44 protein-coding genes and 2 pseudogenes (1 of these 46 cut by a window edge) are annotated in these 51,825 nt (G+C 65.7%); 25 read left to right on the top strand and 21 right to left on the bottom strand.

The window, feature by feature from the left end:
* Positions 1 to 113 precede the first annotated feature (113 nt).
* Together IPK20_19140 and IPK20_19135 are read right to left on the bottom strand one after the other, a co-directional pair.
* The gene (locus IPK20_19140; protein ID MBK8018621.1) at positions 114 to 251 is read right to left on the bottom strand and encodes a hypothetical protein; all 138 of its coding nucleotides are present in this window, start codon (positions 249 to 251) and stop codon (positions 114 to 116) included.
* On the bottom strand, positions 224 to 1,438 hold the full coding sequence (locus IPK20_19135) for an ATP-binding cassette domain-containing protein (GenBank protein ID MBK8018620.1): 1,215 nt from the start codon (positions 1,436 to 1,438) through the stop codon (positions 224 to 226). The genes IPK20_19140 and IPK20_19135 overlap by 28 nt, the downstream gene beginning before the upstream one ends.
* Before the next feature lie 600 nt (positions 1,439 to 2,038).
* Between IPK20_19135 and IPK20_19130 the strand changes: the two are divergent.
* Positions 2,039 to 2,457: pseudogene (locus IPK20_19130) on the top strand (PepSY domain-containing protein).
* Between the two features lie 43 nt (positions 2,458 to 2,500).
* Here the strand turns inward: IPK20_19130 and IPK20_19125 are convergent.
* Positions 2,501 to 3,415 carry a DMT family transporter gene (locus IPK20_19125; GenBank protein ID MBK8018619.1) on the bottom strand — a complete coding sequence of 305 codons (915 nt, stop codon included), beginning with the start codon at positions 3,413 to 3,415 and terminating at the stop codon, positions 2,501 to 2,503.
* 277 nt (positions 3,416 to 3,692) lie between these two features.
* Positions 3,693 to 5,372, bottom strand: coding sequence for a dihydroxy-acid dehydratase (gene ilvD / locus IPK20_19120; protein MBK8018618.1), 1,680 nt, complete (start codon positions 5,370 to 5,372; stop codon positions 3,693 to 3,695).
* Positions 5,373 to 5,503: 131 nt separating this feature from the next.
* On the opposite strand from ilvD, the gene IPK20_19115 reads away from it, so the two are divergent.
* From IPK20_19115 to IPK20_19100, 4 genes and pseudogenes are all read left to right on the top strand, one after another.
* Positions 5,504 to 6,415, top strand: coding sequence for a LysR family transcriptional regulator (locus IPK20_19115; GenBank protein MBK8018617.1), 912 nt, complete (start codon positions 5,504 to 5,506; stop codon positions 6,413 to 6,415).
* Positions 6,412 to 6,888 carry a tRNA (adenosine(37)-N6)-threonylcarbamoyltransferase complex ATPase subunit type 1 TsaE gene (tsaE, locus tag IPK20_19110; protein MBK8018616.1) on the top strand — a complete coding sequence of 159 codons (477 nt, stop codon included), beginning with the start codon at positions 6,412 to 6,414 and terminating at the stop codon, positions 6,886 to 6,888. The genes IPK20_19115 and tsaE overlap by 4 nt, the downstream gene beginning before the upstream one ends.
* 8 nt (positions 6,889 to 6,896) lie before the next feature.
* Positions 6,897 to 8,765 (top strand): N-acetylmuramoyl-L-alanine amidase, encoded by a 1,869-nt coding sequence (locus tag IPK20_19105; GenBank protein ID MBK8018615.1) that lies wholly within the window; start codon positions 6,897 to 6,899, stop codon positions 8,763 to 8,765.
* Between the two features lie 90 nt (positions 8,766 to 8,855).
* A pseudogene (locus IPK20_19100) lies at positions 8,856 to 9,479 on the top strand (nucleotidyltransferase family protein).
* A gap of 202 nt (positions 9,480 to 9,681) precedes the next feature.
* On the opposite strand, the gene IPK20_19095 reads toward IPK20_19100, so the two are convergent.
* Positions 9,682 to 11,634 (bottom strand): hypothetical protein, encoded by a 1,953-nt coding sequence (locus tag IPK20_19095; protein MBK8018614.1) that lies wholly within the window; start codon positions 11,632 to 11,634, stop codon positions 9,682 to 9,684.
* A gap of 27 nt (positions 11,635 to 11,661) precedes the next feature.
* Between IPK20_19095 and IPK20_19090 the strand changes: the two genes are divergently transcribed.
* Positions 11,662 to 13,431: a hypothetical protein gene (locus IPK20_19090; protein MBK8018613.1), complete on the top strand. Its 1,770-nt coding sequence runs from the start codon at positions 11,662 to 11,664 to the stop codon at positions 13,429 to 13,431.
* Between the two features lie 171 nt (positions 13,432 to 13,602).
* Positions 13,603 to 13,941, top strand: a complete 339-nt coding sequence (locus IPK20_19085; GenBank protein ID MBK8018612.1) for a hypothetical protein — start codon at positions 13,603 to 13,605, stop codon at positions 13,939 to 13,941.
* A gap of 387 nt (positions 13,942 to 14,328) precedes the next feature.
* Here the strand turns inward: IPK20_19085 and IPK20_19080 are convergent, their stop codons facing one another.
* From IPK20_19080 to IPK20_19070, 3 genes are read right to left on the bottom strand one after another with little or no spacing between them, the layout of a single operon-like run.
* Positions 14,329 to 15,750, bottom strand: a complete 1,422-nt coding sequence (locus IPK20_19080; GenBank protein MBK8018611.1) for an NAD(P)(+) transhydrogenase (Re/Si-specific) subunit beta — start codon at positions 15,748 to 15,750, stop codon at positions 14,329 to 14,331.
* A 52-nt stretch (positions 15,751 to 15,802) separates the two neighbouring features.
* Positions 15,803 to 16,117, bottom strand: a complete 315-nt coding sequence (locus IPK20_19075; GenBank protein MBK8018610.1) for an NAD(P) transhydrogenase subunit alpha — start codon at positions 16,115 to 16,117, stop codon at positions 15,803 to 15,805.
* A 31-nt stretch (positions 16,118 to 16,148) separates the two neighbouring features.
* On the bottom strand, positions 16,149 to 17,273 hold the full coding sequence (locus tag IPK20_19070; protein MBK8018609.1) for a Re/Si-specific NAD(P)(+) transhydrogenase subunit alpha: 1,125 nt from the start codon (positions 17,271 to 17,273) through the stop codon (positions 16,149 to 16,151).
* 233 nt (positions 17,274 to 17,506) lie between these two features.
* On the opposite strand from IPK20_19070, the gene mutL reads away from it, so the two are divergent.
* Together mutL and miaA are read left to right on the top strand one after the other, a co-directional pair.
* Positions 17,507 to 19,318 (top strand): DNA mismatch repair endonuclease MutL, encoded by a 1,812-nt coding sequence (gene mutL / locus IPK20_19065; GenBank protein MBK8018608.1) that lies wholly within the window; start codon positions 17,507 to 17,509, stop codon positions 19,316 to 19,318.
* A complete protein-coding gene (gene miaA / locus IPK20_19060; GenBank protein MBK8018607.1) occupies positions 19,200 to 20,318 on the top strand; it encodes a tRNA (adenosine(37)-N6)-dimethylallyltransferase MiaA in 1,119 nt (372 codons plus the stop codon). Before mutL ends, miaA begins: the two co-directional genes overlap by 119 nt.
* A 33-nt stretch (positions 20,319 to 20,351) precedes the next feature.
* Here the strand turns inward: miaA and IPK20_19055 are convergent, their stop codons facing one another.
* Both IPK20_19055 and IPK20_19050 read right to left on the bottom strand, forming a co-directional pair.
* A complete protein-coding gene (locus IPK20_19055) occupies positions 20,352 to 20,759 on the bottom strand; it encodes a heme-binding protein (GenBank protein MBK8018606.1) in 408 nt (135 codons plus the stop codon).
* Positions 20,760 to 20,986: 227 nt separating this feature from the next.
* On the bottom strand, positions 20,987 to 22,309 hold the full coding sequence (locus IPK20_19050) for an exodeoxyribonuclease VII large subunit (protein MBK8018605.1): 1,323 nt from the start codon (positions 22,307 to 22,309) through the stop codon (positions 20,987 to 20,989).
* Positions 22,310 to 23,010: 701 nt separating this feature from the next.
* Here IPK20_19050 and IPK20_19045 point away from each other — a divergent pair.
* From IPK20_19045 to IPK20_18990, 12 genes are all read left to right on the top strand, one after another.
* Positions 23,011 to 23,616 (top strand): MotA/TolQ/ExbB proton channel family protein, encoded by a 606-nt coding sequence (locus IPK20_19045; GenBank protein MBK8018604.1) that lies wholly within the window; start codon positions 23,011 to 23,013, stop codon positions 23,614 to 23,616.
* Complete coding sequence (locus tag IPK20_19040) at positions 23,613 to 24,038, top strand: biopolymer transporter ExbD (GenBank protein ID MBK8018603.1); 426 nt, start codon at positions 23,613 to 23,615, stop codon at positions 24,036 to 24,038. The genes IPK20_19045 and IPK20_19040 overlap by 4 nt, the downstream gene beginning before the upstream one ends.
* Positions 24,039 to 24,144: 106 nt before the next feature.
* On the top strand, positions 24,145 to 25,146 hold the full coding sequence (locus tag IPK20_19035) for a tetraacyldisaccharide 4'-kinase (GenBank protein ID MBK8018602.1): 1,002 nt from the start codon (positions 24,145 to 24,147) through the stop codon (positions 25,144 to 25,146).
* Positions 25,147 to 25,224: 78 nt separating this feature from the next.
* The gene (locus IPK20_19030; GenBank protein MBK8018601.1) at positions 25,225 to 25,431 is read left to right on the top strand and encodes a Trm112 family protein; all 207 of its coding nucleotides are present in this window, start codon (positions 25,225 to 25,227) and stop codon (positions 25,429 to 25,431) included.
* A 109-nt stretch (positions 25,432 to 25,540) separates the two neighbouring features.
* Positions 25,541 to 26,305: a 3-deoxy-manno-octulosonate cytidylyltransferase gene (gene kdsB / locus IPK20_19025; GenBank protein ID MBK8018600.1), complete on the top strand. Its 765-nt coding sequence runs from the start codon at positions 25,541 to 25,543 to the stop codon at positions 26,303 to 26,305.
* A gap of 74 nt (positions 26,306 to 26,379) precedes the next feature.
* Positions 26,380 to 27,033, top strand: a complete 654-nt coding sequence (gene adk / locus IPK20_19020; GenBank protein MBK8018599.1) for an adenylate kinase — start codon at positions 26,380 to 26,382, stop codon at positions 27,031 to 27,033.
* Between the two features lie 15 nt (positions 27,034 to 27,048).
* The gene (locus IPK20_19015) at positions 27,049 to 28,314 is read left to right on the top strand and encodes a 6-phosphofructokinase (GenBank protein ID MBK8018598.1); all 1,266 of its coding nucleotides are present in this window, start codon (positions 27,049 to 27,051) and stop codon (positions 28,312 to 28,314) included.
* A 238-nt stretch (positions 28,315 to 28,552) separates the two neighbouring features.
* A complete protein-coding gene (locus tag IPK20_19010) occupies positions 28,553 to 30,742 on the top strand; it encodes a sodium-translocating pyrophosphatase (protein MBK8018597.1) in 2,190 nt (729 codons plus the stop codon).
* A 291-nt stretch (positions 30,743 to 31,033) separates the two neighbouring features.
* The gene (locus IPK20_19005) at positions 31,034 to 32,092 is read left to right on the top strand and encodes an ABC transporter substrate-binding protein (protein MBK8018596.1); all 1,059 of its coding nucleotides are present in this window, start codon (positions 31,034 to 31,036) and stop codon (positions 32,090 to 32,092) included.
* A 16-nt stretch (positions 32,093 to 32,108) separates the two neighbouring features.
* Positions 32,109 to 33,473 carry a type III glutamate--ammonia ligase gene (gene glnT / locus IPK20_19000; GenBank protein ID MBK8018595.1) on the top strand — a complete coding sequence of 455 codons (1,365 nt, stop codon included), beginning with the start codon at positions 32,109 to 32,111 and terminating at the stop codon, positions 33,471 to 33,473.
* A gap of 85 nt (positions 33,474 to 33,558) precedes the next feature.
* A complete protein-coding gene (locus IPK20_18995; protein MBK8018594.1) occupies positions 33,559 to 34,587 on the top strand; it encodes an alpha/beta fold hydrolase in 1,029 nt (342 codons plus the stop codon).
* 15 nt (positions 34,588 to 34,602) lie between these two features.
* Positions 34,603 to 35,238: a flavodoxin family protein gene (locus IPK20_18990; protein MBK8018593.1), complete on the top strand. Its 636-nt coding sequence runs from the start codon at positions 34,603 to 34,605 to the stop codon at positions 35,236 to 35,238.
* Positions 35,239 to 35,944: 706 nt separating this feature from the next.
* Here the strand turns inward: IPK20_18990 and IPK20_18985 are convergent.
* The 6 genes from IPK20_18985 to IPK20_18960 form a co-directional block, all read right to left on the bottom strand.
* Complete coding sequence (locus IPK20_18985; GenBank protein ID MBK8018592.1) at positions 35,945 to 36,451, bottom strand: VOC family protein; 507 nt, start codon at positions 36,449 to 36,451, stop codon at positions 35,945 to 35,947.
* 62 nt (positions 36,452 to 36,513) lie between these two features.
* On the bottom strand, positions 36,514 to 36,915 hold the full coding sequence (locus tag IPK20_18980) for a hypothetical protein (protein MBK8018591.1): 402 nt from the start codon (positions 36,913 to 36,915) through the stop codon (positions 36,514 to 36,516).
* 16 nt (positions 36,916 to 36,931) lie between these two features.
* Positions 36,932 to 37,300, bottom strand: coding sequence for a hypothetical protein (locus IPK20_18975; GenBank protein MBK8018590.1), 369 nt, complete (start codon positions 37,298 to 37,300; stop codon positions 36,932 to 36,934).
* 10 nt (positions 37,301 to 37,310) lie between these two features.
* Positions 37,311 to 38,372, bottom strand: a complete 1,062-nt coding sequence (locus tag IPK20_18970; protein MBK8018589.1) for a class I fructose-bisphosphate aldolase — start codon at positions 38,370 to 38,372, stop codon at positions 37,311 to 37,313.
* 373 nt (positions 38,373 to 38,745) lie between these two features.
* Positions 38,746 to 41,118 (bottom strand): hypothetical protein, encoded by a 2,373-nt coding sequence (locus tag IPK20_18965; protein MBK8018588.1) that lies wholly within the window; start codon positions 41,116 to 41,118, stop codon positions 38,746 to 38,748.
* A 40-nt stretch (positions 41,119 to 41,158) separates the two neighbouring features.
* Positions 41,159 to 42,448 carry a hypothetical protein gene (locus IPK20_18960; GenBank protein MBK8018587.1) on the bottom strand — a complete coding sequence of 430 codons (1,290 nt, stop codon included), beginning with the start codon at positions 42,446 to 42,448 and terminating at the stop codon, positions 41,159 to 41,161.
* Between the two features lie 113 nt (positions 42,449 to 42,561).
* On the opposite strand from IPK20_18960, the gene IPK20_18955 reads away from it, so the two are divergent.
* Positions 42,562 to 43,203, top strand: coding sequence for a LysE family translocator (locus IPK20_18955; protein MBK8018586.1), 642 nt, complete (start codon positions 42,562 to 42,564; stop codon positions 43,201 to 43,203).
* Here the strand turns inward: IPK20_18955 and IPK20_18950 are convergent.
* Complete coding sequence (locus IPK20_18950) at positions 43,134 to 46,241, bottom strand: hypothetical protein (GenBank protein ID MBK8018585.1); 3,108 nt, start codon at positions 46,239 to 46,241, stop codon at positions 43,134 to 43,136. The genes IPK20_18955 and IPK20_18950 overlap by 70 nt on opposite strands.
* Positions 46,242 to 46,301: 60 nt before the next feature.
* Entirely contained in the window at positions 46,302 to 47,246 is a 945-nt protein-coding gene (locus IPK20_18945) for an alpha/beta hydrolase (protein MBK8018584.1), read from the bottom strand.
* A gap of 147 nt (positions 47,247 to 47,393) precedes the next feature.
* Here IPK20_18945 and IPK20_18940 point away from each other — a divergent pair, with 147 nt between their 5' ends.
* A complete protein-coding gene (locus IPK20_18940) occupies positions 47,394 to 47,609 on the top strand; it encodes a hypothetical protein (protein MBK8018583.1) in 216 nt (71 codons plus the stop codon).
* 97 nt (positions 47,610 to 47,706) lie between these two features.
* Here IPK20_18940 and IPK20_18935 read toward each other — a convergent pair whose 3' ends face one another.
* The 3 genes from IPK20_18935 to IPK20_18925 form a co-directional block, all read right to left on the bottom strand.
* Positions 47,707 to 48,471 (bottom strand): ParA family protein, encoded by a 765-nt coding sequence (locus IPK20_18935; GenBank protein MBK8018582.1) that lies wholly within the window; start codon positions 48,469 to 48,471, stop codon positions 47,707 to 47,709.
* Positions 48,472 to 48,676: 205 nt separating this feature from the next.
* Positions 48,677 to 49,408: an SDR family oxidoreductase gene (locus tag IPK20_18930; protein MBK8018581.1), complete on the bottom strand. Its 732-nt coding sequence runs from the start codon at positions 49,406 to 49,408 to the stop codon at positions 48,677 to 48,679.
* A complete protein-coding gene (locus tag IPK20_18925) occupies positions 49,405 to 49,902 on the bottom strand; it encodes an LEA type 2 family protein (GenBank protein MBK8018580.1) in 498 nt (165 codons plus the stop codon). The genes IPK20_18930 and IPK20_18925 overlap by 4 nt, the downstream gene beginning before the upstream one ends.
* 82 nt (positions 49,903 to 49,984) lie before the next feature.
* Here IPK20_18925 and IPK20_18920 point away from each other — a divergent pair, with 82 nt between their 5' ends.
* Positions 49,985 to 50,671, top strand: a complete 687-nt coding sequence (locus tag IPK20_18920) for a hypothetical protein (GenBank protein ID MBK8018579.1) — start codon at positions 49,985 to 49,987, stop codon at positions 50,669 to 50,671.
* Positions 50,672 to 50,750: 79 nt separating this feature from the next.
* A protein-coding gene (locus IPK20_18915) for a DUF898 domain-containing protein (protein MBK8018578.1) crosses the window boundary here: on the top strand, positions 50,751 to 51,825 show its 5' portion. Its footprint extends 53 nt past the window's final position; only the first 1,075 of its 1,128 coding nucleotides appear in the window; the start codon lies at positions 50,751 to 50,753; the stop codon falls past the right edge of the window.

Below are 51,825 nucleotides of genomic sequence, written 5' to 3'. Positions count from 1 at the left end.
TCGCGAACAGAGCCCCGACCGCGAAGGTGCCGGCTCGCGCGAGCCGGCTTGCATCCGGGGCCGTCTCGACATCGACGGGCGGAAGCAACAACCGTCCGATGCTCGCGCTCATTTCAGCCCTCCGTCCGCGCGGTGAGCTGCCGGGCCACGACCGGGGTATCGGGAGGCGCGGACTCCCGCGTGAGGTTCGTGATGACCTCGGCGCAAGTTCCGCTCAGCTCGATCACGCCGTTGCGCAGCAACGAGCGCACGATCGACGCCTGCCAACAGCGCCGGGCGATGGGTGATCAGCACCCCCGCCGTACCGCTCAACTTCAGGCCCTGCAGGGTACGCATCAGCGCTTCCTCCCCCTCGCCGTCCAGAGGGGCGTTGGGTTCGTCGAGCACCACGAGACGGGGTTGCCATACAGCGCGAGCAAGCGCGATGCGCTGCGCCTGTCCGCCGGAAAGCCCGGTGCCGTTCGCCGATCACGCTGTCGTACCCGCGCGGGAGGCGCAAGATCAGGTCATGGACGTTTGCGCGTATCGCCGCATCGATGACGGCGCCGGCATCCGGTTCACCGAATCGGGCAATGTTCTGCGCGACGGTACCGGCGAAGAGCTGCACGCTTTGAGGGAGGTATCCCAGGTGGGGGCCGAGACGGTCGCGTGACCAATGCGCAAGGTCGGCGCCGTCGATGCGCACGGTCCCGGACGTCGGTTGCCAGATGCCGAGCAGCAGGCGCGCAAGCGTGGACTTCCCCGAACCGCTCGGACCGATGATTGCAAGGCTCTCGCCTGCACCGATCTGGAGACCGATTCCGCGCAGAACCGGGCGATCCAGGTCGCGACTGCCGTAGACGAGCCGTTCGACCTGTACGGCACCGGTCGGTGCCGGCAGCGGAGTGGCCTCTCCCGCGGGTGAGGCCCCGGACAGCACGGACCGAAGGCGCCCGTGATCGTTCCGGGCATCCACGAACTGCTTCCACCCCGTGATCGCGCCTTCGACCGGAGCGAGCGCGCGGCCCAGCAGCACGGTGGCCGCCATCATGATGCCTGGCGAAGCATGGGCGTCGATCACGAGCCATGCTCCCGCCGCCAGCATGGCGATCTGCACCAGCTGCCGCAGAGCGCGGCCGGCGCCCCGCCATCGCGCCTCCGGCCTGGCTGGCCACCGCCTGGGCGTCCAGCGCCGTACGGAAGCGGCCTGCGACATCTGTCGTGCCATGACCTTGGGGCCGGCATCGAGTTCGAAGGCGATTCCCGCACTGGCGAGCAATCGGCCCCGCAGCAGATCGAGCCACAGCAGTACCAGCAAAGCTGCGAGGGTGCCCAGTGTAAGTACGACGAGCGTGGCATCGCTGCGCGAGGTGAGCACACGATCGAAGACCTGCACCATGTAGAGCGCTGGCACCAGCATGAGCAGGTTCACGCAAAGACCCAGGATTCCTGCGTGCACGAACAGCGGGCGCAGGGGAGCGAGCGGAGTCGACGTTGGCGTCGCTGATGATGGAACAACGCCTGATCTACCGAATCGGGCGAATCGGCCAGGACCGCCCTGCGTGTCCGGGGCTCAGACGGGATTCGCACTATGCCGTTTGACCGGGCCGGGTCCAGGTCTCCTTGTTGGAACTCGAGCGCAGCTCATCCGGGCCGAGCGGGACACTGCACCCTTTCCCGGAGAGGAGGGGTACGCAACGCCGGCGGGAGCATGAGTTATCCCTCGATTCAATTGGGACTTTTGCTTACCACAGACGTGAACTCATTCCCTGATTGACTTTGGTCAAGCGATGGCGGAACGACGGGCGCATACTGTATTTATTCCGCCCCACATAGGAGAAGTTCCGGATCGACGAAGCGTCGGCATTCGAGTCGGGGATCCGACCGGCCTTGGCGACGGAAGTTATCGTGCGATTCCCCGGACTGCCCAAAGTGGGGCCGGACGATCCAACCGCACAACTTTGGAGCTTCAAATGAAGAAATCACTCTTGACCGTAGCCGTTCTTCTTGTCGCCGCCCCGTTCGCCGCCGAGGCGCACAACGGAAAGCTGAGGACTGCATGAAGGCGGCACTCGCCAGCATCCGGGCGACGTCGTCACCCTGGAAGCGGAGATCGAGAAGGGCAAGCCGATCTACGAGTTCGACATCAAGGGCAAGGACGGCAAGGAGTGGGAAGTGGAGTGCAGTGCCAAGACCGGCAAGCTGCTCGAGGAGGAGCAGGAAGTGGCGGGACCGGATGACGCTGCCTTCAAGGCCAAGGCCAAGGTGTCGATGGAAGACGCGAAGAAGACCGCGCTGGAGAAGCGCCCCGGCGAAGTCGTCGAGGTGGAGTATTCCATCGAATCCGACGGCAATCCTTCCTACGAATTCGACATCCGCGACGCGAAGGGCAAGGAGTGGGAAGTGGAAGTCGATGCCGTGACCGGCAAGATCATCGAGGAAGAGGAAGAGGTCTATCAGATCGGCGTCGAGCCGTGACCGGTTGACAGCGCCGGACGCCTGCGCGGGCGTCCGGCATGCTTCACGTTCCGCTACGTTTGCGCCACGCGTCCGTCATCGAGCGCCAGTTCACGATGACCAGCGACGCGATGATTCCCGCCAGGCCCACCAGCAGCCGCCAGGTGATCGGTTCGCTGAGAACGAGCGCGCCGAGAACCGTTGCCGAGATCGGATTGAACGTCACGGCCAGCGCCACGCGAGAAGGCGCCGTGTGTTCCAGCGCCCAGATCCACAGAAAGAACGTGAATGCGCCGCCAAAGGACATCAGGTAGATCAACGCCGCCCACCCCGATGGCTTGATGGCGGCGAAGCCGCTGTAGTCACCCGATGCCACGAGCGCTATCGCGATCGCGACGGCCCCGCCGACGATCATGATCGGTGCTACGACCAGGGCCTTGTACTTTCTCAGTGCGTAGCTGGACGCGACGTTGTAGAGGGATCCGGACAGGCTCGCGGCGAACATGTACAGATCGCCCTTCCAGGCCGATTCGGTCGTCGCGGTCAGCCGGTCGCCGAGTGCGAATCCCACGGCACCCAGTGCGATCGCTCCTCCCAGCACCTTAACGCCCGTGAAGCGCTCGCGCCCCACGATCGATGCGAGCACGAGAGTGATCAGAGGCTGAGTGGAGAGGATGAGCGCGCCACGCGCAGCGGTGACGTGCGCCAGACTCATGGTGAAAAGCCAGGGGAACAGCGCGAACTGCACGAGCCCGAGCCCCACCACGACGGGATAGTCGGATGTTGCGACGCGGCCCGGCCGGCGATGCAGGAAGACCGCAAACATGACGATGCTCGCGCCGACGAAACGCAACAGGATCGTGGGCAGGACACCGGCGTCCGGAACGACGAATCGCGTCGCCACGATGGCGGACCCGCCCAGGGTGCTCGAAAGCGCTGCAGCGAACACCGCCAGAAGCGAGATCGGCAGATGCTTCAAACGAGGTCCCCTGCCAGCGGGCTCGATACCGAGATACGGACCGCCCCATGGTCACCCTGGGTAGCTTGAGCGTGCGTGGAGGCCAACGAGGAGCAGCGTGCCTGTATTGCTGCCGGCCACCCGGATGGACGGCACGATATGAAACGGCGCGCCACTTGTGATGACGCGCCGCCCGATGCAGGGCTGCCCCGATAGTACCGCCCATCGACTCTGCTCCGGGCAGCGACAGCCGCCCGGAAATTCGCGCTCGTACCCTTGAAGTGGAAGATGCAGATCCTCAGGACTGGTCCGTCACCGCACCCTTGGATGCCGTCGAGACGAGCTTGATGTACTTGCCCATCAGGCCGCGCGTGTAGCGGGGAGCCGGCTGCTTCCAGTTTGCACGGCGACGCGCGAGTTCCTCGTCGGAGATGTTCACCTGGATGAGCAGTTGATGCGCGTCGATGGTGACAGAGTCCCCATCCTGCACCAGTGCGATCGGTCCGCCCGCGAATGCCTCGGGCGCCACGTGGCCGACCACCATGCCCCAGGTGGCGCCGGAGAAGCGGCCATCGGTGATGAGGCCGACGGATTCGCCGAGGCCCTGCCCGATGAGCGCGGAGGTGGGAGCCAGCATCTCCTGCATGCCGGGGCCGCCCTTCGGTCCTTCGTAGCGGATGACGACGATGTCGCCGGCCTTCACCTTGCCCGACACGATCGCTTCCATCGTCTCGTTCTCGGAATTGAAGACTTTCGCGGGACCGGTGATCTTGGGGTTCTTGAGCCCCGTGATCTTGGCCACGCAGCCTTCCGGAGCGAGATTGCCCTTGAGAATGGCGAGGTGGCCCTGCTTGTACATCGGATCGGACCAGGGACGGATGAGATCCTGGTCCTCGCGGCGCACCGGATTCAGCGCGGCCAGTTCCTCGCCGATCGTGCGGCCGGTGATGGTCATGCAGTCGCCGTGCAGCAGGCCGTGGTCGAGCAGCATCTTGAGGACGACGGGGACGCCGCCGGCACGGTTGAAGTCGGTGGCGACGTACTTGCCCGAGGGCTTGAGGTCGCACAGCACCGGTGTGCGCTGACGCACGCGTTCGAAGTCGTCGATGGTCCACTCGACTTCCGCCGCGGAGGCGATCGCCAGGTAGTGCAGCACGGCGTTGGTGGAACCGCCGGTCGCCATCACCAGGCTGATGGCGTTCTCGATGGACTTGCGGGTGATGATGTCGCGCGGACGCAGACCCTTCTTGATGGCTTGCACGAGCACGCGGGCCGATTCGGCCGCGGAGTCCGCCTTCTCCGGATCCGGGGAGGCGATCTGGGACGACCCCAGCAGGCTCATGCCCAGCGCTTCGAACGAGGACGACATCGTGTTGGCCGTGTACATGCCGCCGCAGGCGCCCACGGTCGGACAGGCGTTGCGCTCGATGCCGTCGTAGTCTTCCTTCGACATCTTGCCTGCCGTGAATGCGCCGACGGCCTCGAATGCGCTGACGATTGTGAGGTCCTGCCCCTTCCACTTGCCCGGCTTGATCGTGCCCGCGTACACGTAGATCGCCGGCACGTTCATGCGCGCGATGGCCATCATGCCGCCCGGCATGTTCTTGTCACAGGCCCCCACGACCAGCACGCCATCCATCATCTGGCCGTTGGTCGACGTCTCGATGGCATCGGCGATGACTTCGCGGGAGATCAGCGAGTACTTCATGCCCTCCGTCCCCATGCCGATGCCGTCGGTGACGGTCGGCACGCCGAACGACTGGGGCATGGCACCCGCGTCGGACAGCGCCGCCATGGCACGGTCGACGATCGGCTGGATGCCCGCGTTGCAGGGATTCATGTTGGAGTGGCCGTTCGCCACCCCTACGATCGGCTTGTCGAAGTCCGAGTCGCCGAAGCCCACGGCACGCAGCATTGCGCGATTGGGGGCACGGTTCACGCCGCCCGTGATGAGCTTGGAGCGCCAGTTGTCGGCCATGGTAGTCCTCCTTGAAATCGTGGTGTGGGATCGCCGCCGGAGACGCCGGAGGCTAGCCGGGAGCCGGAGTTTGCGCGGGCCCAAGTGGGCTGTCTAATATATTGTTCTGGTCGTTTTGATACTTTCCGGATATGAATGTCGAGTTGCGACACCTGCGCTATTTCGTGGCCGTGGCCGAAGAACTTCACTTCGGCCGGGCCGCCGAGCGTCTGCACATTTCGCAGCCTCCGCTGTCCATCCAGATACGCGTCCTGGAGGACATCGTCGGCGCGGCGCTCTTCCATCGCAGCCAGAGGCGGGTCAGCCTCACCAAGGCGGGGGAGGTGCTACTCGCGGAGGCCCGTCACATCCTGGCGCGGGTCGACGGAGCCATCGCGGCCTCGCGCAGCGCGAGCCGCGGAGAGGTGGGTGAACTGAGCATCGGCTTCGTGAGCACGGCCGATTACAACGTGCTTCCGCCGCTGCTGCGCGAGTTCCGCACGCGCGCTCCCGGTGTCCGGCTCACGTTGCGAGAGGCGACGACCGACGTCCTGCTCGCGGCGCTCGTGGAGCGCACGATGGATGCCGGTTTCGTGCTGCCGCCGGTGGACGATCCGGAACTCGAGTACTGGCCCATCCACCGCGAACCCTTCGTGGCTGCCCTGCCGGAATCCCACCCGCTCGCTCGGGCCACGGGCAAACTCCGGCTCAAGGAACTCGCGGACGCACCGTTTCTCATGTCACCCCGATCGCATGCGCCAAGGCTCTACGACGACATCGTGTCCTTCTGCCAGCGCTGCGGGTTCAGCCCCCGCGTCGAACAGGAGGCCGTCCAGATGCAGACCATCGTGAGCCTCGTCTCGGCCGGAATCGGCGTTGCCCTCATCCCCGCCTCGCTCCAGCACCTGCGCCGGACCGGCGTGGTCTACCGTCCGATCGCCGAAACGGGCCCGCTCACGGAACTCGGACTGGCCTGGCGCCGTGGCGACTCGCTCGCGACTTTGAAAATGCTGCTTGACGTGGCTTCGTCCTGCATCGGCACGGAGCGGCAGGTTCGCCTATGAACTCAGCGCTCGCCGTGACGCTTCAACTACCCGCGGAGGAAGACACGCTCGCGCTCGGATCCGCGCTCTCCCGCGGGATCGAACCGGGTGCCCTTCTTTTCCTGCAAGGCGACCTGGGGTGCGGCAAGACGACCCTGGTGCGCGGCCTGATGCGCGGCCTGGGGTTCGAAGGACGGGTGAAAAGCCCCACCTTCGCCCTGGTTGAAGCTTACGAGCTTTCTAGGTTATCCTTGTACCACTTTGATTTGTATAGATTCGAAGATGCCCAAGAACTTCGCGATTCGGGGCTCCTGGAAAACTTCGAAAGCGACGCCGTCTGCATCGTCGAGTGGCCGGAAAAAGCGTCCGGATCTCTCCCCGTCGCGGACCTCACGGTGCAGTTGTCGCTCGCCGTGAGCGGAGGCAGAACCGCAGTACTGGAAGCGCGTACCCCACGAGGCGCTCATTGGCTGAAGGCAGCAAGACTCTGTTGAGCCGAACCATTCGGTGCTTCCCGGCGCTCGCCCTGTCGTGCGCCGTGCTGCTGCCTGCCGCCCAGGCGACGCAGCTCTCCGCCGCACGCCTCTGGAGCAGTCCTGAGTACACCCGCCTCACCCTCGAGGCAGACGGCCCCATCGGCTATCGCCTGTTCACGGTGCAGGATCCACCACGGCTCGTGGTGGATCTGGAAGACGCGCACGGCGCCAAGGTGATCGAAACCGTTGCGTCGCAACTGAGTCCGCTGGATCCCTATGTGCGTGCGGTGCGGGTCGGGCGCTTCAAGCCGGGCGTGGTGCGCGTGGTCCTCGACCTGAAAGCGGACGTGCAGCCGCAGGCCTACCCGCTGCCGCCCGCCAAGGAATTCGGCCACCGGCTCGTGCTGGACGTGCACCCGGTCGCCGCGCCCGATGCCCTGATGGCGCTGATCGGCGGGCCGAACACCGCGGCAACGCCGGTTCCAGCGAAGGTCGCGGCCACACCGTCCTCCACATCGCCCACAGCCGTTCCCAACGCCGTTGCAGTCAACACATCGCCCGCCGCCGTTCAACCCGCACCGGCCACCGCTTCGAAGGGAGCCGAAGTGCCGCCCTCATCGGCCGTGACGGTCGCGCCATCCTCCCAGGCTGCGGCAAGGAAAACTGCCGACATTCCCCCGGCCGACAGGTCCGCCACGGACAAACCCGCCGCGGCAGTCGCGCCCAAACCGGCCGCCCCCGCTCCATCGCGGGAGGACGACAGGATGGAACGCCTCATTACCGTGGCCGTCGATGCGGGACACGGCGGGGAGGATCCCGGTGCGAGAGGGGCGAGCGGGACGTACGAAAAGGCCGTGACGCTCGCCATCGCGCGACGCCTCAAGGCCTCCATCGACGAGATCCCCAACATGCGCGCCGTGCTCGTGCGCGATGCGGACGTCTTCATTCCGTTGCACCAGCGCGTGATCAAGGCGCGCAACGTTCAGGCGGACCTGTTCGTCTCGATTCACGCAGACGCGTACATCAAGCCCCATGCGAAGGGTTCGTCGGTGTTCGCCCTGTCCGAGCGCGGCGCCACGTCCGCCGCGGCGCGCTGGCTGGCGAAACGCGAGAACGACGCCGACCTCATCGGCGGAGTCAACATCGACGTCCCCGACCCGAACCTAAAGAAGGTGCTGCTCGACCTCTCCCAGACGGCCACCATCAACGACAGCCTGAAACTGGGACGCGCCGTGCTGAGCGAACTGTCGGAGGTGAACTCCCTGCACAAGCATCGCGTGGAACAGGCAGGGTTCGCCGTGCTCAAGGCCCCGGACATGCCGTCCATCCTCGTCGAGACGGCGTTCATCAGCAATCCGGACGAAGAGGAACGCCTCAACGACGAGGACTATCAGATCCGCCTCGCGGGCGCGATCGCCACCGGCATCCGTCAGTACTTCGCCAAGAATCCGCCCCTCGCCCGCGCCCGCATGGCGCGATCGGACTCGCCTCGCCCTCCTTTTGCCGCACCCGCGCGCTCCGCGGAAGCACTGGCGGACCTTGCACCCGTGGACGCGATGATTGCGCTGCCTCCTCCGGCAGCATCGTCGACCGCCGCAGCGGGATTCCGCCGGGCAACCTACACGACGACCGTCGAGCGGCGAACGCGTCAGGCGCGACAGGTCGCCGAACCGGTGGCCGAGCGCCGCGTGAAGATCGAGAAGAAGTCCACCCAGACGGCGGCCGGCAGGACGCATCCACGCAAAGTGGCGGACCGCTCCACCGCAGTGACACGTGCGCCCTCCCATGCTCAGGTATCCAGTTGCGAGCGCGAAGGACGGGCTGTCAAAGGGTTCAACCGTCGGACCTGCCGTCCTTCTGCCGCGGCACGGCATTCAAAGCTTCGGATTCGCTAGGTGTGAAGGCTTCGACCATGCGCAATGGTGCGGGAGCGGTTCGGTCTCGTCGCAGCCTGGCGTCGAACCCGCGCATGCCATGAGTGAGGCATCGATCCGCTCCGCGAAGATCCGTCCGGCTCTCCCGGAAGCCATCCCTTGATCACCGGAATACTCCTCGCAGCCGGTGCGGGAACGCGGTTCGGCGGCGGAAAGCTGCGTCACCCGTTCGGGCCGGAGGGTGTGCCGCTTGCCATCGCTTCCCTGCGAACGCTGCGCTCGGTGCTGCCTGTGGTGCAGGTGGTCGTCCGGCCTGGCGAACCCGAACTGCAGAAGCTCTTCGCCGACGAGAACGTTCCCGTGACGATCTGCGAACGCGCGGTGGATGGCATGGGGTACAGCCTCGCTGCCGCCGTCGCGGTTTCCTCGCCGGACAGCACGGGCTGGATCATCGCGCTGGGAGACATGCCCAGGCTCGCAGCCTCACGCTCGAGTCGGTGAAGCAGGCGCTCGAATCGGGTGCCTCGATCGTGATCCCCACCTCGCGGCCGTCGGGGTCACCCTGTCGGATTCGCCCGCCGCCACGGTGAAGCGCTCCGCTCGCTATCGGGTGATGAAGGTGCTCGCCGCATCGTCGCTGCGAACTCCGCCGATGTCGTGGAACTCCCGGTCGATGATGCCGGCGTGCTGGCAGACGTGGATACCCGGGAAGATCTGCGCCGGCTCGAAGGTTGAGCCGCCTGCGCTCGCTTCTTTGCGTTCGCCCGGCCCGCTTCACGCAAAGCGTCCGCCGCCCCCACGTGACAGCCGACATTCCGTCGATTCCCGACACGACATCTCGCCGTCATCGACCGGTCGTCAAGTGTTCCCGGGTCCAGGGTCTGGGGTCTGGGGTCTGGGGTCTGGGGTCTGGCGTCTGGGGTCTGGGGTCTGGGGTCTAGGGCTTCAGAACGATCGCGTTCAGGTTGCCACCGATGGCGAAGTTGCCGCGAAACTGATTGGACGGGCTGCGCAGTTCCACCAGAGCGCGCCCGCCCACGTTCTGCGCCGCATCGATGTCGAAGGCCCCCGCGCCGAACAGAACGCCTGCCTGCATGCGCAGGTCGCGATACTGGTAGCGGTTACCCGCCACGTACAGCGTGCCGGAGAGCGTGTCGTACTTGGTCTTGCCGCCCCGCACGCCTTCGCTGCGCGGGGTCTGCAGCGCGCGGACCAGATCGACGCCGTCGAGATTGCCCTTGTGCAGGGTGAATCCCACCTGCACCTTGGGCGCGTCGAACAAGGCGGCGAACTTGGGCGCGGTCATCTCGAACTTCCCCTGCGACTGCAGATCGCCCGTGGACGTGGCGCTGCGGGTGAAGGCTTCCATCAGGCCATGCAGATCGACGCGCTCGGTGGTGAACTCGCCCTTCACCGACCAGCCTGAACTCCAGTCGATGTCCGCGTTGGCAGTGAACGATCCCCCGTACATGGTGCCGTCGACGCCCGTGAGCTTGAGGGTGCTGCCACTCACGACCCCCTTGCCGATGATCTCGTTCACAAGGATGCCGGGACCGAACGCCGGCTTCCAGGCTCTGCCGGAGAGGGTGACCTCGAGATCGGATTCGTTCGGGGTCAGTGTGGCCTTGAGCGTGCTGTCCGTGAACCGGATATCGCCCCCCTTGAACGAACCGTCGATTCCCAACAGGAAATCGCCGCTGACGGAAGGCACGTCGACCCCCTGCAGGGCGATCTTTCCGTTCTTGAGCGAAATGCGCCTGAACTCGACCACGCTCTGACCTTCAGGGCGCTGGAACCAACCCACGATGCGGGGCAGCGCCTCGGCGGACGTGGTGGCATCCTGCGCCTCCAGTCGCTTGATGCGCACGCGGTCTTCGAACAGCGAACCGATCTCCGGCGACATCCGGATGGTGCCCACGCGGATGTCGAGCTGCTTGCCGATCTTCACGTCGTCGAGCTTGATCTCCGGACTGGGAAACAGGGCAACGTGCAGTTCGCCGATCGCCACGGGTTCGCCCAGTCGCTGGGACGCGATGCGCTCTATCGACGGCGTGTAGAAGGACATGGGCAGCAGGTGCAGACCACCGGCGACGAGGGCGAGGACGACCAGCACCCCCAGGAGGTGAGGCTGGAAACGCTTCCAGCCTGAGCGCCGCCGCGCGTCCAGCAGCGCCTTGCGTGCCGCCTTCTGGCGGTCCCGCTCTTCCTGCTCCGCGCGTTGCTTGGCCAGCGCCTGTTCGCGCTGGACCCGCTCCGCCTCCAGGCGGGCGAACTCCGCCCGCTTGCGCGCATCTTCCTCGCGCTGCTTGCGCTCCTCCTTCTCCTGCGCCTTGCGCTCGTGCTCCATCTGATTGCGCTTCTGCGCTTCTTCGAGCGCGGCCCGCGTCGCCTGCTCCTGCGCACGCCGCGTGGCATCCGCCATGGCACGGGCCTCCGCATCGGCTCGCTCCGCAGCCTCGCGTTCGGCCTGCTCCACGGCCTTGCGCGCTTCTTCCTCCAGCATGTTGCGCCGTTCGATCGCCTCGAGATCGCGGCGAAGTTCGTCTTCCTGCAGATCGAGCGCCGAGCGGGCTTCGTTGCCGCCATCGGCCGAATCCAGCGAAGACAGGTCGATGGGCTCCAGAGGAACCTCGTCCACCGGAGCGTCGCTCTCCTCCGCGACACTCATGTCGGCGGACACCTCCAGTTCCTCGGAAACCTCCATTCCGGGCAACGACACCTCGACTTCCTCGGCTGCCTCTGCCGGCGGCAGCTCACCCCCGGGTTCTGCCGGCATCTCCAGTTCGGCCAGCAGGAGCCGGGAAATCTCGTCGCGCTTCCGCGCTTCCTCGTCATCGAGCGGCTCTTCCGATCCGGCGGCCAGCGAGAGGGCAGGTGCTGCCGCCGCCACCAGGGCGGCAGCGGCTTCCGCCTGCTCATGCGCCCGCTGTTCCGCCTCTTCCCTGGAGCGCCTTTCTTCCGCTGCCTTCAGGCGCGCAGCCTCTTCCTCTTTCTCGCGAGCCTGCACCGCTTCGCGCTCGGCCCGCTCGCGCGCCTCGGACTCTTCGGCCCGCACACGCTCTTCCGCAGCCTGCCGCTCCCTGCGTTCCTCCTCCTCGCGCCGCTCGGCCGCCTCGCGCTCGGCCTGCTCACGCGCCCTGGCCGCCGCCTCGCGGACACGAGCTTCCTCGGCCTCCCGCTCCTGAGCTTCCCTTTCCTCGCGTGCGCGGCGCTCGCTCGCCTCGCGCTCCGCCTGTTCGCGCCGTGCCCGCTCTTCCTGCTGGCGCTGCAATTCCGCCTCGGCGGCAAGCCGCTCTTCCTCCTCGCGGCGCGCGCGGTTCGCTTCTTCCTCGCGCCGCCGGTCGAGTTCCTGCTGACGCAGCCGCTCTTCCTCCTCGCGTCGCCGGGCGTCGTCTTCCTGGCGCCGGCGGTCGTCTTCCTCGCGGCGCTTGAGCTCCTCCTCCAGCTTGATGCGCAGCGCCTGCTCTTCCTTGCGCTCCGCCTCGATCTCCGCGCGGGCCGTCTGCTCGGCGGCAAGTCTCGCCTGCTGCTGCTCTTCGCGCGCCTGGCGTTCCTGCACCTCGCCCTGCCGCCGGGCTTCCTCCTCGTGCCGGCGGCGGTCTTCTTCCGCGCGGCGGCGGTCTTCTTCCTCCCGCCGGCGATCCTCGTCCTCGCGCCGCCGCTGTTCTTCCTCGCGCCGCTTCCTCGCTTCCTCTTCCAGCCGGCGCCGATCTTCCTCTTCGCGCCGGCGCAGTTCCTCTTCCAGGCGGCGGCGTTCCTCCGCTTCGCGCTGTCGCTGCTCCTCGAGGGCCTGCTGCCGCTTTTCTTCCTCTTCCTGCCGGCGGCGCTCCTCTTCCTCGCGCCGCTTGCGTTCTTCCAGTTCGCGCGCGAGGCGCTCCTCGAGTTCGCGCCTGACGCGTTCCTCTTCCTGGCGCCTCCGCTGCTCTTCCTCTTCACGCCTCCGCCGCTCCTCCTCCTCGGCGGCACGGCGAGCCTGCTCTTCCTCTTCCCTGCGGCGGCGTTCCTCTTCCTCGCGCCGCTGCCTTTCTTCCTCTTCGCGCCTCCGCGCTTCCTCGGCCTCCTGCCGCAAACGCTCGCGTTCTTCAGCCAGGCGGCGTTCCGCTTCTTCACGCGCCTGCCGCTCGGCTTCCTCGCGGACGCGCCTGGCCTCCTCTTCAAGGCGCACGCGCATTTCTTCCCGCGCACGGATCTCCGCTTCCTCCCGCGCCCGCCTTGCCTCTTCCTCTATCCGGCGCTGGGCTTCCTCGCGAGCGGCACGCTCGGCCTCCTCCCGGGCCCGCCGGGTTTCCTCCTCGATCTTGCGCTGGGCTTCCTCGCGCACGAGGCGCTCGGCTTCCTCCCGCACGCGCCGCGTCTCTTCCTCCAGCTTTCGCTGCGCCTCCTCGCGCACGATCCGCTCGGCTTCCTCCCGCGCCTTCCGCGCCTCCTCCTCCAGCTTCCGCTGGGCTTCCTCGCGCAGGCGCCTCTCCGTTTCCTCCACCTTGCGCTGGGCTTCCTCGCGCGCAAGACGCTCGGCCTCTTCCTTCAGCCGCCGGGTCTCTTCCTCGATCTTGCGCTGCGCTTCCTCGCGCGCATTGCGTTCGGCTTCCTCCCGGACGCGGCGCGCTTCCTCTTCCAGCTTGCGTTGCGCGTCCTCTCTGGCCTGCCGCTCGGCTTCCTCGCGCACGCGGCGCTTCTCTTCCTCTAGCCTGCGCTGCACCTCTTCGCGGGCATTGCGCTCGGCGACGGCCTTGGCCTTCTTCGCCTCTTCCTCGAGCCGCTTGCGCTCCTCCTCGAGCTTCTGACGCTCCCCTTCGAGGCGCTTCTTCGCCTCCTGCGCAATCCGGGCGCGCCGCTCGGCATCTTCACGGGCGAGTTGTTGAGCCTCGATGCGTGCGCTGGTCTCCTCAGCCAGTTTGGCCCGCAGATCGGCTTCCTGCTTCTCCTTGGCGGCCGCGAGTGCCCGCGCGCGCTGCTCCAGTTCGGCGATCTGCCGGCCCTCCACCTCCGCCTTCTGCTGCTGCTCCGCAGCTTCGCGGGCCTTCTGCTCGGCGTCCTGGCGCTGGCGCGCCATCCGCTCCTCGGAGGCCTTGCGTTCGGCGGCGTCGCGCGCCCGCTTTTCGGTTTCGGCGTTGGAATAGACGTTCGCGCGCCCCTGCCGGGAAGCGTTCGTGAAACTGGTGAAGTCGAGATCGTCCGCGTAGTCCAGCCCCGGTGACGGCGCCGCTTCGGCGCGCGGGGACGCGATGATCTCCTTGATGAAGCCCAGGTCCGACAGCTGTCGCAACTGGACGACGAGATCACGTTCGGAAATGGGAGCGAGCTTTTCCTGCAGCTCGACGTAGGTGGAACGCCCATCGATGAGCGTCAGGAGGCGATGCAGGTCCTGGACAGTGCTCGCGACCGGTTCTTGACCTCCATGAGCCCCTTACCGGTCTTCGCGAAAAGAGTCGACTTGTCCATGCGCTCCTTGCTGCCTGTTCGTCCGGCGCGGGCATGCCGCAGCCGGGGGGCTTGCCGTACCCCATGGTCCGGCCCGACCTCGCCGGATTATATGGCCCGCCGCCGCCCGCGCCATGGTGCGGACGGCGGTGGTCTCCCTCTGTCAGTCGATCGCCTTGACGATGTCCTCGATGACCTTCTTGGCGTCACCGAACACCATCATCGTCTTGTCCAGGTAGAACAGCGGATTGTCGAGGCCCGCGTAGCCCGCCGCCATGGAACGCTTGTTGACGATCACGGTGCGCGCCTTGTGCGCCTCGAGGATGGGCATGCCGTAGATCGGGCTGCCCTTCTCGTGCGCGAGCGGGTTCACGACGTCGTTCGCGCCAAGGATCAGAACCACGTCCGTGGTGCCGAAATCGCTGTTGATGTCTTCCATCTCCAGCACCTGGTCGTAAGGAATCTCCGCTTCCGCGAGCAGCACGTTCATGTGGCCGGGCATCCGTCCCGCCACCGGATGGATGGCGTAACGCACCTGCACGCCCTTGGCCGTGAGCTTGGCCGCCATCTCCTTCACCGCGTGCTGCGCCCGCGCCACCGCAAGACCATAGCCGGGAACGATGATCACGCTGTCCGCGTTGCCCATGAGGAATGCGGCGTCGTCGGCACTGCCCGACTTGACCGACTTCTGCGGGCCGCCGCCCGTCACCGCTCCGCCTTCGCCGCCGAAACCGCCCAGGATCACGTTGAAGAACGACCGGTTCATCGCCTTGCACATGATGTAGGACAGGATGGCGCCGGACGATCCGACCAGCGAGCCGGCGATGATCAGCATGGGGTTGTTGAGCGAGAAACCGATGCCCGCGGCCGCCCAGCCCGAGTACGAGTTGAGCATGGACACCACGACCGGCATGTCCGCTCCACCGATGGGAATGATGATCAGCACGCCGATCACGAAACTCAGGAGCAGCATGAGGAAGAACGCACCCCAGTTCCCGGTGAACATGAAACCCAGCCCCAGAACGAGGAGTGCGATACCCAGCAGCAGGTTGAGCAGGTGCTGGCCCTTGAAGACGACCGGCGCGCCCTGGAACAGACGGAACTTGTACTTGCCCGACAGCTTGCCGAACGCGATCACGGAACCGCTGAAGGTGATCGCGCCGATGGCCGCCCCCAGGAACAGCTCGAGCCGGTTGCCGGTGGGAATCGGGGTGTCCCTCGCCGTGATGCCGAAGGCGTGGGGCTCGGCCACCGCGGCCACCGCGATGAACACGGCCGCCAGACCGATCATGCTGTGCATGAAAGCCACCAGTTCCGGCATCTTGGTCATCTCGACACGCTTGGCCATCACGGTGCCCACGGCTCCGCCGACCAGCAGACCGAGCAGCACATAGCCGATGCCGGTGGCGGGCGATGCGCTCAGCTTGACGATGAGTCCCACGGTGGTGAGCACCGCGATGGTCATGCCGGCCATGCCGAAGCCGTTGCCGATCCGCGAGGTCGTCGGGTGGGACAGACCCTTGAGCGCCTGGATGAAGCAGATGGACGCCACGAGGTACAGCAGTGTGACGAGATTCATGCTCATCGTGCGCTCTCCCGGGACTGGGACGTGCTTTCGCAGTTCATGTGCAGGCCGTTCACTTGTGACCTCCCGCGGCGGGCCGGTCCTTCTTCTTGAACATCTCCAGCATGCGGCGCGTCACGAGGAATCCGCCGAATACGTTGACCGCCGCGAGCGCGACCGCGAGCACGCCCATGGTCTTGCCCAGACCGCCCTCCGTGAGCGCGGCCGCGAGCATGGCACCGACGATCACGATCGCGGAGATGGCATTGGTCACCGACATGAGCGGTGTGTGCAGCGCCGGCGTGACGTTCCAGACCACGTGGTAGCCGACGTAGATCGCCAGCACGAAGATGATCAGGTTGATGATGGTGGGGTTCAGGGTTTCCATGGAGGAGCTCCGGGGCGTGGGCCGGCGGTGATCACGTGCGGACGAGTTCGCCGCCGATGCACGCGAGCGTGCCGGCGACGACTTCGTCCTCGCGATTGAGATTGAAGGGACCGGTCTTGGCATCGAGCATGAGCGCGAGGAAGTTGTGGAGGTTGCGGGCGTAGAGCGCGCTGGAGTCCGCAGGCACCGTCGCGGGAAGGTTGGCGATGCCGACCAGATGGACGCCGTGCTTGACGACCGTCCTGTCCAGTTCGGACAGCGGACAGTTGCCGCCCTGTTCCACCGCCATGTCGACGATGACGGAACCGGGCCGCATGCTCTTCACCATGTCTTCGGTGACCAGCACCGGCGCGGGCCGGCCGGGAATGAGCGCGGTGGTGACGACGATGTCCGCCTGCTTGATGCGCTCGGCCACCAGGGCCGCCTGACGCTTGCGGTAGTCGTCGCCCATGTCCCGGGCGTAACCGCCCTGGCCCTTGGCGAGTTCCTTCTCCGCGTCGGTGAGCGGCACCTCGATGAACTTGGCCCCGAGCGACTCGACCTGTTCCTTGGTCTCCGGCCGCACGTCCGTGGCTTCCACCACCGCCCCCAGCCGCTTGGCCGTGGCAATGGCCTGCAACCCCGCGACGCCGACCCCCATGATGATCACTCGTGCCGCCTTGATCGTGCCGGCCGCCGTCATGAGCATGGGCATCATGCGCCCGTAGGTGTTGGCGGCGATCATCACCGCCTTGTATCCGGCGATGTTGGCCTGCGACGAGAGCACGTCCATGCTCTGGGCACGGGAGATGCGGGGCAGCCATTCCATGGCGAACGCGGTGACGCCTCGCGCGGCGATGGCCTGCAGACCTTCGGCGCGGTAGGGCGCAAGGAGCCCCACCAGCATCTGGTCGCGGCGCATCTGCTCGAGTTCCGAGGGTTCGGGGCCGCGCACCTTCAGCACCAGATCGGCACTGCCGTACACGTCCACCGCGGAGGAGACGATGGTGGCGCCCGCCGCGACATAGTCGGCGTCCTGGTAGGACGACGCCAGGCCGGCCCCTGCCTGGACCAGAACCTTGTGATGACCGCCCTGAGCGTACTTCTTGACGGTTTCGGGGGTGGCGGCGACCCTTGTCTCGCCGGTGCGGATCTCTGCGGGAATACCTATCTGCATCCCTGATGAACCTCCTTCGACGGGAATTCCGGACTGCCCTTCCGGTGCCGGTCATTGCGAGATCGGCGGAATGTCATTGAACTGGGCAGGCCAAAAAAACGACGCATTATAGGTGCGGGTACGTTCCGTGACCACCAACCGTGCGCCGCGCCGGACGCCAGCGGTTCGCATCGTGCAGGTTCTCGAGGCGTCGCGCCAGCACGTTCCGTTCGGCGATAATCGCGGTCCAGCCCATGAGCATCATCCAACGCCTTCCCGACCTGCTCGTCAACCAGATCGCCGCCGGCGAGGTCGTCGAACGCCCTGCCGCCGCGCTCAAGGAGCTGCTCGAGAACAGCATCGACGCCGGTGCGTCCGAGATCGTTGTGGCACTTCGCGAGGGCGGGGTCCGCCAGATCCGCGTGCAGGACGACGGTGGCGGGATGACGCGGGAAGACCTTCCTCTGGCCGTCGCCCGTCACGCGACGAGCAAGATCGCTTCGCTGGAGGATCTTCAGGCCGTCCGGACGCTGGGCTTCCGTGGCGAGGCCCTGGCCAGCATCGCCTCGGTGTCGCAGTTCTCGCTGACGAGCCGCGGAGCCGGCGAGCGCCACGGGTGGAGCATGGACGTGCACGGGGGAACGGTCGGCGAGATCGAGCCCGCGCAGTGCGACCGCGGCACGGTCGTGGACGTGCTGGACCTCTTCTTCAACACGCCCGCGCGGCGCAAGTTCCTGCGCACGGAGGCCACGGAGTTCGCTCACTGCGAGGAAGCCGTCCAGCGCGCGGCGCTTGCCCGGCCCGACGTCGGATTCCGCCTCACCCACAACGGCCGTCTGGTGCTGCGCGTGCCGCCGCAGGACGCCCGGGCCCGCACGAGCGCCGTGCTCGGCGAGGCTTTCATGCAGGCCTGCGTGCATTTCGAGGAATCCGCCGCAGGACTTCGCATCCATGGCTTCCTGGGGTTGCCGACCGCAGCCCGCAGCGCGAGGGACGCCCAGTACTTCTTCGTCAACGGCCGCTTCGTCCGCGACCGCCTGCTTGCGCACGCGGTGCGCGAGGCCTATCGCGACGTACTGCACAACGATCGCCACCCGGCTTTCGTCGTTTTCCTCGAAGTGCCGGCAGACAGCGTCGACGTGAACGTACACCCGACCAAGACGGAAGTGCGCTTCCGCGACAGCCGGGCGATTCATCCCTTCGTCCGCCACGCGCTGCAGAAGGCGCTGGCGCGGCCCGGGCCCGAAACCGCCGCTGCCATCGAGTCCGCTCACTGGGCCGCCACCGCTGATTCGCTCGCCACCGCTCCTGCCACCCATTTGGCGCGGCAGGATCCCATCCCCCTCGGCACGGCCGAGCCGCTCGCCTTCTACGACGCGCTGTTCGGACGGCGGGAGCCTGCGCCCTCCGAGTCGTTCTCATCGACGCCGTTCGCGGGGTCCGTCCCACGGCTCGCGGACGGGAGGAGCGGTTCCGGCGAGTCGCCGCCGCTGGGGTTCGCGCTGGCCCAGCTCGCGGGTGTGTACGTCCTCGCGCAGAATTCGCAAGGCCTCATCATCGTCGACATGCACGCGGCGCACGAACGGATCGTGTACGAACGCCTCAAGTCAGCGCTGGACAAGGCCACCATTCCCACCCAGCAACTGCTCATTCCGGCCACCCTGCTCGCCACCTCGCTCGAAGTCGCGACCGTGGAGGAGCACGGCACCCTGCTGGAGCAGCTGGGATTCGAGATGGCGGTATCGTCGCCCACCAGCATCGTCGTCCGCTCCATACCCTGGCTGCTCCGCGATGCGGACCCCGCCGTGCTCGCCCGCGACACGCTGCGCGAGATCGGCGAAGTGGGCGCGAGTCACGTGCTCACCGGAAAGCGCGACGAGATGCTGGCGACGCTCGCGTGCCACGGCGCGGTGCGCGCGAACCGTTCGCTGACGCTTGCGGAAATGAATGCGCTGCTGCGGGAGATGGAGGAGACGGAGCGTTCCGGGCAGTGCAACCACGGCCGGCCGACCTGGCAGCAGATGTCGATGGCGGATCTCGACCGCCTGTTCATGCGTGGGCGCTGAGGCCTTCCCCCTGCTGGAGCCAGCCGTCCTGGACACTCCCACCGGTCGCGAAGTGGCACGCGAGACCCGTCCCGACGCCATTCTGTTGATGGGTCCCACGGCGAGCGGCAAGACCCGCGTCGCGCTGTCGCTGGCACGGCATCTTCCGGTGGAGATCGTCAGCGTCGATTCGGCACTCGTCTACCGTGACATGGACATCGGCACGGCGAAGCCCGACGCCGCGATGCAGCGGCGTGTGGAGCATCACCTCATCGACATCATCGATCCCACCGAGAGTTACTCGGCCGCCCGATTCGCCGAGGACGGATGGGCGCTGGTGGAGCAGATCCGCGGAAGAGGCCGGATACCGCTGCTGGTCGGCGGCACGATGCTCTACTTCAAGGCGTTCCGCGAAGGGCTTGCCGAGCTTCCGCCAGCCGATCCCGACACGCGGCGCGTCATCGACGCCATGGCGGCAGAACTGGGCTGGCCGGCGCTGCATCAGACCCTGCATTCGCTCGATCCCGTCACTGCAGCACGCCTGGAACCGACCGATGCGCAGCGCATCCAGCGGGCGCTCGAAGTGTGCTACGTCACGGGCGAGCCCATGTCCAGGCTGCTCTCGGAAGGACGCTCGGCGCCGCCCCCCTCGACATTCGTGGCCGTTGCGCTCGAACCTTCGGACCGTTCGGTGCTGCACCAGCGCATCGCCGCCCGGTTCGAGGAGATGCTCGAACTGGGTCTGATCGGCGAGGTGGAGCGGCTGAGAAGGCGCTATCCCCTCACGCCCGAGATGCCCTCCATGCGCTGCGTGGGATACCGGCAGGCGTGGCAGTACCTCGACGGGGAGTTCGGCTTGAATCGCCTCAGAGAGACTGCGATCGCCGCGACTCGTCAGTTGGCCAAACGTCAGCTCACGTGGTTGCGGGCAACCGGAGACGTCGACCGCATCGACTGCCTGCGGGACGACCTGGAGGCGTGCGTGCTGGACCGGATCGGCGCACGCTTCGGCGTGACGTGACGGCCTGCCGCCGCAAGCCGTCACGCGAGCGCGTTACTGGCCGCTCAGAGAGTCCGCACCGGCCTTGGCGATCTGTCCGTCCTGCTGCGACGTGACGCCGGAGACGCCGATGGCCCCCACGATCTGACCGTTGAAGACCAGAGGAAGTCCGCCTTCGAGGGTCAATGCCTGATCGAGCGAGAGTATCGCCGTGCGCCCGCCGGCGATGGCATCCTCGAACACCTTGGTGGACCGCTTGAAGGCGGAGGACGTGCGGGCCTTGCGGATCGCGACGTCCACACTGCCGTACTGGGCGCCGTCCATGCGCTGCAGATAGAGAAGCTGGCCGCCTTCGTCCACGATGGTGATCACTACGTTCCACTTGTTCTTGACAGCCTCCGCCTCCGCCGCCGCCGCGACCTTCTTCACGGCCTCGAGGGACAGCGCCTTCTTGTCGATCATCTGGGCAGACACTCCGCCGGCGACGGCGGAAATGGCAAGAGCGAGGCAGGCGCAGCAAAGGGCACGCAGGGCTTTCATGGAACTCTCCTCCTATGGAATGGCGCGGACACCGGGACCCGGGCGCGGCTGGCAGACAACGGTCGGACAGACGAGGCAGGTCCGCGAACGGATGAACCTCATGGAACCGTCGAATCAGCCCGAACGATACTCCGCCCGAGCGACTGCCATCAATCCGACGAAGATGTCACCGTGGCCGCGAGCGTGCCCGCGGAGAGCTTGATGTCGATGCCATCACCGGCGGAAACGGTTGCCGCATCGCTCACGATGCGGCCGGCAGAGTCGCGAACAATCGCGTAGCCGCGCTCCAGCACCGCGTCGGGATCCAGGTGCCTCAACGCGCCGGAGAGCCGGTCGAGCACCGCCGTCCTGGACACGACGGACTGCCGCATGGCCCGGTCGAGTCCCGCACCGAGCATCGCCACGGATGCAGCCCGGCTCACGGTGGACGGCCTCGCGGCCATCAGCCTTCGCTCGGCGGTCGAGAGGCGCCAATTCCGTTGAACGTTCTCCGAGGCATGCGCACGCTGGAAGCGCTCGCCCAGGTGCAGCAGGAGCGCGGCATTCATGGCGAGACGCTCGCCGGGATGGCGCAGGCGTGCCGCGGCCGCATCGGTACGCTGCATGCGCCGTTCGAGCCCTCGCACGGCCGAGCGGTCGAGCGCCTGGCCAAGATGGCCCAGCCGGTGCGCGATGTCCACGCGGTCCGGCACGGCCGCCACCGCGGCGGCCGTCGGTGTCGGTGCACGCCGGTCCGCGACGAAATCGATGATCGTGACATCCGTCTCGTGCCCGACTCCGCTCACCACGGGCATGGCGCTGCGGAACACCGCACGCGCGACGGCTTCTTCATTGAAGGCCCAGAGATCCTCCAGGGATCCGCCGCCCCGGCACACGATCAGAACGTCCACCTCGCCCCGTGCGGAGGCGGCATCGATGGCCTCGGCGATCTGCCGGGCGGATCCGTCGCCCTGGACCGGGGCCGGATAGAGCACGACCCGGGCCGCCGGCCAACGACGCCGCAGCGTCGTCAGTACGTCCCGCAAGGCCGCAGCCTGGGGGGACGTCACGATTCCGACAGCACGTGGCAGACGAGGCAGTTCCCGTTTCCGTGATTCGTCGAACAATCCCTCGTTCTGAAGCCTGGACTTCAGCCGTTCATACGCCTCGAAGAGCGCCCCCAGGCCGGCCTTGCGGACGAAGTCGACGTTGAGCTGGAAATCGCCACGCGGCTCATAGAGCGTGGGTGTCGCGCGCAGTTCCACCTTCTGTCCGTTGGCCGGAAGCCAGTCGAGCAACTGCGCGCGCTGGCGAAACATCACGCAGCGCAGCTGGGCCTGTTCGTCCTTGAGGGAGAAATAGCAGTGGCCGGATGCGGCCCGCGTGAAGTTGGAGATCTCGCCACTCACCCAGGCGAGCGGCATTGCGGACTCCACCACTTCGCGCGCCATTGCCGCGAACTGGGATACGGTGAGCACGCCGGCGCCGATCATGGGAAGGCCGGGGCCGCAGGAATGCAGTGCAACCCCGATGTCATTCCCCCTCCGGAATCGGCTCCGCACGCTGTTGCCGATCCGCAACAGCAGACGATCTTTTGCAACTGGATCACGCAATCGTGTCCGTCACGGGCTGGAATCACACAAGTCACTGAATTCTCGAAGATAGTCTCGTGAACAAAATTTGAGCGCGGCAACAAAACTCCTTTCCGGCGCATTACTTAGGCAGCATTTCGACAACCTGTGCACAGCGTTATCCACAGCGCCTGTGGAAAAAAACTTCACGCAACCCGATGGCATACATCATCAAGATGCTCCGATAACGCCCTGCGCCTTCGATCATTTCCCTGGTGGCGCCGCCCACTCGACTCGCCCCCGCCGACGCGCCGCACTGATCGGGCGGGTCGCACTTCCCATCGAACATCGTCAACGGCCAGGCGCGCATCGTCCTTCCTGTTGCGACGCCAGATCGTGCGGAACTCCCACGCGCAACAAAGGTGCAGCAGGGACGGCGCCCAAGGGCTGACGCTGCATCCGGATTGCGCGATGCTGCCATGCGATGGAACGGATCGGCCATGGGCCTCTTCCGGGACACACCTTTCCCGTCGCGAACGCAGATCCATGATGACGCCATTTCGAGTTGCGCCAGACTGACACCCAGGCTAGAGTCTGCGGATTTGCACCGGGGAGTTCCATTCGTGCTTGCGATCATCGAGGCAGCCGGCTGGCCCATCTGGCCCATCATCGCAGCGTCCGTCATCGCACTGGGCATCATCGGTGAGCGCCTGTGGAGCCTGCGCGCCGCCTGCGTCACCCCCAAGGGGCTGCTGGAACAGACTGCGGAAGAATACCGGACCCGCGGCGTATCGCAGGAAATGCTCGACCGGCTGTCGAACCAGTCCGTGCTCGGACGAGTCTTCGCGGCGGGACTGCGCAACGAGAAAAGCTCGCGGGAAGTGGTCAAGGAGTCCATCGAGGAAGCCGGCCGTGCCGCCGCGCACGAACTGGGCCGATTCCTCTCCGGCCTGGGCACCATTGCATCGATCGCACCCATCATGGGTCTGCTGGGCACGGTGATCGGCATGATCGAGATCTTCGGTTCGCAGGGGCCGACGGGCACCACACCCACGCAACTCGCCCACGGCATCTCGGTCGCCCTTTACAACACCGCGTTCGGCCTGATCGTGGCGATCCCCAGCATGATCTTCTACCGGTACTTCCGGAACAAGGTGGATTCGGCCGTGGTGGAGATGGAACAGCAGGCCGTCAAGCTCGTCGAGATCATCCACGGCGACCGCCGATGAATTTCCGCCGTGGAACGACGCGTGAGGAGCCGGAGATGAACCTCATCCCGCTCATCGACGTGCTGCTGGTGATCCTGATCTTTCTCATGGTCACCACGACCTACTCGAAGTACGCGGAACTGCAGATCAACCTGCCTTCGGCCGATGCCCCGCAGGCTGCGGAACGGCCGAAGCAGATCGACGTGGCTGTCACGACCAACGGACGTTACGTCGTCAATCGCACCCCCGTCGTCTTCACGAGCGCCGATGCGTTCGGCAACGAGCTGAAGCGTGCGGCCGGTTCCAATCCCGACCCCATGGTCGTCATCAACGCCGACGCGAACGCCACCCATCAGTCGGTGATCAACGTGCTCGAAGCCGCGCGGCTCGCCGGCTTCGGCCGCGTGACCTTCTCCACGCAGTCGCCTCCGAAAAAGAAGTGACGGTGACCGCTTCGCAGGAGTGCCGGCACCGAGAAGTCTGGCACCCGCGGGGCGTGCCTGGAGTCGCTGACGGCCGTTCGCCGTCGGCTCTGACGGATCGCCGCCCATGAAGGCAGCGCCTGCCTTCTGGAACAGTCTGGGCCCGCTCGCGCTGGCGCTGCTGCCTCTGGCCAGTCTGTACGCATTGGTGATGGAAGGGCGCCGCGAGCTTTATCTGCGGGGTTGGAAGAAGACCCTCCGGCTGCCGGTCCCGGTCGTCGTGGTGGGCAACATCACGGTGGGCGGAACCGGAAAGACGCCGCTCATCGTGTGGCTCGCTCATGGACTCGCCCGGCGCGGATACCGGCCCGGCATCGTGACCCGCGGTTACGGCGGCAGCGGGAAGGGCGAATCGGAGGTCCGGCCGGACAGCGACCCTGGGGACGCAGGCGACGAGACAGTCCTTCTGGCTCGCCGCAGTGGCTGCCCGGTGTGGCGGGGGGCGGACCGGGTGGCGGCGGGCCGGGCACTGCTGGCCGCCCACCCGGAATGCGACTGCATCCTGAGCGATGACGGCCTGCAGCACTACCGTCTCGCGAGGCGTGTGGAGATCGCCGTGGTGGATGGCGCGAGAGGATTCGGCAATCGACTTCCGCTGCCCGCCGGGCCGCTGCGCGAGCCGGTGGACCGCCTCGAACAGGTGGACGCCGTCGTCATCAACGGTCCGGGCGAGGTGCCGGTGCCGGCGGGATTCGCCATGAGGCTTTCGGGGGAGAAGCTCGTCAACATGGTGCAGGGGCATCGCGTGCGCGACCTCGCGGCCAAGGCCGGAACGAAGGTTCATGCGGTCGCGGGCATCGGCAATCCGGACCGCTTCTTTCGTACCCTCAGGGCTGCGGGACTCGAGGTGACGGAGCATGCGTTTCCCGACCATCACCGTTTCACCCCGGCAGACCTCGATTTCGGCGACGACCTGCCGGTGATCATGACGGAGAAGGATGCCGTCAAGTGCTTCGGGTTCGCTGCCGAACGCTGGTGGTACCTGCCGGTGGCGGCGAGCGCCGATCCCGCGCTGCTGGACGTCGTGACCACACGCCTGGGTGCCCCCAGGACATTGCCGGCCCGCTAGTCCCAGCCTGCCGTCGTAGAATCGCCGCTTGCGGACGACATTCCGCAGCCCACCCTCACCTCCGCTGCGAGCCTGTACATGGCCCTCGATGCAAAGATTCTCGAAATCCTGGTCGATCCGCTGACCAAGGCGCCGCTTCTGTATGACCGTGACCACGCCGAACTCATCTCGATCGAAAGCGCCCTCGCCTACCCCGTCCGCGACGACATTCCGGTGATGATCGAGGAGGAAGCGCGAAAGCTGAGCGTCGACGAGGTCGACGCCTGGCGGAAGAGAAAGGGCTGAACGCCGGACAATGACCCGCGCCACGGTGGGTCCGGGGTTGCCGGGCCCAGGGCCCAGGCTCTAGGGTCCAGGGTCCATCCCCATCGCGCATCGCTTATCCCCCATCGCCATGTTTCACGCCGTCATCCCCGCCCGATTCGCATCGACCCGCCTTCCCGGAAAGCCCCTGGCCGACATCGCCGGCAAGCCGATGATCGTCCGTGTCGCGGAACGCGCGGCATCGAGCGGCGCAGGCGAAGTCTGGGTGGCGACCGACCACGAAGGAGTGGCACGGGCGGTTCGCGATCACGGTCACCAGGTGACGATGACTCGCGATGACCACCCCACCGGAACCGACCGCATCGCGGAGGTCGTGGTGCAGCGAGGCTGGAGCGACGACACGATCGTCGTCAACGTTCAGGGCGATGAACCGCGCATCGCCCCCGAATTGATCCGCGAGGTGGCAAGGCGCCTCGAGGAAAACCCGCAGGCATCCATTGCCACGGCATGCCATCCCCTCGAGTCCGACTCGGACCTGTTCGATCCAAACGTCGTCAAGGTCGTGATGGACCGCCACGGCAACGCCCTGTACTTCAGCCGCGCCACGATTCCCTATGCGCGCGACTGGTTCAAGGATCACCACACGATCGCTCCGGGGCTGCCCGCCTACCGTCACATCGGCATCTACGCCTACCGCTGCGCCTTCCTCCGCGCCTATGCCTCTCTGGAGCCGGCTCCCGTCGAACGATTCGAGGCGCTCGAACAGTTGCGGGCGCTCTGGCACGGCTACCGCATCACGGTCGCGGTCACCGAGCACGCGCCGGAAGCGGGCGTGGACACTCCTGCCGACCTCGAACGGGTCCGCGCACTCTACTCGGGGACGGCAGCGCGCTGACCCTATAATCCGGCCCTCGCGCGCGGTCGGACCGGTCGCCGCCCCTCTCATCAACACGTCACGGAAGGGAAGTCATGCGATTGATCCTGTTGGGCGCGCCCGGCGCGGGCAAGGGAACCCAGGCCGCTTTCATCGTCGAGAAGTTCGGCATTCCCCAGATCTCCACCGGCGACATGCTGCGTGCCGCCGTGAAGGCCGGCACGCCGCTCGGCGTCGAGGCGAAGAAGCACATGGATTCGGGCGGCCTCGTACCCGACGACGTGATCATCGGGCTGGTGCAGGAGCGCATCAAGCAGCCGGACTGCGCCAAGGGTTTCCTGTTCGACGGATTTCCACGCACGATTCCCCAGGCAGAAGCCATGAAGACCGCGGGCGTGATGCTGGACCACGTGATCGAGATCGACGTCGAGGACGCGGAGATCATCAAGCGGATGTCCGGCCGGCGCGTTCACCTGGCCTCGGGACGCACGTATCACGTGGTGTTCAATCCCCCCAAGGTGGCCGGCAAGGACGACGCGACGGGCGAGGACCTCGTCCAGCGCGCCGACGACAACGAGGACGTGGTTCGCAAGCGCCTCGAGGTCTATCACAGCCAGACGCGTCCGCTGGTGGACTACTACCTCGGCTGGGCGAAGAGCGGCGCCCCCGGAGCGCCGCGCTACGCGCGGATCGCCGGCGTGGGGTCGGTGGAGCAGATCCGCGACAAGGTCTTCGCCGCCCTCTCCTGAACCGGCAGCCCGGCCGTGCGCCCCCGCAATGCACTGTACGCGCAGGCCGGGGGCGTGACCGCCGTCATCAACGTCTCCGCGGCGGCGGTCATCGACGAATGCCGCCGCCACCCCGACCGCATCCGTACCCTCTACGCGGCACGCAACGGGATTCTGGGTGTGCTGCGGGAAGATCTGGTCGACACGTCCGCGGAATCCGACGAGGCCATCGCCGCGCTCAGGCACACACCCGGCGGCGCCTTCGGTTCCGCACGATTCAGGCTTGGCACGCTGGACGAAGACAGGAAGACGTGGGAACGGTTCGTCGAAGTCTTCCACGCCCACGACATCGGTTACCTCTTCTACAACGGCGGCAACGGTTCGGCTGCAACCGCTCTGCAGCTCTCCACCCTCGGCCAGACGCTGGGCTACCCGCTCACCTGCGTTCACGTTCCCAAGACGGTCGACAACGACATCCTCGACACCGACTGCGCGCCGGGATTCGGTTCGGCTGCCAAGTATCTCGCCGTGAGCATGCGCGAGGCCGCGGCCGATGTCGCCTCCATGACCGCCACCTCCACCCGCGTCTTCATACTCGAAGCGATGGGCCGTCACGCGGGGTGGATGGTCGCGGCGATGGGATTGGCCGCCGACGAGCACAATCATCCGCCGCACCTGCTGCTGTTCGCGGAGATTCCGTTCGACGAGGAGGAATTCCTCGAACGCGTCGACCGAGCGGTCGGGCGCCACGGTTACTGTGTCGTCGGCGTTTCCGAGGGCCTGCAGACCAGGGATGGACGTTTCCTGTCCGAGATCCGTCCCGAACACGCAGGACGCAACGAGCAGTTGGGCGGCGTCGCACCCAGGCTCGCGCAGCTCGTCCACGACCGGCTGAACCTCAAGTGCCACTGGGCGACCGCGGACTACCTGCAGCGCTCCGCCCGCCACATCGCCTCCTCGGTGGACATCGAGCATGCCGATGCCGTCGGCCGCGCCGCGGTCCGGCTCGCGCTGGCCGGCCGCAACGCGACCATGCCGGTGATCGTGCGCGAATCCGACGCCCCGTACCGGTGGTCCGTAGGCGAAGTGGCGCTCGAAGGCATTGCCGCGCGCGAAAAGCGCCTGCCCCGGGACTTCATCACCGAGGACGGCTATCACATCAGCCGGGCGGCACGCACCTACCTCCGGCCGCTCATCCAGGGTGAAGCCTATCCCCCCTATCGGGACGGATTGCCGGTGCACGCGCGGCTCGCACGGGTGCCTGTCGCCCGAAAGCTTGCCCCGTGGATTGCAACGTCCTGAGGCAATCCGGCCAATTTGGGTTGCCGAATGCAAAAAATCATAGTTAAAATCGCGAGTTAATCGTTCGCCCGGACCGGGTTTTCGGCGGCCTCACAAGGGCGCGCTCGAACTCGACGGAGGAATCCGGCCAGGCCGCTCTATCCGAGCCCCGCCTGAAACGAGTCGCTGCACCGCTCGAGTCTTGCGGTCGCCGAGCCAGAACTTCAACGCCTTTCCAGACACTCTTTTTGGGGGACTCATGTCTTCAGGTCTCATCCTTGCGCTGGTATGCGGAGCCGCTGCTGTCGCGTACGGACTGCTGTCAATCCAGTGGATTCTCGCGCGGCCTGCCGGCAACTCGCGCATGCAGGAAATCGCCGGTGCCGTGCAGCAAGGTGCGCAAGCCTATCTGGCACGCCAGTACCGCACCATCGGCATCGTCGGCGTCGTGCTCTTCGTCGTGATCGGATTCGCGCTCGACTGGTCGAGCGCCGTGGGCTTCGCCATCGGTGCCATTCTGTCCGGTGCGGCAGGCTTCATCGGCATGAACGTGTCCGTCCGGGCCAACGTGCGTACGGCACAGGCAGCCACGATCGGCCTCAACGAAGCCCTGGATGTCGCGTTCCGGGGCGGCGCCATTACCGGCATGCTGGTGGTGGGCCTGGGCATGCTGGGCGTTGCCGGCTACTACGGATTCCTGAAGGCTTCCGGCGGCGCCATGAACCTGCGCGAGGTCCTTCATCCCCTGGTGGGACTCGCCTTCGGTTCCTCGCTCATCTCGATCTTCGCGCGTCTGGGCGGCGGCATCTTCACGAAGGGCGCCGACGTCGGTGCCGACCTCGTGGGCAAGGTGGAAGCCGGCATTCCCGAAGACGACCCGCGCAATCCTGCCGTGATCGCGGACAACGTGGGCGACAACGTGGGCGACTGCGCAGGCATGGCGGCCGACCTGTTCGAAACCTATGCCGTGACCATCATCGCCACGATGCTCGTCGGCGCGCTGACATTCGCGTCCATGGGTGACGCCGCGGTCGTCTACCCGCTGGTCCTGGGCGGCGTGTCGATCATCGCTTCGATCGTCGGCTGCTATTTCGTCAAGGCCAAGCCGGGCGGCAAGATCATGAATGCCCTCTACAGGGGGCTTGCGGTGTCGGCGGTCATTTCCCTGATCGCCTTCTTCTTCGTGACCAACTGGATCATGGGCGGCGTCGGCGATGCCACCGGCGGCAAGGTCACGACGATGGCGCTGTTCGGATCGTCCGTCGTCGGCATCGTGCTGACCGCTGCACTGGTGTACATCACGGAGTTCTACACGGGCACGGACTTCAGCCCGGTGAAGCACGTGGCGCAGGCGTCCACGACAGGTCACGCGACGAACATCATCGCCGGCATCGGCGTATCGATGAAGTCCACGGCCTGGCCGGTGATCGCGGTGTGTGTGGCGATTCTCCTCTCTTACTGGCTGGCCGGTCTCTACGGTATCGCCATCGCAGCAACGGCCATGCTCTCCATGGCGGGCATCATCGTGGCCCTCGACGCGTACGGTCCCATCACCGACAACGCGGGCGGCATTGCCGAAATGGCGGAGATGCCCAGCAGCGTTCGCGCGATCACCGATCCTCTGGACGCCGTCGGCAACACGACCAAGGCGGTCACGAAGGGCTACGCGATCGGCTCCGCCGGTCTGGCCGCCCTCGTGCTGTTCGCGGACTACACGCACGCCCTGGAATCGGCGGGCAATGCAACGCTGTTCGACCTGTCCAATCCGAAGGTGATCGTGGGTCTGTTCATCGGCGGCTTGATTCCCTATCTCTTCGGCGCCATGGCGATGGAAGCGGTCGGCCGCGCCGCCGGTTCGGTGGTGGAGGAAGTCCGTCGCCAGTTCCGCGAGATCAAGGGCATCATGGAAGGCAAGGCCAAGCCGGAGTACGGCCGCGCCGTCGACATGCTCACCACGGCGGCGATCAAGGAGATGATGATCCCCTCGCTGCTGCCCGTCCTCGTGCCGATCATCGTCGGCCTGGCGCTGGGCCCCGCCGCGCTCGGTGGTTTGCTCATGGGCACGATCGTGACCGGCCTGTTCGTCGCGATCTCCATGACCACCGGCGGCGGCGCATGGGACAACGCCAAGAAGTACATCGAGGACGGTCATCACGGCGGCAAGGGTTCCGATGCGCACAAGGCTGCCGTGACGGGCGACACCGTGGGCGATCCCTACAAGGACACCGCCGGCCCGGCCGTGAACCCGCTCATCAAGATCATCAACATCGTCGCACTGCTCATCGTGCCGCTCCTGCCCGTTCCCGCGGGTCACGCCGGCAGTGCCGCGTCGCACGACGCAGCGCCTGCCGCGGCGGTGTCCACGGAGGCCGCTCCGGCAGCGCCCGCGGCCGCTCCGGCAGGCGACGCCGCTGCTCAGCCCGCGGCAACCGAGCCGGCCAAGCAGTAAGCCGCTCGCGCACCCGCGCGAGAAACGCTCCCGGACGCCCCGCACATGCGGGGCGTTTTTTTTTGCGCGTTGCCGGCGAGAATCCGGCGAGAAGAAGCGTCTTCCGTCTGTCCTGACGGCTGCCCCCCGAATGTGACGTGCACGCCTCCACGTCTCGCTCCGGGCACCATCGTGTCTCATGCCGACCCCTCAGCGCACCGTACGAGTGCGCCCTGGCGAATCGCCGTCAGCCACCCGTGTTTCTTAATCAATCAGTTAATTTTCATTCCTCACTGGCACAGGCGCTGCTGAATGCACGCTCGCACCGCCTTCGCGGCGGCATCGATTGCAGACCTCAATCAGGGAGCGTCCATGTCACTTTCAAGACTCGTCATCCGATTCTTCGTCGCGCTGTTCGTCGCATCGATCGCGCTCGCCCCGACCGCCCGCGCCGAAACCAGGATCCGCCTGGGTACCGTTGCATGGATCGGCTACGCACCCATGTACGTGGCCGTCGAGAAGAATCTTTTCGCCAGGTATGGCATCAAGGTCGAACTGCAGGACTTCCCCGATCCCACGCTCATGCCCTCGGCGATCAAGAGCGGGGCCTTGCAGGGGTCCATGTACACCTATGACCTCGTGATCACGGCCGTGGCCAAGGGTCAGGCGCTCAAGGTCGTGATGCCGATCGATTACTCGAACGGGGCCGACGCCCTCGTCGCGGACAAGTCGATCAAGTCGATCGCGGACCTCAAGGGCAAGAAGGTCGCCTATCCGTTCTCGACCTGCGACAACCTGCTGGTGGTCTACGCGCTGGAGAAGGCGGGCCTGAAGGAATCGGACGTCCAGGCCATCGATACGACTCCGGAGAATGTCGCCGCGGCCCTCACTGCCGGTGCGGTGGCCGGTGCCACATACGAACCCAACATCACCCAGATCCTCAAACTGGGGGGCGGCGCCAAGTACAAGGTGCTTCTGGACTCCAGCGCGGCACCGGGTCTCATCACGGATGTGCTGTTCTTCGATGCGGCGTTCATCGCGAAGGACCCCAAGTCCGTGGAGGGCGTGATACGCGGCTATCTGGACGGGCTCGCATTTCTGAAGTCCAAGCCGGAGGAGGCCCGCAGGATCGTCGCCAAGGCGATGGGCGTGACGCCCGATGAAGTGAAGGAACAGCAGAAGGGGGTCTACAACATTCCGCTGGCGGAGATGGCGGGGTACTTCCAGAAGCGGGACGATTCGAAGAGTCTGTTCAAGGTGGGCGCAGGCATCGGCGACATCCTGAGCAAGCGCGGGCAGATCTCCGCTGCACCGAAGATCGAGGACACCTTCGATCTCACGTTCGTGTCGGCACTGATCAAGAAGAAGTGACGGGAGGGACACGAGAATGACCACTCCCGCACAGCCCGTCCCGCCCATCGTGAATGCGGATGCGCTGCACGCCAAGGGCGTCAAATTCCTCATGGCTTCGTACGTGGATCTGCATGGGGTATCGAAGTGCAAGATGGTTCCGGTAGACCACTTCGATCAGATGATGTCCGGATCGGAACTCTTCACCGGTGCCGCGCTCGACGGCGTGCCGCAGGACGTGAGCGAGGAAGAGGTCGCGGCACATCCCGACCCGCAGTCCTGCAAGATCCTTCCATGGGACCGCGAGGTCGCCTGGTTCGCTTCCGATCTGTGGTGCAGAGGCAAGCCGTTCGAGGCCGGGGCGCGCAACATCCTCAAGCGGCAGCTCGCGCGCCTGGATGCGATGGGCCTGCGCATGAATCTGGGCATGGAGGCCGAGTTCTTCGTGCTGCGCGACACCGAGGATGGCGGCTTCGAGCCGCTGTCTTCGCGACCGCATCTGGAAAAGCCCGCCTACGACGCCGTGCGGCTGCTCGACAACAAGCCATGGATCGGCGAACTGGTCGATGCGATGAACGAACTCGGCTGGGGTGTCTACTCCTTCGATCACGAGGACGGCATAGGTCAGTTCGAGATCGACTTCCGCTACTTCGATGCCCTCACCATGGCGGATAACTTCGTGTTCTTCCGCATGATGGCCCACGAGATCGCCCGCCGGCACGGCGGCTTCGCGACCTTCATGCCGAAACCCTACGCCGACCGCGCGGGCAGCGGCGCACATTTCAACGTGTCTCTCGCCGACCGTGGCACCGGCGCCAACCTGTTCCACGATCCGGCCGACCCCCGCGGATGCAGGATATCCAGGCTCGGCTACCAGTTCATCGCCGGTGTGCTGCGCCATCTGCCGGCGATCTGCGCGGTCGTCGCGCCGACCGTCAACAGCTACAAGCGTCTCATCAAGCAGGGAAGCATGTCGGGATTCACCTGGGCGCCCGTCTTCTGCTGCTACGGAAACAACAACCGCACGAACACCATCCGGATTCCTCTGGCCGGCGGACGCATGGAACTCCGAGCCGCCGACAGCGCGTGCAATCCCTATCTCGGCGCCGCGATGGTGCTTGCCGCCGGCATCGAGGGCATCGAGCAACAGCTCGATCCGGGAGATCCCAAGACAGACAACATGTATCGGAAGACCCCCGAAGAACTCGCTGCGCTGGTCGTGCAAACGCTTCCCCGGACCCTCGAGGAAGCCACGGCGGCGTTCGGGGCCGACCCGCTGTCCGAGACCGTGTTCGGCGAGGAGATGCGCGCCACCTGGATCGACTACAAGAACGATGAATGGCGGCGCTACCTGAACCACGTATCGGACTGGGAGAAGAAGCGGTACCTCAAGTTCTTCTGACAGAGCCGTCGGGCGTGGCGGAATTCTTGCTGCAGTGCACCGTGTCTCCGCTACGCCGGACGGCCTGGCGCCGACGGTTCCTCCGATGCATATCATGACTTCAGGTGCCGACTACGATGTCTATCCTCTGGGAGACCTCCGCCTGCAGAACGGGGAGACGCTTCCGGATGCCCGCCTGGCGTTTCGAACCTGGGGAAAGCTCAACGCTGCCCGCGACAACTGCATCGTCTTCCCCACTTACTACACCGGCGATCACCACTCCAACGCCCGGATGATCGGCCCCGGCAAGGCGCTCGACCCCGACCACTGGTTCATCGTGGTGCCGAACATGTTCGGCAATGGCGTCTCGTCGTCGCCCAGCAACACCCCTGGTCCCAAGGGTGCCGCGGGTTTTCCCAGCGTGACGATCCTCGACAACGTCGTGTGCCAGTACCGCCTTCTGTTCGAGCACCTGGGCGTCCGGCGGATTGCCCTGGCGACCGGCTGGTCCATGGGCGCGATCCAGGCCTTCCAGTGGGCGGTTCTGTTCCCGGATCTCGTCGACCGGCTGCTTCCGTTCTGTGGTGCGGCCAAGTGCTGGCCGCAGAACTACGTGTTCCTCGAAGGCGTGAAGGCGGCGTTGACGGCGGACGATGCCTTCCGAGGCGGGTCGTACACCTCTCCGCCCCAGGCCGGTCTGCGCGCCTTCGGCCGCGCCTATGCAGGCTGGGCCTATTCCGCCGCGTTCTACCGTGCCCGCCTCTACCAGGTCCTGGGCCACTCGAGTGTGGAGTCGCTGCTGACCGCGTGGGAGGAAGATCATCTCGCGTGCGACGCCAACGATCTGCTGGCGATGCTCCGGACCTGGCAACTGGCCGACGTGAGCGCGAACGACATGCACAGAGGCAACTTCGCCCGCGCCCTGTCCAGCATTCGCGCCCGGACGGTCGTCATGCCCTGCGATCAGGACATGTACTTCACGCTGCCGGAAAGCCTGTACGAATCCTCGATGATCCCGCGGTCCGAACTGCGCCCTTTCCGCTCTCCTTACGGCCATTGCGCGGGAGCACCAGGGCGCTTCCCGGACGAGATGCAGTTCCTGGACGCGACGTTGCGCGAACTGCTGAACGACTGACCGTCACCTTCGAACATGCGGGTTCTCGCCCTGAACGGAAGCCCGCGGCATGCGGGCAACAGCGCAACGCTGCTGCAGGCGTTCAGCGAAGGCGCCAGCGGCGCGGGACATATCGTCGATCTCGCCCATCTGGACGACCATCTGACGAGCTTCCTTCGAGACTGCAAGACCTGTCGCGATGCCTCGGGCAACTGCACACTGGCGGACGGCTTCCGAACGCTCTTCCTGGACCGGTTCCTTCCCGCCGAGGCCGTGGCCTTCGCCACTCCGATCTACTGGTACGGAATGTCCGGTCTGCTGAAGACATTCCTCGATCGCATGTTCTGCTACTGCGCCGCGTCGTATCCGGATTCGCCCCGCGTGGTCGACGGCATGCTGCACAAGCGGTTCGTGCTGTTGCTGAGTTCGGAGGAAAGCTATGCGGGAGCCGGACTCGGCATCGTCCACCAGATGCAGGAGATCGCCCGATACACGCATTCCGATCTGGCCGCCGTCGTGCGCGGCATCGGCAACCGGCGCGGTGAGGTGGCACGGGATCCCTTGTCGCCCGTCGAAAGCGCGCGGCTCGCGGGGGCTCGGCTGCAGGATCTGCGCTGCACGGACTACCGCATCGACACCGAAAGGTCCATGACGGTGTGGCCCGGGCGCTGAGGCGTCCCGCACCGTAGCACGCGGGTGCCTGACCGCTCCCATCCGAGGCGATCGGATCCGGATCAGCCAGTGGGACGGTAATCCAGGTGCTCCCAGGACGCGCGCCTGAAGATCCGCCACCGCCAGCGCGACATCGAATTCCGGGAAGATCATGGAGCGGACCATCACGCCGTCGAGATGCGTCGAGATGAAGGTGGCAAGGCGATCGGTGTCGGTCTCGCGAAACAGCCCCTGACGGATGCCGCTCCTGATCGCCTCGCTCACTGCGGCCGCTTCGTCATCGTAGAATCGGCGGATGCTGCGGTCGATGCTCGCCACCCGGCTGTCCGAACCCGCGTAGTCCAGCCCGATCTTGACGAGCTTTCGAATCAGGTCGCTCAGCATCACGTGGTTCTCGAGCCAGCCTGCGATGATCTCCGGCGGTGTCGTGCGGCTTTCGCGCAGGAGCCTGAAATGCTGGAACGCCCGGTCGACCGCGTGCTCGATGGTCGCGCGAAAGAGCTCTTCCTTGCTGCCGAAGTAGTAGTAGATGAGCGCCGTGTTGGCCTGGATGGCGGCGCCGATGTCCTTGATGGATACGGCGGCGAAATTGCGGGCTGCGAAGAGGTCGAATGCTGCAAGCAGCATGGCCTCCGAGCGGGTGAGCGCAGGCCCTTCGGCCGCCGCCCGCCGTGCAGTCGAGCGGCGCGAGACCGAGGGCGCCGGATCAGTGGAGCGACGAACGCCGGGTGGTGCGCTCTTCCGGCTCGTCGTCCTCGTCATCTTCTTCGGATTCGCCTTCGTCGTCTTCTTCGTCATCGGGGCCCAGACCCTGTTCCGGCTCGGACAGCCACAGTTCGTATCCGTCGGGATCCGTCACGAAGCACTCGCGCGACCCGTACGCCGTCATCTCGATCTCCGAGACCTCCAGCCCTGCAGTGCGCAAACGCTCATGCGTGGCGACGATGTCGTCCGGACGAAGATAGAGCACCCAGCTCTGTCCGATGGCCGGATGAAGCGTGATCTGCTGATCATTGTCCAGTTGCTGCAACATGAGTTCGCCCACGCCCGCACGAAGCCAGCACCACAACGTTTCGCCATCCTCGTTCTCGAAGGAATCCACCACCTCGAATCCGAAGTAGTCGCTGTAGAACGCAAGCGAACGCTGCATGTCCGACACGCCCAGACTGGGGACGAGTTTCCTGACGCGGGGCTTGGATGAGATGGAGGGCATAGGGGGACCGGATGTTTGCGGCGCGCGGGACGGAGGGGGAGGGCGAAGTCCGGACGGCCGTGTCAGTAACTGGTATCGCCCAGCACGCAGCGTCCGTTGACGCACGCCAGCTTGGGCTTCGTGGCGGGAGCGCAATCCTTCGGACGCGTCTGTCCCCGCCGCATTTCTTCTTCGATGAAGGTGATCTCGGCGCCCTTGGTCTCCACGATCTCCTTCAATCCGGGAGCGTTGTTGTAGACGACCCAGCGGGAAGGATTGCCGCAGGGATCGTGGCCGATGGGCAGGACGCGGCAGATGGCAACATTGCCGCACGCCGGATCACCGATGGCCTGGGCGATTTCCTTGTTGAGCCGCCCGAGTGCCTGAAGGTCGTCTTCCGCCACCGTGGCTGCGGCAATCGCGCACATCGCGATCGACCCGCCGAATCGCCATCGTGCGGTGACGGGGAATGTTCGTGCCGACACTGCTGCGTCCTCTCGCTCAATCGTTCAGCGCACCGACGGCGCACTGGTTGCGGTGGCAAGCCGCCTTCGGCAATCCGGGCGCCGGACAGGAGGCCGGAGCCGGCTTTCCCCGACGCATTTCCTCCTCGAGGAACGTGTACTCCGCAGCCTTGGCTTCGAGTTGCGTCTTGACGCTCGTCACGTTGTTGAACGCTACGTGATAAGTGGGATTGCCGCAAGCATCGAACCCCATCGACAGCAGATGGCAATGGACCACGTTGTGGCAGCGCCGGTTTGCCGCGACCAGGGCATCGACCTCTGCCCGGACACGGTCGCGCTGCTGCACGTCGTCGTCCGCGGCAGACACGGGCGCACCGCTCGCCGCCATGACAGCAGCGAGCAGCACGCCGCAGACATCACGCGATCGTGACGTTCTTGGAAAGGTACACATCCTGGATTGCATTGAGCAGGCCAATGCCATCCTTCATGGGCTTCTGGAAGGCCTTGCGACCCGAGATGAGGCCCATGCCACCTGCCCGCTTGTTGATGACGGCAGTCTTCACTGCTTCCACCAAGTCGTTCTCGCCCGATGCACCGCCCGAATTGATGAGTCCGGCGCGTCCCATGTAGCAATTGGCAATCTGGTAGCGGGTGAGGTCGATCGGGTGATCCGTGGCGAGATCCGAATACATGCGCTTGTCGGATTTGCCGTACGGATTTTCCTTGGTGTTGAGCGCAAGATAGCCGCCGTTGTTCTCGGGGAGCTTCTGCTTGATGATGTCGGCCTCGATCGTGACGCCGAGGTGATTGGCCTGACCGGTCAGGTCCGCCGATACGTGGTAGTCCTTGTCCTTCTTGAAGCTGCCGTTGCGCAGATAGCACCACAGGACCGTGGCGAGGCCCATCTCGTGCGCGATTTGGAACGCCTGGCTCACTTCCACGATCTGCCGCGACGACTCGGGCGAACCGAAATAGATCGTCGCGCCGACCGACACCGCTCCCATGTCCTTTGCCTGCTTGATGCTGGCAAAGCAGATCTGGTCGAACTTGTTCGGATAGGTGAGGAATTCGTTGTGATTGAACTTGAGCATGAACGGGATGCGGTGCGCGTACTTGCGGGAGACCGCGCCCAGCACGCCCAGTGTGGAGGCCACCGCGTTGCAGCCGCCTTCCATGGCGAGCTTCACGATGTTCTCGGGATCGAAGTACATGGGGTTCTTGGCGAACGACGCACCGCCGCTGTGCTCGATACCCTGATCGACGGGCAGGATCGAGAGGTAGCCGGTCCCGCCGAGTCGGCCATGGTCGAACATGGTCTGGAGACTGCGCATGACGGCGGGTGTGCGGTCCGAGGACGCGACCACGCGATCCACGAAGTCCGGCCCGGGCAGGTGCAGGGACTCCTTGGGAATGCCCTTGCACACGTGGCTCATGAGACTGTCGGCCTCCGCCCCCAGCAGTCCAGCGATGTCGGTCATGCTCGAATCCTCCTCATTGCGCGTCGCGCGTGAAAAAACGGGCCGGATTATCCCGGTACGGTTGCCGCGGGACAATGACGGCCATCAACGTAGCCTGCAGCCTCGCCTGATCCGGCCTTCGAAACCCGTGGCCGGGGGCCAGGAATACGGCCTGTCGCAAAAGGGCACTTCCGGTCCAGGCGCTGCGAGCGATCGCACCCCGGCAGACGAAACCCGCCTCGCGCGTGCGCACGCCAGTCCACGCAACTCACGGAAAGTACGGGGCTTGTCCCCGCCCCGATCCGGCTGCAGGCGGTCGGGTGCGGCCGTTCGCTGCAGGAATGGTGCCAAACCCCTGATTCGCCGCGATATCGCGGCCCGCACACCTTTGGCGTCAATGGCGCGGGGCAAGCAGCGGGTTGCGTTGCGCGAGCAAGACGCGGGCATCTTCGAGGACATCCGCCGGAACGGATGCCAGCCGGAAGGAATGACGGTCGAGATAGAGCGCCTTGGCGGCGGCTTCGACCCGGAGGGAGCGTTCGGCCGCGTGCCGCGCCACGAAGGCGTGGACCCAGCCGAACGGCCAGACATGCGCCATTCGCACCGCAATATCTGCCGCAAGTTCGGCGTAGCGCCCGTCCTTTCGCCAATCGTGCATCTCCTCGAGCAGTTCGAGCAGCATGTACCCTGACGGAATGCCCGCGTCCATGGGGCGCGGCAAGTCCGTGTACGCCGCCCACCATCGGTCCAGAGCCTGTGCAGTCCTTCCTTCCGCCCCGTCGATCACCGCCTGGGCCATCTGGTAGTAGGCATCGTTCCGGCCAAGGCGCAGGCGGGCGTGCGCGAGCCGCCGTGCTTCCTCGATCCGTCCCAGGCGTGCCAGGGAATAGACGAGCGGCGGCAACGCCGCTCCGCGCACCTCGGACATGACGTCCATCGAAACCGAGAGGGGATAGATGCCACGCAACGCGCGGACAGCCTCGTCGTGACGGCCTTCGCGCATTGCCGCGTGTCCCCGCGCAATCGCATACTCCGTCAACGCAGTGGAACCGCACACCACGCGGATTTCCTCCAGTAGAGCCGGTGCGGGCTTGCGGTCCACCAACAGTGATTCGGTCGCCATCCAGGCGCGCATCCACGCTTCGGTCTCGGGATGGATACCGGGAATCCTCCAGGCCCTCACCCGGCCGATCGCCTGCGGCGCATCGATTCCCTCGAGCCTCGACCGCGCGACCTCCAGGCGAGGCGCCCAGCCGTTGCGACCGCGCTGCGCAGCATCCAAGATCCTGTCTTCCACGTCGGCATTGCCCTTCAACAGGTCGTAGAACGTCGCGAAGGCAACGGAATCGGCATACGCGGTTCCGCTCGCCTTCGCTTCCTGGGCCGCGCTTGCCCTGTCCCAGTCGTTGTCGAGAACGCCGAGAAGCCGTTCCGATTCCAGCCGGTACCAATCTCCCGCGTCCATGCCGGCCGATCGTTCGCTGAACTGCCTGGCCAGCGCCAGTTCGCCGGCATTGGCGAACATGAGCGCAGCCTCGTAGGCGCTTTGCGCCGCGGCCGCAGGATCCGCATCGGGCATGGAGAAGCCCGGCCAGCGTTCGAGCAGCCGGCGCGCATCGTGCGGGCGTCTCAGCCGGATCATCCGGTGGGCCGCACGGGACCACGTCGACCAGTCTCCGGCACCTTCCGAGATCCGCTGCGCGAACCACTCCAGCTCGCGAGGCGCATCGTCCCAGGCACCCACGACCCATGCCTCGACATCTCGCCGGCGAGGACTCCCGCGGTAACGATCGCCGGCCATCTCGAGCACTTGTTCGTAACCGGCGACGGGATCGGCTGCGCCCGACTGCACCGCCTTCTCGAGAAAGGTGATGTCCGTCTGGCTCATCGCAGCGGCCCTTGCATACGCCTGGGAGGCCGCATGCCGGGCGGCAGGATCGTTGCCCGCCGAGCGCACTCGCGCCACGAGCTGCTGCGCCGGGACGGGCTCGTCCTGCCAAGGGAGCGGCAAGCCGTGCAGGCGCGCGCCGTGCAGCCCGAAGACCGACCAGGCGTCCTCGAGCGGGACCAGCCTTTCCGTCACCTTCAAGGCGCCATAGCGAACGAAGGTGTCCAGCATGCCGGGGGCCGGGTCTCCCAGATCGCGCGCGGACCGCATCGATTCCAGAGCGATCAGCGGGTGGGTTCGCAGAGCGGCCTCGCTGCGCCCCGCGTAGCTCAGCGCCGCCCCGGGACGAGGTGATCCGTCATTGAGCATTTCCAGCCGGCGGACGGCCAGGCCGCGATTCACGGAAAAGAGCACTTCGACCAGATCTCGCCGGGAGACCACGTCCACTGGCCGACGGCGCCACGATTCCGCGTTTCGCCGCCACGCGCTTTCGAATGTTCTTTCGATGACTCCCCCCGCGGTCGGGGGGAGTCGGTCCAGAAGCTGCAACCAGCGGATCCTGGAAGCCAGTTCCAGCGCAAGGCTGCGGATCCCTTCCCACGAATCGGCGACCCCCAACCGCTCCAGTTCGCTCCGGATCGTCTCGAGCGCCGGGCCATGCTGCGTCCAATCGTTCTGCCGCAAGTTGCCCAGATACGCCGCATACGCACTGTGGCCGGCCAGCAGCATCGATCGATGACGATGGGCGTCGACGTCGCGTTCATAGGCATCCTCCAGATCGATGATGGCGATGCTGTCCGCCAGATCTGCAGGCGTTGCCTGCCCGTTCCACGATTGCTCGCGAGCGCCGACCAGATCGCCGCGCGCGAGGGCTCGCAAGATTCTCGTCCGGAGATCATCGCGGCCCTCCGTACGCGCTTCAGCCCAATGCCGCCGCCCCAAGTGCAACCATGCCCGGGCGGACAATGCGCGGACCGCGGCGTCGTCGCCGTCCTCGTTCCGCAGCGCGATCAGGGATCGCAACCAGAAGGTGGCCGCCTCCGGCTCGGAACGGGGGTACGAAGGAAGCGAGGAGCTGCAAACGCTCGGCACGATCCAGTGCCGAAGCGGTGTCCGCCGCGAGTTCGTCCGGTCCCGCCGGAAACGAACGTTCGGCAGGTACGCGTTGAATGACCGGTCTCTCCAGGACCGGCAGCCCGAGTCGGTTCACGGCGGCCGGTAGTTCACGCCACACCACGACTTCGGGCGGATCGACGTCGGACCAGGGAAGCTGCTTGAGCGTGACATTTCCCGCGGGCATCCAGCGACCCGAGTCCTTCTTCGATGCGGACAGGGAGAGGGAAAGCGCGCCGCCGTCACGGGTGAGTGCCACGTTGCTTCGCACGATCCATCGGGCCCCGGCCGCTGTCGCCACGGACTCGACGTCGCGTTCATCGAACTGCCGCTTGTCCTCCCCCAGGGCGCGCCGGACGAGTTCGTGATCGTTGACACACAAGCCGGTCGCATCCGCGATGCGGGCGCCGAGCATGGCCGAGATCGCGTCGCGCGCAGTCCGGTCCGCGGACCGCTGCCTCGCCTCGGCCGGAACCACGAGCACCTCGCATGCGTTGCCGTCGAGCACGTCGAGAAACAGACTGCGCCGGGCTTCGTACCATGGCCATGCGCGGGGTGCCTGCAGCATGAACCAGAGAGACCGGTAGCCGTCCTCGGGCATGTACCCGAGGAATGCAAGCACGATGATCGACCCGGCGATCTCACCGCCTGCCAGGCGTCCCCATGCCGGAGGAAGGGGGCGCCGGAACGAGCGGATGCTCCGCAGCAGGAGGGCGACCACGTCCATGACGATGACGGACGACAAGGTGACCACCAGCACGTGGACCAGCAGACACAGGGCGATGGGCCACCACGGGACGGACCCGGCGGCATAGACGAACAGATAGCGTGTGATGAGTGCCGCCGCGATCAGCATGGGCATCGCGACGGCAAGACCCAGCACGCGCGCGAACCTGCGTCCGATCGCCGGCGCGATGCGCGCGTGGAGATGCGTGGCGACGAGCCCGCCGCTCACTGCGCCTCCCCCGCCGAATACGGCCCAGAGCCGTGCGTTCTCGCCCAGGAGGTCCCACGCCAGCGCCCAGCCGGCGATGCCCCCCGTCAGAAATCCAATGACACTCCCTGCGACAAGCGTCAGAACCATCGTGGCGCGCATCGATCGGCACCCTCCTTGAGTATCGCTCAGGACCGCCCCGCCTCCGGGCAGATCGACGGACCTCATGACGCGGGCTATAGTGGACCGGTTGCCCCTACTCGCAGGCCAGGCCCGTGATCGACCTCTTGCCCCGGGGCCCCTTGCTGGGCGCCTTTCTGCTGTCGAGCCTGGTTCTCGCTGTCACGCCAGGACCGGGCGTGCTCTACATTGTCACGCGCAGCCTGCTTCAGGGCTGGCGGCACGGTATCGCATCCGTGGCGGGCGTGGCTGCTGGGAATTTTGGCAATGCGATCGCGGCTTCGATCGGTCTCGCGGCGCTCTTCACCGTATCGTCGTTCGCGTTCACGATCGTGAAGTACGCTGGAGCGGCGTATCTCCTGTACCTCGGAATCCGCACCCTGCGGACGCGTTCCGCCCATTCCGCAGGCACCGTGGCGGCCGCCACGGCAGGCAAGGTCTTCCGGGACGGATTCATCGTCGCGCTGCTGAATCCGAAGACCACGCTGTTCTTCGCGGCCTTCCTGCCCCAGTTCATGACGCCGGGCACGGATCACATGCGCCAGGGCATCTTCCTCGGGCTTGTCTTCGTGGGCATCGCTGCCTGCACCGACAGCGCATACGCGCTGGGCGCCGGTTTCGTCGCCCCTCGCCTGGCCAAGATCCGCGCCGGCGCCTCGCTCGGCCGCTACGTGAGCGGCTCGGCGTTCATCGGGTTGGGCGTGCTGGCGGCGTTCTCGGGCCGCCCACGACCCTGACTCGATCGATCGGTAAGGTCGCGAAGTCGATACAGTTCTTCCACCAACCTCCGGGCGTCCGGTTCCCTGGAAATTGCGGCGTCCAGCAGGCGGCAAGACTCGGAGATCTCGCCCGCCCCCGACAGACCGCGCGAGACCGAAAGCATGGATTCGACGAAGCGGTTCAAGAGCTTTCGACGTGCAGGTTCAAGCCAGGCACCCGCCTCCCCGGCGAGCATGGGCCCCCTGTAGAGGGCCAGCAATTGTTCTCCTTTGTCGATCCAGTCGAAATCGCCGGTTTGCCTGATCGCGAGTATCGATGTCACAAGTTCCTCGAACGCCTGCAGGTCCAGCCAGCACAGTCTCTCGTTGAGCGAGACCTTGCCGTCGAACAGCCGGATGGCATCGGAGGACCCCAACAAATCCCGCAGGCGCTTGACTGTCACTCGTAGATTGATTTGCGCCGCATCCCCGTCGCTGTCGGGCCAGAGAAGATCGACGAGGCGATCGCTGCTGACCCCGCACCCTCCTTCGGCAACCACCATCTTCAGGAACTCCAGGAGCCGACGCGGAGATTTTCCGTCTGGCCGCCAAGCGGCACCGTCGAAGTCGATCCCGAAAGTGCCCAGTGCACGAATGCGGATGGGCCAAGGCCAGACGGAGATCGAACGGGACGGAGGGGGAATCTCGAAGCGTCGGACCAGGTCCCGAATGAGCTCCAGATGAATTCCCCTCTCAAGCGCGTCCGCGAACAAGGCACTGAAGCCGGATCGAATCCACAGCAGGCAACCGCAGCTGCCGATGATGCGTTCCCTGACAAGCGCCTCGTCCAGTTTCTTCCGCGCCGCCTCGACCTCGCCGTCGTGGAATGCCATCACCGCCTCGAGCGCCGGTATCTGGACATCCGCCACGTGCACGTGCGTTCCAGCCACAAGCGCCTTCGCCTCTGCGATCATGGGGCGTGCCCGTTCCGTCTTCTTGAGGAGCAGGAGCACCGCCGCCGCATCGGTCCGGCAGATGACCTCCATATGGACGATGCCGCATCGCCCGGTGCTCTCCAGCATTCTCTCGATCGCCTGATCCGTCCTGTCTGTCTGGCCCCGATAGAAACGCAGGAACAGTTCCGTCATCCAATAGGTCGCCTCCGCCAGAGGCCTGCCTTGAATGGAGATCCGGCGCATCTCGCTCAACCGCCACTCCGCCGTCTCCCAGCGGTCTTCGACGAGATCGGTGAGTGAAAGCATGGAATGGGGAAGAAGGTTCAGCAGATCCAGGCCGGTACTGTGCGCGATCGCCAGCGCCTCCTCCCAGGCGGCTTTGGCCGCCTCGTATCGATCCGCCAGAGGTGGTACACGCCAAGCCATATACACCAAAGCCATCGTGTCACTGGCGGAGCGTCCTCGCGGGAGGGAATATCGCGCATCACCCTGACGAGTTCCTCGCCCACGGCCACTTGCGCGCTGACGCAGCTGTACATCGCCAGTGCGACGCCCGCGGTGATCGCATCGCCGGTCCGGGGCAGCCGGCCAGCGCGCAGCGTGTCCATCAGCCAGCCTACGCCTGGTTCGATGAGCCGGTGTCCTGGCATGCGGCACATCGCGGCGTACACGAACGCATACCAGGCGCGCACACGCAGGCTGTCGTCGTCGTCTTCGGAAAGCGAATCGAGGCAGGACTCCAGTGCCAGAATCCAGCGATCGAGCTGCCGAAAGCCTTCCATGCTCGCCAGCACGCTCGACGATGGCGATCGCGCGCAGAAATCGGCCTTTCCGGTCCCCGTCTGCCTCCAGACCTTCGTAGGCGCGAATGAACATGTCCTTTGCCGCGCCCGGATCGGGAATCTGGGTACAGACCGCGCGCCAGTACAGGAGCCAAGGGGCTTCGCCCTCCCGTTCCGGAATGAGAGAAAGCCAGCGGCCCACGGTCTGCCATCTTCCCGACCTCGTCCAGTCATCCGCATGGGCCAGTACCAGCCGCCGAATCTGTTCCTCGTGTCCGAGTCCATGGAACAGAAGCACGGCATTCTCGATGTCTCCGGCGCTTTCCGAGATCTGCGCTGCTGTCGATTCGAGCCTGCGCCGCTCATCGTCGGACGAGTGCGCCTCGAGGAACTCGCGAAGGAATTCCCGATAGAGATCGTGAAAACGGTAGATCCCCAGGCCACCCGCCGTGCGAGTCAGAAAGTGCTGGCGGTGATACAGCTCGTTCAGCCAAGAACCCGCGTCCGGCTCATCGGCAAGGGCCGCGGCCGTTTCTGCCGTGAGATCCCGCAGCAGCGAAGTTCTCATGAGCAGTCGTTGAACCGGCGCCGCCAGACCGCGGAATGCCTCCTTCGCAAAGTACGCGAAGATCAGTTCACGCGAACGGGTGCCCGCCTCCGGCAAGCGAGCGCCGTCGCGCAACGAACCCGCAATCATGAGCGCGAGTCCGGCGGCCCAGCCTTCGCACAGGGAAAGCAGCTCCTCCGGCAGAGCCACTCCACCGGCGGCGGCGATGCGAATCGACTCTTCCGGCGTGAATGCCAGGTCTCTTCCTTGAATACAGACCAAGCTTCCATTGGCCATGGAACGGGCCATCGCGACGGGAGGATCCTCCCGGGACAACAGCAGGATGCTCATTCCTGGCGGAACCTGCGAAACCGCGACATCCAGGTGTGCGATGAGGGATTCCCCTGCCAACTGGACATCGTCGAATACGAGGACCGCATTTTCGGGCAGGCGGCCGAACAGATCTCGAAAGAATCGCTGTCCGAATCCTGCGAGGTCCGGAAGATAGTCTCCCGTCAGCCAGCGCGTATCTTCGTCCTGCGCAGCGCCCGCAAAGACCAGTTCGGACAGGTTGTAGAAGAGAACCGCCGGCCCCGCGACGTTGGCCAGTGCGCCCTCGCCATCCAGCCAGGACGCAGCAAGAGTGGACTTGCCGCTGCCGGGTGAGCCGGAAATCCATACGCACGGATGGCTTCTCAGCGCATCGAGACGCGCGAACAATCGTTCGCGCGGGATGGGAGCATAGAGACGGGGTCGTGAGACCTTCGCAGAACCTGCGATCTTGCGCGACATGTGCCTCTCCTCCACCGACGTGTTGGCATCCGACCCGATGTTCCGCTTCTGCTCCATGCGCTAGCTGCCACTGAGATACGAGGCGATACGGCTCGCGATCTGTGGTCGCTCTACCAGGAAGAAGTGGCCCGCACCCTCTATCCGCTCGAATTCGTATCCACCCCGGAATGTACCGGCAAATCGATCCACTGCCACGGCATCGAGGCCGATGCACCCATCGTTCGTGCCATGGAGATAGAGAACAGGCGTCTGGACGGGCCGTCCCCATGCCGCCGTCTGTTCTTCTGCCCACTGGGGCGTGCCGAAGCGCGCCGGCTCGAAGAAAGAGCGGTAGTACCCGAGAGCTGCACGCAGATGTCCCGGTTCCCGCAGACAGGCCTTCGCGTGGTAGATCGTCGGCCGGGTCGTGGCGGGTGACCAGTCACGCCAGAGACCATCGATGAAGGCAAAGTCATCGGCACCCAGAAAAAACTCGGCCGCCGCGAGCTGGAAGAACCAGAAGTAGAACGATCGCTTGATCTGGTCATAAGTGAAGTTCGCCGTTCCCCACGGAGGTACGTTCCCGATGACGGCACGGCGCCATCGGTCTGGGGCAGCTGCAAGTGTCCCGTAAGCCGCGACCGCACCCCAGTCGTGCGCGATCAGGACGGCGTTTCGGTCTCCGCCAAGCGCGTCGTGGAGTGCAGCCGGATCGGACGCGAGGGCAGCCGAATCGTACCGGCCGTCCTGAGGCACACCCGTGGGGTGGAAGCCGCGCATGTAGACGGCGACGGCCCGGTAGCCCTCGGCCGCCAAGGCGGGCAGCAGGTGGCGGTACGTCTGCGGCGAGTCAGGAAAGCCATGCAGACATAGCGCCAACGGGCCGCGCCCCATCTCCAAGTATGCAAAATCGATTCCGTTGGCGGCTACCCTTCCCGGCCGCGCGCCCGCAATGGCAGCCGTCCAGGCGGTGGATGGCGCTAGGGCGAGCGCCCCGAACGCCACAAGAACATCGCGACGATCCATGGTCAGAAGTCCTCCGGTAAACGCCGCGGGCACCTGCCGCGGTCGCGAGGGAGAAACTAGCTCGCGCGACGTTCCAGATCCGTTGCGGATGGCTCTCGTCGAACAGACTCCTGGGGTATCCTGCGCACGAGAAAGAGGATTCAGCCCATGCTCAAGTACCAGTTCAAGATCAAGGCACGGAACGGCCTGGTGGTGGAGAACCTGTTCATCCAGGGCCAGGACCGGGAGGACGCCGAGCGCAAGCTCTTTCAGATGTACCGCGGGTCCACGGTTCTCGAGTGCACCGAGTCCCAACCCGGCACCGGCCGGGACGAGAGCCTGGACGTGGGCGGCATCATTTCGCTGATTTCCAAGCAGGAGTGACGCCGCGAGTCCGGTCGCCGCGTGTTTCGAGCGCCATCGAGCGTCGGCCCCTGACCCGGTCGCCAGAGCAGTCGGGCCCTCGCCGCATCGCCTTCAGCTATTCCACGAATCCGGTCTGGACCAGTTCGTCCAGGAGCGCGTCGTAATCCTTGGCGCCCCGGCTGCCCGGAGCATGTGTGAAGACATCCTGGTTGACGGCGGGGCTTTCCGCGATGCTCACCGATTCCGAGATGCGGGTTTCGCACATGTCCGCACCGAACCGTTCCGTGATGGTCCGGTAGATCTGCCAGGACATGTTGCGCCGCGTATCGAATCGGGTCATGACATACCGGCGCACGATCCTCTTCTTGAGAACGTGCTCCAGTGCCTTCAAGGTCTTTTCCACCTGCAGCACCCCTTTCACCGCCAGATAGTCGGCCGAGACCGGGACGAGCACGCGATCGGAGGCGAAGATCGCGTTGAGCGACAGCACACCCAGCAGAGGGCAGCAGTCGATGACGATCGGCCGTCCGGTGTTGAGGCTTTCCCGCACGATGCCGGAATTGAGGCGGTTCAGGGCCTGGGGGCCCTTGCCGAACTGGGAGTCGACCTTGGACAGTTCCACGTGTGCCGGAATCACTTCCCAGCCGCCGTTCCCGATGCGGATCAGTTCGGAGAGCGGTTTCGATTTCTCGTAGAAGCAGAAGACGCTTTCATCGGCGCCGTCGACGGTGGTCCCGCTGATGTACGAAAGGTGCGCCTGAGGATCGAGATCGATGGATAAAGGAGTACGGCCCCGGCGGTGCAGCGCTGCGGAGAGATTGAGCGAGGTGGTGGTCTTGCCGACTCCACCCTTCTGATTGAACACCGCGATCTTGGCCATGCTCCACCCCGTTCGGACGATCGTACCGAATCGCTAAGATCGGATCATTCTTTTAATACTTAAATCATTGAGTTGTCAATCTCTCCTTAACCAGTTTCTGAAACACCCCGGTGCCCGCCCGGACCGGGGTGCGTCACTCACTCGAGATCTATAGGCCAGTTGATGCCGGCGCTGATCCCGCCGTCCACACGGAGCACCTGCCCCGTCACGTAGCTCGAGGCCCTGGACGCAAGGTACACGGCTGCGCCCACCAGTTCTTCCGTTTCCCCAGCCGGCGCAGCGGGGTCACCTCGTTCGCCCACTCGGTCATCCGAGGCTGGGCCCACAGCTTCCGCGACAGGTCGGTGGGAAAGAAGCCGGGCGCAATGGCATTGACGCGCACGCCCTTCGGCCCCCACTCCAGCGCCATCCCCCGGGTCATCATGCCCAGACCTGCCTTGCTCATGGCATAGGGCGTCACCCCTTTGAGCGGGGCATAGGTATTCAACGAATCGATGTTGATGATGGACCCGCTGCCCTTGGCAAGCATCTCCCGTCCCACCGCTTGCGCCGCCACGAAAAGCCCCCGCAGATTGGTGTTCAGGATACGGTCGTACTCCTCCACGGAATAGGACTCCACCTTCTTGCGCACGTTGATGCCGGCGACGTTCAGCAGCGTGTCCACGCGGCCATGCCGCTCCACGACGCGGTCTACCAGTTTCGCCACGTCATCCGGCTTGGATACGTCGCACATGAGCGCTTCGGCCACGCCATCGCGCGAGATCTCGCGCGCCGTGGCATCGATGGTGGCCTGCTCTCGTCCCGCGATGATCACCGTCGCGCCGCGTGAGACGAAACCGGCCGCGAGCGCCTTGCCGATGCCTCGGCTCGCGCCAATGGCGAGCACGATCTGGCCTTGAACGGAAAACAGCGGATCCTGGGATGCGATGGATGTCACTTGCTCGTACCTCCTGGGTTGGCGGAAAGATTGAGTTCGCCCTTTTCGTCGAAGGCGATGGGGCCGCCGACACCCGCCTGGTGCAGACGGCCGCGAATGCGATAGCTGAAGGAGCGCAACGGCCCGCTGGTGTCGGTCACGCCGCCGAGCTGCCGCAGCACGCTCGTGAGCGTGCTGACCGTCTCCACCTCGATCACCTCCGATCCGAACCGGGGCACCGTCACGTCGGCCGGACCGGTGCCCTTGGCGAAGGACTTGCCGTTCAGTTCGAGGTCGAACACCACGCCCTTGAGGCGAATCTCGCGATCGTTAGGGTTCTGCACGCGCAGCGTCACGAAGTACTGCTGCTCCAGCACGCCTGCCGCGCCGAGGCGAAGATCGGATACCGTGACGGATACGGGTTCCCGCCCGCCGGGCAGGGCGGAGCAGCCCTGCCATTGAAGGATCGCGGACGCGACCAGCGCCGCCCACATGGCTCGTCTTCCTGCGTTCAAGACGTCTCTCCCGTTATGACGCACGGTACTGCGTCGCCGTGCCAGAGCGTACCACCGTCGCTGCTACACTCGGCCCGCCATCATGACCGCCCCGCCCCGATTCCGTATCGCCCCCGCCGTGCGCGAACTCGGCGTTCGCGGTGCCTTCGCCGTTCTCGAGGGCGTGGACAACCGGATCGACGACAGCGCCTTGGCTCCGCTGCGGGCGGATCTGGCGGAGAGGCTGAGAGTTGAGCTCGTGGAAGGTTTCATCGAGAGCGATCCGGTGCTGGCCGGCTTTCGCGCACTTCACGACCGCATCGGAAGGTCCAACAGACGCTTCCCCGCGTCGGCCGAATCGCTCGTGGCCCTGTTCCAGCGCAAGGGAGTCGTGCCGGCGATCAATCCTCTGGTGGACATCTACAACGCGGTCTCTCTCGAAACGCGCCTCTCTCTGGGGGCACACGACCTCGCGCGTGTGACCGGCGACATCGAACTGCGATTCACGAATGGCGACGAGGAATTCCTGCCCTTGGGCAGCACCGTTGCGGAAACGGTTCCCGCAGGCGAGTACTGCTACATCGACTCGGGCCGCCGGGTGCTTTGCCGGCTCGAACACAGGCAATGCGAACAGACGAAAGTGGGGCGCGACACGTCGGCATGCTTCTACATCCTCCAGGGAAACGCGGCGACCGATCGCGCCATGCTCGAGACCGCTCTCACTCGCCTGATCGACCTCACTGTCCGGCACTGCGGCGGCACGCTGGTGGAATCCTGGATCGTCGACTGACGGGCAGGTCCGCACGTCGGCGCGGCACTCGCGGAGCGGATCGGGGGAGTCGATCGAGGTGGCCCCGTTCCCTATCGCGATGGCCACCGGCAGTGTAGATTCAGCGCATCGTGAGGCCCGACCGCGAGCCGTGAACACCGATCACCCGCTGCCCGATCCCGTCGCCGAACCGGTGCCCGCGCCGGAGAGATTGCGTTTCAGCGGCAGCGGGACCGAGTACTTCCGCATCTGGATCGTGAATCTCGCGCTCGTGATCGTCACGCTGGGTATCTACTCGGCGTGGGCGAAGGTGAGGCGGCTGCAGTACTTCTATCGAAACACCCAGTTGGCATCTTCCGGCTTCGACTATCACGGCAAGCCCACCGCCATTCTCAAGGGACGCATCATCGCATTCGTGCTGGTGGGCGGTGCCAATCTGGCGTTCAACTACAGCCCCGTCATCGGCTTCCTGGTCTTCATCCCTCTCGGCGCGGTGCTTCCCTGGCTTCTCGTGCGCTCGTTCAAGTTCCGGATGCAGAACACGAGCTGGCGCGGCCTGAGGTTCGGGTTTCGCGGGACAGTCGCCGGTTCGTACAAGGCGTTCCTGCTCTGGCCGCTGCTGTCTGTGCTGACGCTCGGCGTGCTCATTCCGGCCACGTACCGGGAGTTCAAGGCCTATCAGCACGGCAACAGCACGTTCGGGCATGCGCCCTTCTCGTTTGCCGGGACAGCGAAGGAGTTCTACAAGATCTTCGGCAAGACGTTCCTGTTCTTCCTGCTCGGTCCGGTGCTGGTCATCGCCCTGTTTCTCGCAGCCGTGGGCGTGGCCGGGACACGGGGCAGCTTCCGGCTGGACCCTCTGGTCGCGGTGGCTCTGGGGCTCGCGATCTTCGCGTTCTACGCCTCGGTCATCGCCAGCGGCCCCTACCTCGCATCCCAGCTGCAGAACCATGTCTGGAATTCCACGCGGCTTGAACGGCACCGGTTCGAAAGCCAGGTGCGCTTCCGGACGCTGTTGTGGATCGTGGTCTCCAATTTCGTTCTGACCGTACTGACGGTCGGCCTCTACCGGCCTTTCGCAGTGGTACGTGCCGCGCGCTACCGCATCGAATCCATGACGTTCATCCCGTCGGAACCGCTGGACCGGTTCGTGGGACAACGCGCTCGCGAAGTGG

The organism is Betaproteobacteria bacterium (genome assembly GCA_016713305.1).
Lineage (GTDB): Bacteria > Pseudomonadota > Gammaproteobacteria > Burkholderiales.
Note: the sequence above shows the minus strand (reverse complement) of the source record. Positions and strands in the feature narration are given on the sequence as shown.

Bases quoted from the DNA above. Each gene is read 5' to 3' on its own strand.
- IPK20_19080 (MBK8018611.1), bottom strand. From the start codon at position 15,750: ATGAGCATGAATCTCGTCACACTGCTGTACCTCGTGGCGTCCATCTGC.
- IPK20_18995 (MBK8018594.1), top strand. From the start codon at position 33,559: ATGCATATCATGACTTCAGGTGCCGACTACGATGTCTATCCTCTGGGA.
- IPK20_18945 (MBK8018584.1), bottom strand. From the start codon at position 47,246: ATGGATCGTCGCGATGTTCTTGTGGCGTTCGGGGCGCTCGCCCTAGCG.
- IPK20_19040 (MBK8018603.1), top strand. From the start codon at position 23,613: ATGAATTTCCGCCGTGGAACGACGCGTGAGGAGCCGGAGATGAACCTC.
- IPK20_18985 (MBK8018592.1), bottom strand. From the start codon at position 36,451: ATGCCCTCCATCTCATCCAAGCCCCGCGTCAGGAAACTCGTCCCCAGT.
- IPK20_19070 (MBK8018609.1), bottom strand. From the start codon at position 17,273: ATGCAGATAGGTATTCCCGCAGAGATCCGCACCGGCGAGACAAGGGTC.
- IPK20_19005 (MBK8018596.1), top strand. From the start codon at position 31,034: ATGCACGCTCGCACCGCCTTCGCGGCGGCATCGATTGCAGACCTCAAT.
- adk (MBK8018599.1), top strand. From the start codon at position 26,380: ATGCGATTGATCCTGTTGGGCGCGCCCGGCGCGGGCAAGGGAACCCAG.
- IPK20_18990 (MBK8018593.1), top strand. From the start codon at position 34,603: ATGCGGGTTCTCGCCCTGAACGGAAGCCCGCGGCATGCGGGCAACAGC.
- kdsB (MBK8018600.1), top strand. From the start codon at position 25,541: ATGTTTCACGCCGTCATCCCCGCCCGATTCGCATCGACCCGCCTTCCC.
- miaA (MBK8018607.1), top strand. From the start codon at position 19,200: ATGCGCTGCTGCGGGAGATGGAGGAGACGGAGCGTTCCGGGCAGTGCA.
- IPK20_19090 (MBK8018613.1), top strand. From the start codon at position 11,662: ATGCGCCCGCTGTTCCGCCTCTTCCCTGGAGCGCCTTTCTTCCGCTGC.
- IPK20_19055 (MBK8018606.1), bottom strand. From the start codon at position 20,759: ATGATCGACAAGAAGGCGCTGTCCCTCGAGGCCGTGAAGAAGGTCGCG.
- IPK20_19050 (MBK8018605.1), bottom strand. From the start codon at position 22,309: ATGATCGGCGCCGGCGTGCTCACCGTATCCCAGTTCGCGGCAATGGCG.
- IPK20_19035 (MBK8018602.1), top strand. From the start codon at position 24,145: ATGAAGGCAGCGCCTGCCTTCTGGAACAGTCTGGGCCCGCTCGCGCTG.
- IPK20_19030 (MBK8018601.1), top strand. From the start codon at position 25,225: ATGGCCCTCGATGCAAAGATTCTCGAAATCCTGGTCGATCCGCTGACC.
- tsaE (MBK8018616.1), top strand. From the start codon at position 6,412: ATGAACTCAGCGCTCGCCGTGACGCTTCAACTACCCGCGGAGGAAGAC.
- IPK20_18920 (MBK8018579.1), top strand. From the start codon at position 49,985: ATGACCGCCCCGCCCCGATTCCGTATCGCCCCCGCCGTGCGCGAACTC.
- IPK20_19115 (MBK8018617.1), top strand. From the start codon at position 5,504: ATGAATGTCGAGTTGCGACACCTGCGCTATTTCGTGGCCGTGGCCGAA.
- IPK20_19010 (MBK8018597.1), top strand. From the start codon at position 28,553: ATGTCTTCAGGTCTCATCCTTGCGCTGGTATGCGGAGCCGCTGCTGTC.
- IPK20_18970 (MBK8018589.1), bottom strand. From the start codon at position 38,372: ATGACCGACATCGCTGGACTGCTGGGGGCGGAGGCCGACAGTCTCATG.
- glnT (MBK8018595.1), top strand. From the start codon at position 32,109: ATGACCACTCCCGCACAGCCCGTCCCGCCCATCGTGAATGCGGATGCG.
- IPK20_18950 (MBK8018585.1), bottom strand. From the start codon at position 46,241: ATGTCGCGCAAGATCGCAGGTTCTGCGAAGGTCTCACGACCCCGTCTC.
- IPK20_19075 (MBK8018610.1), bottom strand. From the start codon at position 16,117: ATGGAAACCCTGAACCCCACCATCATCAACCTGATCATCTTCGTGCTG.
- IPK20_18935 (MBK8018582.1), bottom strand. From the start codon at position 48,471: ATGGCCAAGATCGCGGTGTTCAATCAGAAGGGTGGAGTCGGCAAGACC.
- IPK20_18960 (MBK8018587.1), bottom strand. From the start codon at position 42,448: ATGCGCGCCACGATGGTTCTGACGCTTGTCGCAGGGAGTGTCATTGGA.
- ilvD (MBK8018618.1), bottom strand. From the start codon at position 5,372: ATGGCCGACAACTGGCGCTCCAAGCTCATCACGGGCGGCGTGAACCGT.
- mutL (MBK8018608.1), top strand. From the start codon at position 17,507: ATGAGCATCATCCAACGCCTTCCCGACCTGCTCGTCAACCAGATCGCC.
- IPK20_18940 (MBK8018583.1), top strand. From the start codon at position 47,394: ATGCTCAAGTACCAGTTCAAGATCAAGGCACGGAACGGCCTGGTGGTG.